We start from the raw sequence: 57,671 nt of genomic DNA, 5'->3' as shown, positions 1-57,671 counted from the left end.
GCTTAAAGTTAAAGCTGATCAAATCTCTGCTTCTAACAACAAGAAGGTGATTGTTAAGGTTACACAAGTTAACTCTGAGTGTGACGTTCGTCAGCCTGTAGGTTATTTGGTTGTTAAGATTGTAGAATCTACAACAGGTTGGAGCGATGCTCGCTGGACATTTGACTTCACTCAAGATAAGCCTGAGGAAGATGCAGATGAATTCACTTCTTACAGAAACATTCCTTACTATCACAAGATGTTTGGTACTGATAAGCCTGTAGGAGGTCAAATTGTAAACTTCGAAAATGCTAATGATAACACTGTGGTTGCACGCTGGATGAACCCATTGAATGCGAAGAATTCTTGGGGTATTTCTAATGCTCTTCCTAACCCTGGTGACATCAATCCTATCTTGAAGCAGTTGCCTACAATCAACTCTGCAGCAGAGTTCAAGAGTGCTTACATTATCAATGGTGATAACTCTGAAATAATTGAGCAATCTTTCGAGGCAGCAGATTATAACCATGTAAATGATACTGAAAATGTTGATGCTACGGGTGTTGATGAAGTTGATGCCTTCGACCATGTTCTTATCAGATATGAATTTGATGCTAACTCGTTTATCGTTTATGTAGACGATAAGGCTCCGGCCGGTGATTATAGCATTACTTACAAGCTACAATACAAGACTGGTAATGTACAACAAGGTCGTGACCTTTACTTGACATTCAAGTTCCGTGTTGCACTTCGTGAAATCTCTGTTACCAAGGCAGAAAATGCTCACAACTGGATCCCGAATACAGATATCATCAGAGCTCAATATGCAAGAATCCAAAACACTATTGCAGGTGGTTATGAATTCTTGTCTGAAAATGGCTATAAGGTAGACCTTACTGAAGCATTCAAGTTGGTTGAAAATGATAAGTCTAACATCCTTATAACTACTGAAAAGATTGTTGACTCTAATAGCGTAGAACCAGGTGAGGCTCCACAATACAGAGCAAGATTCGAGTTCGTTTATGATCAAGATCTTGTTGACGCTGGTTTCGTATTTAAGCGTGATGATAAGAACTATTTGACTCAGATCTACGTGAAAGATCAGCCTTCTAATATAGCTGCTTGGATCGCAAGAGATGCTGACGGATGGGAACGCTTGCGTATTTCTATCTCTACAGGTGGAGACCGTCTATACAGCTACTTGATGAGCAACCACAGACCTCACTCTGTAGGTTATCCTCACAATATGCTTACTACCGATGCAGAAGACTCTTCTCTTGAACGTGTAGACGACATGGAGAAACTCTTGAAGGTGCGTATGGTTACAGACATCAACCATGAGGCTCCCGATACAGATCCAGATCCTGAAAGGTTTGCTAATAACAACTATTACTACATTAAGGACTTCGCTGTGAAGTTTGAAAGAGCTCTACGTGTTAAGTTTACTACTATTGAGTTGACAGATAGGCAAGATAAGCAAACATTCGAGTTTAACTTCCATACAAGAAATACTGCGAAGAACATTTATCGTGGTCTATTTGATCATGGTGATGCAGGAGTTACAAACTCTCAAGGTATTGGTCACTTGGTAGCAAGATTTGATCCTTCTGAAACTATCAATGGAGATGCTAAGTTTGCTCCTAAGAAACTTGCTCAATGGTATGGTCTTGAAGAGCGTCTAACATTCCCATTGAGAGATGATACTCATATTGACTACAAGTACATGGAAGTATCTAACGATAAGGGTGCTACATGGCAACCAATTCCGAAAGATATGACATCTATTTCTACACACCATCCGAGATTCATTGATATCGTAGGAGCATATGATAGTGCTACTCACGAGGATACTTGGACTGTAGAATGGCAAGGAAACTTGACAGGTATTACATCTGAAATCTGGTTCCGTATTCCTGTCCTTAACAAGACAGCAATCCAACAAGGTTTCAATGGAATAAAGGGTAATCCGGCTACACTTGTAGTAGGAGAAGCTCCTAATGGCTTGTGGGCTACATTCAGACGCGGTTATGCCGGAGTTAAGGGTTATGCAGTCTTCAAGATTGTTCCAAGACCTGGTATCTAATAGACTTTGAGATCACAGTTGGGTTCTAAATCTAACTTGAATATATTGAGAGGTGCGAGCGATGCTTGCACCTCTCTTTTTTTTGTGAAATAGAGGTTTGGAGGCGAGTATGCTATAAGAAGGGTGAGTACTATTTTGTTGGGATAGTAAAAAGGGGCTGAATTGAAGGATTATGGGAAAACCTCACTGAAAAACTCATTGATACCCATCTTATCGGGTGTCATTTGAACTGAAGGGGTATAAGTAAACTTTATGATATTGCTTAGAAAATACAAGAGGAAAGTGTTATTGCTGATAGAGGGTGAATACAAGGATAGAAAGATAAATAGATAGACCATAACAAGAGAAAAGATAGGAGGGTGAGCTGAAGCTGTTTTGGGATGAAGGGTTGTCGTGGTTATAGAACATCACGGGATTCTTTTGGGGAGAGCTGAAGCTGTTGTGGGATGATGGATTGTCGTAATTATAGAGCATCACGGGATTCTTTTGGGGTGAGCTGAAGCTGTTTTGGAATGATGGGTTGTTGTGGTTATAGAGCATCACGAGATTCTTTTGGGATGAGCCGATGCTGTTTGGGGATGGTGGTGGTTGCGTTCTGTTTTCGGAGTATCGGGAATCGGTTGGGGGATGCGATAGGTGTTTTGGGGAAGATATTGTTGTGGAGATTTGGAGTTGTGGCGATGAGATTTGTTCGGAACGGGTTCAAAAGAGCAGCTAAAAGGCATTAAAAGAACGGTTTATCATGTTTGGAAGATGAAGTCAAGGCTTGCTTTTTGCTTTTCAAGTGCCGATTTGTACACTTCATGGCTTGGATTTGTACACTTCACGGCTCAATTGCCACATGTCGAATCTTGATTTGTACACTTCATGGCTTGATTGCCACACTCTACGCTTTGATTTCCACGCTTCAAATCCGGATTTTGAGATATTAAAGGGATCGGAGCAGCTTTTTACTCCATTCATCAGAACTATTTATAGGGTTTATCCGAATTGTGTAACGAAGAAAGGGGAGTGCTCCGGAGCTTTGGACTGCTCTTAAAGAAGTGAAGAGGTGAGAGTTGTCGGGTATCATCCTGCCGAAAGAATCCGTAAACTTTTCGTATCTTCGTTTATCTTTTTGGTTTTAAGACTTTTTCTAAGACGGAATGACACTTTCCCGGTGTGGAGATGCCGAAGAGAGTGAGGTTTTTTGAGCTTGAAAGAGACTGCATTGCAACTAACAGTATAAACAGAAATCAACATTACAACAGATGAACAAACTTTTTTATGCTCTTCTTTTAGCGGTGCTCTTTGCCACGCCTGCACACGCTATGCACATCATGGAGGGCTATATGCCGTTGAACTGGTGTGCCATTTGGTACGTGTTATCCCTTCCGTTTGTGGTGTGGAGCTTTATCTACATTCGTAAGCGAGTGGCTCAAGATCCCAAAGCAAAGCTGACGCTTGCTCTTTCCGGAGCTTTTGTCTTCATCCTGAGTGCGCTCAAGCTGCCTTCTGTCAATGGTAGCAGCAGCCACCTTACGGGTACCACTCTCGGTACGGTGCTTGTAGGACCGCAAGCCATACCGCTGGTGAGTGTCATCGTTCTGCTGTTTCAGACCCTTTTGCTTGCGCATGGCGGTCTCTCCACATTGGGAGCGAACGTCTTTTCTCTCGGTATTGTAGGACCTTTTGTAGCCTATGGCGTGTACAAGGGTATTAAGAAGATCGGTTTGTCCGATAGTGTCGGCATTGTTCTGGCTACCTTTATCGGCTCCATGTCTACGTATGTTACCACATCGTTTCAGCTGGCTCTCTTTTTGCCGGAGTCTGCCACCGGAGTCTTCGGTGCGGCGATGAAGTTTTTGGGCATCTTTGCCGTTACTCAGGTTCCATTAGCCATAGTCGAGAGTGTTATCACTCTTTTTGTGTACCGCATACTGGTACGTCAGGGTGTTTCCACCTATTTCACATCAAAAGCCGTTAGTCATGAAAAAGCATAAGTACACCATTCTTCTTGTCATCCTGAGCATTCTGTTTCTTCTTGTACCTGTAGTGGGCAACTTTGTCGACTTCGGAGAGGGAACGGATGATGCCGCCGGAGAAATGATCTCTACATTGGTACCGGGCTTCGAGCCTATGGATTTCTCTTTCGGTTATGAGCCTTCGGAAACGATGGAGCCGGTGCTGTTCTTTGTTCAGATCGTGATAGGCATCGCTATTTTTGCCATTGCATATAAGAAGTTGGTGAAAAAAGGTTCGTGATCTTACCTGACCGACATAATAGAACGATACTTCTGCTTGCACTGCTGCTGATAGTCGTGGTGGTAGCTGTCCCATGGATAGAGATGCTGTTGGCGGTGTTTGTCTCCATGCTCGGCGTGCTTCTCTTTGTCCCGGTAAAAGGGCAGAGCAGATCCAAGAGAGGGCTTATCCTTGTCCCTCTGTTCATTCTTTTGGGAGTCTTGCCGGTACTCATAGAGCGAGTTCCTCCCGGAAGCGTGGCGGACGAAGTGGTATGGAGCAGATACGGGTGGGGGATAACCTCTTCCGGCATTGATATGTTTCTTCTGCTTTTGGCGCGTTGCTTTGCCGGCTATTCCGTGCTGCTGGCTCTGCTTCATCTCGTCCCGTTCTACTCCATGATCCAAGAGATGCGACGGCTTAAAGTGCCTGCCCTGGCTGTGGAGCTGATGGAGTATGTTTACCGCTATATTCATATCCTCATGGAGACGGCTCAGCAGATCTTTACGGCTCAGAAGTTGAGAGGCGGATATGCTGTTCGGAGCGAACGCCCCGGGCATGCGGCTCTTCTCTTGGGGCAGACCGTTGTGCTGGCTCTGCACGAGTCGGACAAAATGATGGACGGGCTTTACTCTCGCTCTTACGGGATGTCCGAACCGGTACAAGGGGGCAGGCAGTCCGGGATGACGCTTCGGCTCCAAGATCTTGCCGTCGGCTACGAAAAGGGCAAAAGGGTTGTGGAGCATCTTTCACTCTCTGTGGAGTCCGGCAGAAAAGTGGTGGTAATGGGGCGCAATGGTGCGGGGAAGAGCACGTTATTCAAGACACTTACGGGTCTTTTGCCTCCTCTTTCGGGGGCTATCCTGCTCGATGGAGAGGAGATTCCGCATGGAAAACGGGGGCAGGAGGTGCTCCGGCAGAAGGTTGCCTTTGTTTTTCAAAACTCCAATCACCAGCTTTTTACCCCTTCGGTCAGGGATGAGATCGCTTTCGGACTCATCAACAGCGGAGCGGGAAGACGGGGCGACAAACGGTTTGAATCTCTTTTGGATGAGATCCTTGAGCAGTACGAGCTTACCGCTTTGGCAGAAAAACCGCCTCATTTGTTGAGTGACGGACAGCGGAAATGGGTTGCCATCGTTTCGGTTTTAGTGCTTGATCCGTCGTTTGTCATCTTTGACGAACCTACGGCAAACCTCGATCATCTCTACACTCAAAAGGTGATGGCTCTGATAGACAGCCTTGTGGCAGAAGGCAAGGGCGTACTTCTCTCCACCCACGATGCCGATCTGGCGTATGCGTGGGGCGATGAAGTGTGGGTGATTAACAGAGGCGAACTGGCGGCAAGACTCTCCCCCGAAGAGCTTTTCCTGCATCCGACACTGCCGGAAGAGGCGCATCTGGCAAGGCCTTATGCGCTACATGGAAAAGTGTGGAAGCATCCGGTGTTCGAGCCGGAGCCGTGCGAGAGGGGCTATCTTCCCTTGATGCTCAGACCGGACAGGCTTTCGGCTCTGGTGATAGGCGGGGGCGAAGGGGCAGCCATAAAGGTGGAGACGCTGTTGCGTTACGGTGTGGCGACCACGGTCATGGCTCCTGCTTTTTCGGAGAGACTGCTCCGGCACCGTTCGGACAACGCATTGAGACTGGAGCAGAGAGCCTATCGGGGAGAAGCATTGGATGGTTTCGAGATTGTGATTGCCGCAACAGACGATCCCTCTTTGAACGAGTCCGTCTGTCGGAGAGCAGCCATACACTCTCTTCTCTATATGGATCTTAGCAGGGCGGACTTCTCTCCCGTTCAGTTTCCACTCTCTTTCGAGAAGGAAGGATTGCAGCTGGCTCTGCGAACAAAATATAAGCAGCCCAGAGTGCTTCAGGCTTTTGCCAAGCATTTCAAGGCGACCATCCCGGAAGAGATGGAGGAAGATTTGAACCGCCTTTCTTCTTTGAGAAGAGAAGATAAGGCAGCTTACGAAGTAGAAATAGAGCGATTTATAAATGCCCTTGAGGCTAAAAAGTAGAAATGATAAAGAAAGGAAAGATCTATCTGGCAGGCGCAGGTCCCGGCTCCATAGGGCTGCAGACCGTCCGTTGTGCCCAACTGGTAAAGGAAGCAGACGTTATAGTGTATGACGCATTGGTGAATCCGGCTATTCTGGATGATGCCAATCCGGAAGCGGAGTTTATTTATGTCGGAAAGCGTTCCGGGAAAATCTGCTTCAAGCAGCAGGACATCAACAATATATTGATAGAGAAAGCGCAAGCCGGATATAGCGTCCTCCGCTTGAAAGGAGGCGACCCCTTTGTCTTTGGAAGAGGGGGAGAGGAGATGATGGCTGTTCATGCTTCGGGATTGGAGTACGAAATCGTGCCGGGCGTAACGGCAGGAGTTTCCGTGCCTGCCTTCTTCGGCATCCCGGTTACACACAGAGGTGTCGCCACTTCGGTCTCTCTCATCACCGGGTTTTCCAAGCATCACGGCGTCCCGAAACTCAACTGGGAGGCTCTCGCAGGCATGAAAGGGACATTGGTGTTCTATATGGGGACCAACACCGCTCCCATTATTACCGAAAACTTGATTAAGGCAGGCATGGATCCTGCTACCCCTATGGCGATCATTTCGGAGGGAACATTGCCTACGCAGAGAATCATCAGCGACCGGCTGGATGCCTTTACATCCGATTATGCAGACTATTCGACACTCGCTCCGGGTCTTATCGTGATAGGAGATGTCGTGGATTTTCACAATGCGTATGAGTGGGTCAAGCCGGGCAGTTTGGCAAGCAAGCGTATCATTGTTACCCGTTCTTACAATCAGTCGTCCACACTGGCAGATACGTTGGAAGGGCATGGAGCGGAGGTATTTGTGCTGCCTACCATGAAGGTTGCTCCCGTAACAGAGAGCGAAGAGATCACATCCGCACTATCCGATCTATTCCGTACGGACTGGGTGATATTCTCTTCCGTCAGCGGTGTGGAGCTTTTCTTTAAGAGACTCCGAGAGGCAAAAGTCGATTTCCGTAGCCTGTCTCATCTTCGCTTTGCGACCATCGGGAAAGTAACCACAGAGGCATTGGGACACTTCGGATTCCTGCCCGACTTTACGCCTCCATACCATAAAACAGAACATTTTATACGTACATTTGCGGAGACGCATCCGGAAATCCGCTCGCAACGAATACTTGTCTCCGGCTCTCTGCTGACGAAGAACCTTTTCGTGGAAGAGCTTAACGCCCTCGGTGCAGAGTGTCGCTTCGTGCCACTGTACGATAATGTCCCCATCGAGTATTACAGTGAGCGTATAGAGATGATGCACTCCTCTGTTCCGGACTGGATACTCTTCTGCAGCTCTTCTGCCGTAGAAAACTTTGCGTCACTGGTAGAAAGGCACGACCTTAGAGCATGGGCGGAGAAGTGTAAGATGGCTTCCATAGGACCGCAAACATCCAACGCTTTGAGAAAGCATGGCTACACCGTGGCTCTCGAACCGTCTAAAGCCAAGATCGAGAGCCTTGTGGATGCCTTGATAGAAGCATCGAAAGAGTAAAACGAATATAAACCAATAAAAACTACAGAGTATGAAACTTCTTCTTATTTCCAATTCAGCCTCTCCCGGAGAGAGCTATCTCGAAAAACCTTTACAGGATATCAAGCGTTTTCTTGGCGCAGTAACAGATAATATCATCTTTATTCCATTTGCCGGCGTTACCGTAGAGTATGACGCTTATACGGCTAAGGTGAACAACGCCCTTGCGGCTATCGGTGTGAAAGTAACGGGTATACACACTTGCTCCAATCCGATAGAAGCCGTCATGAAAGCGTCTGCCATCTTCGTGGGAGGGGGTAACACGTTTATGCTGACCAAGATGATGCAACAGATGGGGCTCATACAAGCCATCCGCGAAAGGGTATTGGCAGGAGTGCCATATATCGGTTGGAGTGCCGGCAGTAACGTAACATGTCCGACCATCTGTACGACCAACGATATGCCTATCGTGGAACCGGAGAGCTTCCGTGCCTTTAATCTTGTTCCTTTCCAAATCAATCCGCACTATCTTGATGCTCATCCCGACGGTCACGGAGGCGAGACAAGAGAGCAGCGTATCCTGGAATACATCAAGGCTAATCCGCACATGTATGTGGCGGGACTTCGTGAAGGCTCTCGTCTATGGGTGGAAGGAGAAAAGATCGAACTCTTGGGAGAACGCACCATGCGCCTGTTTAAGTATGGAGAAGAGATTAAAGAGTTGAGCCATGAAGACGATATTCGCTTCCTCCTTGCGCGTTAAGCAAGTCTTACTTCTACTGCTTATGACCATCCCTGCACTGAATGCGCAAAACTCCAAAGTAACAGAGCATCGTCTCTCTAACGGTCTCACCGTCTGGCTCAACGAGGATCACTCCCAAAACAAAGTGATCGGCACCCTCGTTGTACGTATCGGTGCGAAAGACTCTCCCAATACCGGTATTCCCCATTACTTTGAACACATCATGTTCAAAGGGACGGATAAGATCGGTACGGTAGATTACGAGAAGGAGAAACCGCTACTTGACGAAATCAAGAAACAGTACAGCCTGCTGAGCCAAACGTCGGATCCGAAAGAGATCGAAGATATTCAGAAGCGCATCAATACGCTATCCATAGAGGCAGCCAAATATGCTATCCCGAATGAGTTTACCAATCTCATCTCGAAGTATGGAGGCTCCGGACTGAATGCCTATACGAGTTGGGACCGTACGGCTTACTTCAATACCTTCTCTCCTCAATACCTTGAGCACTGGTGTTATCTCAATAGCGAGAGACTCATCAACCCGGTATTCAGACTTTTCCAAAGCGAACTGGAGACCGTCTATGAGGAGAAAAACATGTACTCCGATGCTATGGGAAGAGAGGCTATGGACAGAGTGATAGCACGAGTAGCCGCTCCACACCCTTACCAGTACACCATCATCGGAAGTACGGAGAACCTCAAGAAGCCCGACTTGGCGAAGATGGAGGAGTTCTACAACACGTACTACGTTGCAGGCAATATGGGTCTTATCCTCTGCGGAAGCTTCTCGGAGGAAGAGGTGCTTCCTGTCTTGGAAAAGACATTCGGGCGCATCCGTCCCGGCAATCCGCCTCGTCCGGTGTGCGAACAGCCTCGTCCGTTCAATGGGGTAGAGCAGTTTTCCGTCAAATTCCCTATACCGTTCATTCAGGGGCGTGTCCTCATTTGGCGAGGAGTGCCAAGCGGACACGAAGATGAGGCTGCCATGGAGGTTGCTATCCGTATATTCTCCAACAAAGGGGAGACCGGGCTTTTGGATAAACTCTATCGGACGGGCAAGGTAATGACTGCCGGCGCACAGTTTAACAATATGAACGATATGGGAGCCGCGGCTATCTTCTTTGTTCCAAAGCTTCCGTTCGGCACCATATCCTCTGCACAGAAAGAGGCAACAAAGATCTTGGAGCAGGTCAAAAGAGGAGAGTTTGGCGATGATCTCTTCCAACAGCTCAAGAATGAGATGTTGCAAGACTACACAACCCTTTTGGAAGATCTCACAAGCAGAGGCAGGACATACGCTTCTCTCTTTGCCGCAGGAGAGCATTGGTCTTCTCATCACCAAAAGCTGGAGAGAGTACGCAGCCTTACCAAGCAGGATGTGGTGGATGTGGTGAATCGCTACTTCACCGGAAACTATCTGCAAGTCTCCAAGAAGACGGGCAGATACCCCAAAGACCGGATACAGAAACCTCCTTTTGCGCCTCTACCTCTTCACAACAAGGGGGCTAAGTCGGAGTTTGCACGCTTTCTCGAAACAGTTCCGGTAGGCAACAGCGATCTTCGTTTCCTCGATTTCGAGACAGATGCGAAGCCGGTAAGCGTGATAGAGGGCAACGATCTGGTGAAGCTCTATACGGGAGCGAATCCTATAAACGACCTGTTCACGCTCAAGCTGAACTATCAGGTCGGAATCTACGAACGCCCTGTTCTCGAACAGGTTGCCTTCTATCTCTCTCTGCTGGGCACGTCTCGGCATGGTAGCGATCAGTTTAAGGACAAGCTCCAACAGCTTGGAGCGACACTCTCTTTCGAGGCATACAACGAAACCTTTACGATCAACGTGAGAGGGTTTGACGCGCAACTGAAACCGACTCTTGAGCTTCTCGGACACTTCCTGACCGATGTGAAAGGAGAAAAGAAGGCTTTGAAGAAGTTGGTGGAGAATAAGAAAATCTCCCGAAAAGCCATCTTGAAGTCTTCGCAAGATATGAGTGAAGCGCTCTCCGAATGGGTTCGCTTCGGAGATAAATCGACCTACGCAATGCAGCTGTCCTTAAAAGAGATAAAAGCCCTTAAGGCAGACCGCCTTGTGGGAGAGCTGAAAAGCGTTCTCTCCAAAGAGTGCGACATCCACTATGTGGGTAATGAGTCTGCGGAGCAAGTGGCTTCACTGCTGAAGCAGTACCTGCCTTTGGATAAGGTCGAAGAGCGGACAGCCAATCCCATAGACCTTGATGCCGTTGTGCCTGAGAAGCCCTACCTCTACATCTTGCCCGACAAGAAGAGCACGCAGACCATTATCAAAGGTTATCTCTTTGCTCCTCCTTTCGAGAGCGACAAGGAGCGTGCTTATGTCGAACTATACAGAGTCTACCTGGGAGGCGGTATGAACTCTTTGCTTTTCCAAGAAGTGCGCGAGTTGAGATCGCTTGCATACGGAGCATACTCCGTGAGCTATCTCCCCTCCAAACGTTCTCAGACAAGCAAAGCAACCATATTGGAGGCGCATCTCTCCACGCAGGGAGACAAAGCTACGGAGGCTTTGCTGCTACTGGACTCCCTACTGAACGTGAAGCCCGATGATGCAGGACGGATAGAGTATGCACAAGAAGCTCTAAGAAGTGCCGCATCCAACAATTATCCTACATTCCGTAAAAAGAGTGAGACGGCGGTGAGAGCCGTAAGACGCGGATTCGATGAAGATCCGGCTCTATGGTTGTTGAACCGGATAGAAGACGTGGATCGATCGGACTTTGCCCGGTATATATCGGAGAAGTTACAGCAGAGTCATCCGAGGGCTTATGTCGTAGTGGGCAATCCTAAGAAGCTCGATATGAAAGCTCTTGCAAAGCTTGGAGAGGTGGTAGTGGTAGATCCCAAGAAGATTTACAGGTAGGACACCTTCCGAACGATATGTTACGAAATCGTCCCGGAAAGAGATCGCTCTTTTCGGGATCATTTTTTATGCTCCGAAGCATGCCTTATACCTCCCTCTTCAACTCTGTTTTTATATATTCCATCCCGAAAAATGCTCGCTTTTTTCGGTCTCTCTATTTTGCTCTGAGGGGTCGTTTTCAGAGCACGAGCGAATTGTTAAATCAGCCCCGTTTTATTAACACAAATTCCGATAGCTGTTAAGCCAAAACAATAAAGCAGTATATTTTGTCGGCTTAACGTGTTTAATTTTTCAATGAACACGTTTACCCATTTCATTTAATACGTTTACCGGATTCGATTAAAGTGTTTAGTCGAAACTATTAAAATAATTAAAATCAGTGATTTACGTTTTTTTGCCCTAAAAAGCCCCTGAAAAGGGAGATTTCTTTATTAGGAAACGTTTACAGACGGATCTGTTAAAATTTACACCTATTAACGCAAAAAAGCCCCATGAAACGGACTGAAGAAAAAATTTTTCCGAATTTGAGATTTTTCGTATTAGGTTGAAAACATGATGTTTACAAGTCTCTCTTCTCCTTTGAGTTCAAAAATCGGATTTCGGAACGATCTTTTCGGAGAGGTTTTCAGGCATCCGTTTTTATATAAAAGCTCCCACCTCAAATGCTCTGTTGCGGTCGGGAAATCGGGACATGGTTTTGACTTTTTTGAGGAGAGGCGAATGGAAGAAAAGGGGAAAGGGAGAGGCATAAACGGAGAATAGATGTACCAAATGCGTCAAAATGATTAACTTTGCGGCTAAACTACTCTGAAACGTAGTAAAAACAGCAGAAGTATGAAACAACAGATATTCAAGAGAATAGAGATGATAGGAGCAGTGGTGGTGATGCTACTCTCTTCTATTGTTTATATACTGACTATGGAGAAGAGTTCCAGCCTTTGGGACTGTCCGGAGTTCATTACCACTTTCGACCGTTTGGAGGTCGGACACCCGCCCGGAGCACCATTCTATATGTTGGTGTACAACTTCTTCTCTACCATTCTTCCCATCGGTTCCAATCATGTAGCCATTGCAGCCAATACGGTGAGCGCGCTGATGAGTGGGGCTACCGTGATGCTGCTCTTCTTGAGTATCTCTCACCTCGTGCGCCGATGCTTTGTGCGCTCGGAAGAGGAGCAGGCTGAGGGTCGCATGGGAGGCTATATGAGCTATGTGGCGTTAGGGTCTGCCCTGGTGGGTTCTCTGCTTTATGCGTTTACCGATACATTCTGGTACAGTGCGGTGGAGGCAGAGGTTTACTCTTTTTCTTCCCTCTTTACGGCGCTTGTATTCTATCTCATGCTCAATTGGGAAGCGGCTGCGGACAGCAGTACGGCGGATCGCTGGATTGTGGGTATCGCTTACCTGATGGGGCTTAGCATCGGAGTACACTTGCTCAATCTGCTTTGCTTGCCGGCAATGGGGCTTATCTACTATTACAAGAGATCTCCTAACCCAACCTTCAAAGGCTCTATCGGGGCTCTGTTGGGCTCTTTTGCGCTTATCGCTATCGTTATGTTCGGTATCGTTCAAGGTGCTCCGGCTGTGGCGGGAATGTTTGAGCTGTTTACCGTGAACCTCTTGGGATTGCCGTTCAACAGCGGTCTTATCCTCTATCTGATAGTACTTTCTCTACTGCTCATCGTGGGTTATGTGGAGAGTATCCGCATCGAACCGAGAAGACGATTGATGCAGGCGATCTTCCTTGTTGTGGTGATCCTGATGGGTATCCCTTTCATGGGAAGCAGCTGGATAGTGCCGTTGCTTATCATTGCGCTTGTCGCATGGTGGGCATTTACCCGTCCCTCTTTCACCTCAAAGCTGATGAATCTGGCAATGCTCTGCCTTGCGGTGTTTTTTGTCGGTGTATCCACTTATGGGGTAATCCTTATCCGTGCCAATTCGGATATTCAACTCAATCAGAACAATCCGTCCGATGTCTTTACTTTGAAGAGGTATCTTTCTCGTGAGCAGTATGGATCCACTCCGCATCTTTACGGTAAAACCTATGCGTCTTTGCCGGAAAGAAACAGCGATGGCTCTACCAAGTTCAAAGAGTCGGTACAGTGGCAGCGTGCTTCAAAGACCTCCGAGACAGACAAAGACCGCTACGAAAAGCTGACGGTACAGGAACCGATATACAGATCGGATATGAATATGCTCTTCCCTCGTGTCTTTAACAGCACGCAGGCACACTTTCCACAAGGTTACAAAATGTGGAGCGACCACAAGGGAAGAACAATGAGCGTGAACGATGGAGGACAGATGAAGACTGTGGTGGTGCCTACTTTTGGAGACAATCTTACCTATTTCTTCCGTTATCAGGTGGGTTATATGTACTGGAGATACTTTATGTGGAACTTCAGCGGAAGGCAAAATGACCTCGCCGGACAGGGTGAAGCGACAAGAGGAAACTGGATCACCGGTATCACTCCACTGGATAACATTCTGCTCGGTATAGATCTGGACAGCATGCCGGAGCACATGAAGCAGAACAAGGGACAGAACAAGTATTTCATGCTGCCGTTCCTTTTGGGTCTGCTGGGTATATTCTTCCTGCTCGTTTCCAGGAATGCGTCCAAGAGTCCGAAGAGCCTGGAAACACTCTTTATCGTATTCATGCTCTTCTTTATGACAGGTTTGGCCATTATCCTGTACATCAATCAGTCGCCTTACCAAGTACGTGAAAGAGATTATACTTTCGCCGCTTCTTTCTACGCTTTCTCTATTTGGATTGCGTTCGGAGTGGCATATATCAGTGAGATTATAGACTATTACGTTTTCAAGGGCACAGAAAGCAAGAAAGCTCCGATCATAGCAACGCTGCTCTGTATGTTCGTTCCGGCTCTTGTCTTTGCGCAGAACTATGATGACCACAACAGGCATGGGCGTACGCTGGCTTCGGATTTCGGATACAACTATCTCGAATCTTGCGAGCCCAATGGCATAATCTTCTGTAACGGAGACAACGATACGTTCCCACTTTGGTACGCTCAAGAGGTGGAAGGAGTACGTCGAGACCTCAGGGTATGTAATACTTCGTACTTGCAAGCAGACTGGTACGTGGATCAGATGAAGAAGGATATGTACGACAGTAAAGCGCTTCCGATAAGCTGGCATCCGAATCAGTATGCCGGGGAGAAGCTCTCCGTGATTTATGTTGTGCCTATCCTGCAAGATACCGTTGCGCTCGACAAGGCTCTCGATTTCGCTACAAGCACAGATCCGAAGAATAAAACATTGCCGAATGTCAATCGTCAAATAGACTATATCCCCACCGAAACGTTCAGCTTACAATATGATCCGGATGATCTGATCCGTAAAGGCGCGATCTATCCTGCCGATACCGCATTCATCCCGACCTCTCGAAAGATGATCTTCAACATGAAAGAGAAACAGCTTTTAGGTAAGCACGAGAGTGTGATATTGAATATCATGGCGAACAACAACTTTGAACGTCCTATCTACTATTGCACTACCGTACCGGACAGTGAATACGTTGGCATGAAGCCCTATTTCCGTCAGACCGGTCTTGCATACAGGGTGCTTCCTTTCCGTGCAGGCGACAGCATTGCCACCCAAGTGGATACAGAGAGAATGTATGACAATGTCATGAACAAGTTCAGATGGGGTGGCGCGGATCGCAAAGGCGTCTACATGGATGAGAATGCGAGACGAATGTTTGAAGGATACAGGACAGAAGTGTTTGCCGTACTCGCCAATGCCTTGGTGGCAAAGGGCGATACCGTTCGCGCTCAAGAGGTTCTCAAGAAAGGCTTGCAGGTGTTGCCGGCTGAAGTGATACCGCACACACGCACCTCTATCCCGATGGTGGATGCGCTTTACAATGCAGGCATGAAAGAAGAGGCACTTGCTCTCTCCAAAGAGATGGTATCTCGCTCTCTCGATATTCTGCGTTGGGCGGCTTCGCAATCCATCGACGGACAGACCGGAAGCTCAAGAGAGATAGACGAAGCCCTGCTTGTCTCAACCACGATAGCTCGTATCAGCAAGATTTATAACGAGGAATACTACAAGTCCATAGAGCCGGACGTTCTTAAATATCTCAGCTATTTCGGTGGAAACTCATAAACGTAAAGGGATGTGGCCGGCTTGGTGTACCGCCTTGGTCGAACATCCTCCCCGGCTTTATCGTGCCCTTTTCCCTGGCGCATTGTGGCGTCTTCCTCAAAGAGACAAGAAGGTCGTTTATCTTACATTCGATGACGGACCCATACCGGAGGTTACACCTTGGGTGCTTTCCGTGCTTAGAGAGAAAGGAGTAAAGGCAACATTCTTTTGTGTAGGGGATAATGTCCGGAAATATCCGGAGGTGTTCCAACAAGTCAAAGCGGAAGGGCACGACATCGGTAACCACACCTTCAATCACTTGCAGGGCTGGAAAGTGGGCTTCAATGCTTTCATCGAAAATACGGAGAAGGCAGACAGATGGCTCAACACCTCTCTCTTCCGACCTCCTCACGGACACCTCAGATGGAGTCAGTTTTTCCGTCTTAGGAGGAGATATAAAATGGTGATGTGGGACATCGTTACACGAGATTACAGCAAGTGTCAGACTCCGGAGGGAACACTCGAAAGCGTCCGCAAGTACGTGCAGAACGGCTCTATCATTGTCTTTCACGACTCCATCAAAAGCGAGGCAAATCTGAGATATGCCCTGCCTAAAGCCATAGACTTTCTTCTTTCGGAGGGATACACATTCTCTCTTTTCCGGTAGATCAGGCGTTAACAGATGTCTTTCCCAACCATTTCTTTTTCAGACCTCAAAGCTCTGGCAGAGGAGATCAATGTATTCAACATCGGCGTAATAGACCTTGAGGAAAATCCCGATGTGGATTCATGGTATCAGCAGCGCTTCGATCGCTGGATAGAGGAAGGGCAACACGCGGATATGGAATACCTGACCCGCTACGAAGATGTACGGCGAACCCCCAAAGCCCTACTGCCCGAAGCCAACTCACTTATCATCATCGCACTGAGCTACGCTCCTCTTCAGAAGCAGGCGGCATCCGCTCCGAAGATTACGAAGTACGCCTTAGGGCGAGACTACCATAAGGTGTTGAAAAAACGGATAGAGATGCTTGCCGAAAAACTTTCTCAGAGATTTCCCCACACTTACAGGGGTGTAACGGACACCGCACCCATACCCGAAAGATATTGGGCAGCACGTGCAGGGGTGGGGCAGATAGGAAAGAACACCTGCCTGATAGTACCCGGCATGGGCTCTTGGTGCGTGATAGGATCTCTGCTTACCTCCGTAAGGGTAACCGATCTCCCTCGAAAAGAGGCACTCTCTTTCCCTGATACCGGAGCGGACATCTGCTTGGAGTGCGACCGCTGTGTCCGTGCCTGCCCCACGGGAGCCTTGTCTCCCTTTTCGTTGGATGCCAGAAAGTGCATCAACTATTGGACGATAGAAAACCGCTCGGAAGAGATCCCCGAAGAGATCAACAGCAAAATGGCTTCTCGTCTTGTGGGTTGCGATACCTGTCTGGATGTGTGTCCCTATAACAAGAACGTACCTCCGACGACAGAGTTGGAGCTGTTGCCCAAAGAGTCGTTGCTCGATCTTTCGCTGGAGATGCTCTCCAAAATGGAGGAGAAAGAGTATGGAGACATGTTCTTTGGCACCTCTCTCACGCGCACCAAATGGAGTGGAATGAAGCGGAATATCCGCTACTTCATCCAAAGAAAAAATAGAAAGAAGTAGCCGGGAACCATTCGGCTGTTCCTATGAACCTTGAAGGCAGGAGATGAGACTCTGTTTTCAAGGTTTTTTTGTCGCTTTTTCGGGGAAAGATACCGCTTGACAAACTTGTGCCGACTGCTTTAAGAACATTGTTTTAACAGGGATATAAATTCGGTTTAATCCGCTCAAATCTCATTTTCACGGCGTGACGGACAGAAACCGAGCCTTGATTTTTATCAATCAAAGTTTGAATCGCAACCTTTAAGCCTTGACTTGAACTTCCGAACCTTATGAACTCACTTTCTAAACGGGATAAAATCAAATAGTCTTAACGTTTATCCCGATTTCTATCCGATATTTGCTTCTCTGCCAATCGCTTTTTTCTGCTCTTCTATCTGTCTATATTTTTAGAAAATATGCCGGCTGGCTATAATGGTGTTCGATTTGGCTTAAAATATTTACTAATTAAAATTCACAATCAAAGTTTGTTCTCAAATTGGGAGGTAAAATATAACGATTGAATAAAAACTATACTTATCTTTGCGTCATAATGGTTTCACAAAGAGAGAATACACCTTTTATAGAAGAATAGACAAACTTTATTACCATGTTTTTTGAGAAAATAAAGGGGCTTATAGATGCTCCATTTACACCGTTCCACAAGGATACGCACGAAGTGAACTACGAAAAGATCCCGGCTTATGCAGAGATGCTGCATAAGAACGGACTTTCAGGTGTTTTCATCAATGGCTCTTCCGGCGAGGGCTATATGCTTACGGAAGAAGAGCGCATCCAGCTTGCGGATGCTTGGAAATCTGCCATAAAGTGGGACGATTTCAAGTTGATTGTACACGTCGGATCCACTTGCGTGAAGAGCAGTCGCAGATTGGCGGAACATGCCCAAGCGATCGGCGCGTTCGGTATCGGTGCCATGGCACCTCCATTTCCGAAGATCGGCAGAGTGGAAGAGCTGGTACAGTACTGCAAGGAGATAGCTGCCGGAGCACCGGAGCTTCCTTTCTACTATTATCATATCCCTGCATTCAACGGAGCATTCCTGTCTATGTTGGAGTTTATCAAGCAGATGGAGGTGGAAGTGCCTACGTTTGCCGGAATCAAGTACACCTTCGAGAGCCTTTACGAATACAATCAGTGCATGCTCTACAAGGACGGAAAGTATGATATGCTGCATGGTCAGGATGAGACTATCCTCTCTTCTCTTGTCATGGGAGGTGCGCAAGGCGGTATCGGTGGTACTACCAACTACAACGGCAGATGCCTTGTGGGTATCATAGAAGCGTGGAAAAAGGGAGACATTGCAGAGGCTCGTCGCTTGCAAAACTATGCTCAGGATGTGATCAATGTCATTGTAAAGTACAGAGGAAACATTGTGGGCGGAAAGCGTATCATGAAGCTTATCGGGCTTGATCTCGGTCCGAACAGAACTCCATTCCGTAACGTAACGGAACAAGAAGAGAAGCAGCTTCTTGCGGATCTTGAAGCCATAGACTTTTTTACTCACTGCAATAAGCTGTAACGGAGTAGAAAATGGAGATACAGCAGTATAGAGAGGTTTATTCCTCTCAGTTGAAGGAGGATATACTTCCTTTTTGGCTAAAATATGGTCTGGATCGTGTTCACGGAGGGATATATACCTGTGTGGACAGAGACGGCACACTGATGGATGGTACAAAGTCTGTCTGGTTTCAAGGACGGGGAGCATTCTCTTTTGCCTATGCCTACAATAATATAGAGAAAAGGCAGGAGTGGCTCGATGCATCCAAACATATCATCGCTTTCTTGGAAGCACACTGCTTCGATAAAGATGGACGGATGTTCTTTGAAGTAATGGCGGACGGGACTCCCCTGAGAAAGAGAAGATACATATTCAGCGAGTCGTTCGCCGCAATCGCTTTTGCAGAGTATGCCAAGGCTTCCGGAGATCGGGAGTATGCGGAGAAAGCGGTAAGGTTGTTCAAGAAGATGCAGGAGTGGCTATCTACTCCTGGTATTTTGGAACCGAAATATCTTCCGGTGATGGACTGCATAGGACACAGCCCCACAATGATCATGCTTGGTGTGGCAGGTGTCATAAGCGATGTTTCGGACGATCCGGCTCTTGCGGAACAGGTTCGCACTTCGTTTGATCTGATAAAGAACAAACTCTATAAACCGGAGTACCGCACGCTGCTGGAGGTTGTAAACCGTGACGGAACGATGATAGACAGCTGCATGGGGCGCACCATCAATCCGGGACACTGCATAGAGACGGCATGGTTTCTTATGGAAGCGGCAGCATTGTTCCCACAACTCTCCATCGCAGAGGAGATGAAAGAGTTCGGGCTTACCATTCTCGATGATGCTTTGGTGTGGGGATGGGATGAGGAGTATGGTGGTATCATCAACTTCAAAGATGCCAAGGGATTCCCTCATCAGGACTACTCTCAGGACATGAAGTTCTGGTGGCCTCAGACGGAGGCAATCATTGCCCTGCTTTATGCCTATAAGCTGACAGGTGATAGGAAGTATCTCGACTGGCACAAGAAGGTACACGACTGGACATACGCACACTTCCCCGATAAAGAGTATGGAGAGTGGTACGGCTATCTGCATCGCGATGGTACGGTGGCACAGCCTGCAAAGGGAAATATCTTCAAGGGACCGTTCCATATCCCCAGAATGTTGGTAAAGGCATCGCTTCTGTGCGATGAGATAAGTAAGCAATAGAAAAGACATAAAAATACTGTTTAATTCAAATCAATAATTTTTGCAAGATCATGAAACAGATTAAATGCACGCATCATGCGTTCCGAAGCATGTTGCTCATGCTGCTCATGCTCCTTCCTCTTTCCCTTTATGCACAGGGTATTACCGTGTCGGGAACAGTGGTAGGCACAAACAAAGAACCATTGGCGGGCGTTACTGTCCGTGTGATGGGTACTGCTCGTGGTATGTACACGAATGTGAAAGGAGAGTTTAAGCTCGAAAACGTTGCCAAAGATGCCGTTTTGAGATTTACATACGCCGGAATGGAAGAACAGCAGGAACGTGTTAACGGACGCACGATCATCAACGTTGTTCTTAAGGAACACTCCACGGTGTTGGACCAAGTAGTCGTAACGGGCTACTCTACGCAGAAGCGTGCCCAGATGACCACTTCCGTATCGAAGCTCGACACAAAAGTATTGGAGAGTGCACCCAGATCGAATGCAGCCACAGCGTTGCAAGGAACTATTCCGGGTCTTAAGGTAACTCAAAATACAGGGCAACCCGGTTCTACTCCTTCCATGGTATTGCGTGGTGGTACCAGCTTCGATGGTTCCGGCGCACCTCTTATCCTTGTGGACGGAGTGCCAAGCTCATTCTACGCACTCAATTCGGACGACATCGAGTCTATGGAAGTGTTGAAGGATGCTGCCTCTACCGCTATCTATGGTGCTCGTGCGGCAAATGGCGTTATCCTCGTTACCACCAAGAAAGGTAAGGCAGGACGCTCCAGCATAGTCTTTCGTACCAAGTACACTTTTAACAATCGTCCGGTAGACCCGATGACTTATTTGAATGCCGAAGACTATGTTCGCTTCAACCGTTTGGCGATAAAGGACACTCAGATTGTTCGTAACGACCCGAAGATTTTCTCTGCATTCTTGAACGGAAGTAATGGTGCCGGTGTTGGAAACAACGCAACCAACAGCATCTATACAACCATGTATCTCACTCCGGAGAATGAACATCTTCTCGGTAAAGGTACTTGGACTTCTATCGAAGACCCGTTGGATCCGACCAAGAAGCTGATCTTCCAGGCGAACAACCACTCTCAGCTCTTCTATCAAAACAGCTACGCTCAAGACTATACGCTCTCTTTTGACGGTGGTAACGATAAAGCGACTTACTATCTCGGTCTTGGTCTTTTGGATGATAAGGGTCTCGTTGTAGGGTCGGGCTTTAAGCGTGTATCCGGAACATTTAACGGCTCTTATAAGATTACGGACAGAATCAAGGTTTCTTCCAGTGTGGCTTATGCACATTCCAACTTGAACAACCCTTATACCGCAATATACGATTTGTTCCAACGTTCTGCCGGTATGGCTCCGACCACTCGTATCTGGTACACCAATCCGGATGGAACAGACTCGGATAAGCCGCATCCGGGAACAAGCTACAACTTCGGTAACCCGCTTTATTACCATGACAAGTTCCCTGCAACCAACCTGGAACAACGCTTGAGCGCGAATGTTCAGTTGGATTACAATCTTACGGATAAGATCACATTGACTGCAAAGGGCAGCCACTTTACGGTAAACGACTCCGACGAGGCCTTCAACAAGGCTTATCTTGAAGGTGGAACACTCAGAACAGACAGAACATCTTCGGTAGGACATAACCGTTTGTTGCGTAACCAGTTTACGGCTCTTGCAAACTATCGAGACCGTTTCTTCGACAAGCACAACGTAGCTGCCCTTTTAGGGTCAGAGTATTTCATCAACTCCGGATTTGCGTTCAATGCTTCTACAAGACTTTCTCCGACAGACCTTATCCACACCATGAATGCAGGTGCAGAGGCTTCGGGTAAACCATCTTCTTCAAAAACAGAATATGCTATTGCTTCTATCTTCGGACAAGTGAACTACGACTACGACTTCCGTTATCTGTTCGGCTTCACATTCCGATACGATGGAACATCTCGTTTGGGTACGAACAAGTACGGCTTCTTCCCCGGTGTTTCTGTGGGATGGAACCTTCACAACGAACAGTTCTTCAGAGAAAACGAGTCTCTTGTTCGCTACCTTTCTCGCGTGAAGCCACGTTTGAGCTATGGTGTTAATGGTAATATCGACGTTCTTGGCAACTATACGGTTCAAGGTCTGTACAGCTTGACAAACACTTACAACTCGGAAAAGGGATATGTCAATACAGCTCTTCCAAACCTCGGACTTCGTTGGGAAAGATCTACTACACTTAATGCCGGTCTTGATTTAGGATTGTTCAACAACAGAATTACCTTGATCGGAGACTTCTTCATACGTGATGTTATGGATAAGTTGGCAGATCAGACACTTCCTATATGGACAGGTTTCTCAGGTATTAAGACCAACAACGGTACGCTTCAAAACAGGGGATTCGAGCTGCAAATCAATGCAGAAGCAATCAAGACCAAGGATTTCAAGTGGAACATCAATGCCAACTTTGCGTCTGTTAAGTCTTACGCAAAGTCTCTTCCGAATAATGGTCTTGATAAGAACAGACAAGGCGGTAGAGAGATCTGGTCTCCTAACGATCCTACAAAGACTATCTACGTGGGAGGACTACAAGAAGGAGAACGCCTCGGCTACGATCTTGTTACTGCTTATGTCTTTGACGGTGTATATAAAACACAAGCCGAACTTGACGAACACAAGGATCGCAGAGTAGAGTTTGCCTATAACAAGACAAAACGTTTCTTGGGAGACACTCGCTGGAAAGACCTTAATGGAGACAATATTATAGATAGCCGCGACCGTGTTGTGGTTGGACGTACTACTCCATGGCTTGTTGGAGGTCTTTCTACTGACCTTAACTACAAAGGCTTCTCTCTTTATGTGAAGACAGACTTTGCGGTAGGACACTATCTTGTAAACGGTCGCCGTATGAAGGGATTGGCTCAGACACAAGGTAATCAGAATGGCCCTGTGGAGATTAAAGATACATGGTCTCCTACCAACCCGGATTCCAATATCCCTCGTTACGGATTTACTGACCCGCAAAAGAATCACCTTGCGGCAGGTTCCGACCAAGGAGACTTCGTGAACAGCTCTACAAGAACATTGGAAAAGGGCGACTATCTTGCTCTACGTGAAGTAACACTCAGCTATACCCTTGGTAAGCCTATCTTCAACAAGCTTATCAAAGATGCGAGATTCTATATTACAGGAGCTAACCTGCACTATTTCACCAAGTATTCCGGTAGCATCCCGGAAGAAGCCAGAGGATCTGATACCGGAAGGTATCCGCTTCCTAAGACATTCACCTTGGGTCTAAATCTTACTTTCTAACTTTTGAGACTGATTAAAATATGAAAAAGTATATATATACACTTCTGATTGCAGTCATCGCTACGGCTTGTAACTTGGACTTCAAGCCTAAATCAGAACTTACGTACAACGGATTTTGGGAACAAGAAGAAGGAGTACGAAGCGCACACGTTGGTTTGGCTGCGCAGTTCAGAAATTTTGTATCGACATTCTATTTAATGGGAGAAGCGAGATCGGATATTTGGGGTGGTATAACCACAGAGTCTGCCCAAAATCAGATACTCATCGATAACGATTTCAATGCAACGAATACCGTCTTTACCAATTGGGCTGGCTTCTATGGCTATATCCACCAGTTGAATGACTTTATTACCAATGCACCGAGAGCGCCATTCGGCAACGAGTCTGAGCGTTCCAACATGATGGCGCAGGCTTACGGTATGCGTGCTTTTATCTACTACACCATGCTTAAAGCGTGGGGAGATGTCATCATCACTACCGAGCCTCTGAACGAAGAGCAGCTTAAGGATGTTTCCAAACTGCGTAGAGCACGTTCGCCCAAAGCGGATGTTATGGCTCTTATCCTCAAGGATATCGAAAAGTCTTTAGAGCTTTATGCCGGCACAAACGGTAAGTGGAAAAACAACCAAGTGTATTGGTCAAAAGCTGCCACTCTTATGCTCAAAGGCGATGCTCTCCTTTGGAAAGGTCAGGTATTAGGCGGTGGAGATGCAGACTTCCGTGCTGCGAAAGAAGCTTTATCTGCCATAGCGGGTTACTCTTTGGTTTCTTACGAAAGCCTTTGGGGTCTTTCCAATGAACGCAATAAGGAGTTTATCTTCACGATAGACTACCAACAAGATCAGGCTCAACACTTCTACTCCACGTTTACGGCACGTAACACAGACGTTGCCAACTTTGTGGATTTGAATGGTGAAAAGCTTGAGAAGTACAAGTTCAACGGACACAACAGAAACGGTGTTTCCTTTGATATTATAGAAAAGCTCTACTCGACACCGGACAAGAGACAGGATACTTTCATCCTCTTCTTCTCTCAACAGGGAGAGTATGACCCGAAGAATCTTAAGGATGAAAAGAACTATCGTGGGGCTATCCTTGCTAAGTTCATGGGTGTATTGGAGAGCGACGGATCTCGTAAGTACTACGAAAATATTCCGATCTACCGTTATGCCGATGCTCTGCTCCTACTTGCGGAAGCGAAGAATCAGCTTGGAGAAGATCCTTCAGCAGAGATCAACCAAGTGCGCCAACGTGCTGCAAAGGAAAGCGATTTCGAGAAGTATGTTCACAATGGAGACAAGCTTCAAGGCAAGCGAGCCATATTGGATGAGCGTCTGAAAGAGTTCATCGGAGAAGGCAAACGTTGGTGGGATCTTGTTCGTGCAGGAGACGATCTTGTGTTCGAGTATGTCAAGAAGCTCGACAAGAACAAAAAACACCTCATCTACTATCCTATCTCCAGAGAAATGATAGCAGAAGACCCTGAGTTTATCAAGCAAACCGAAGGGTACGAATAAGATAAGAATATGACTAACTTTAGGGTCGCTCCTTCGGTCTTTGCCGTTAGAAGGGGCGGCCCTAATGCTTATATCACAGACATTATACTCTTATGACAACATCAAAACAGATCACAGGAAAGATATATCCCTGGATAGTGGTCGCACTCCTTTGGGTTGTGGCTCTGCTCAACTACCTTGACAGACAGATGTTATCCACTATGGCAGACAGCATGAAGGTGGATATATCCGAGCTTCAAGACCCTAAGTATTTTGGCTATCTCATGGCAGTTTTCCTATGGATATATGGTCTTATGAGTCCTTTAGCGGGAGTCATAGCCGACCGCATGAGTAGGAAATGGCTCATTGTAGGCAGTCTCCTTGTCTGGTCTGCCGTTACATTCCTTATGGGGATGAGTTCTTCGTACAATACGATCTTTGTTCTTCGTGCCATTATGGGCATCAGCGAAGCTCTCTATATTCCTGCCGGACTAGCTCTCATCACCGAGTACCACACCGGGCGGACACGCTCTCTTGCCGTGGGAATACACATGACCGGTCTGTATATGGGTCAGGCACTGGGCGGCTTCGGGGCTACCGTGGCGCATCACTTCAGTTGGCAGACCACGTTTATCTCTTTCGGTCTTGCCGGAGTCGTTTATGCCTTTGTGCTTGCCATGGCTCTTCGGGACAAGAGAGAGGTTTCAGTCATCGGACAGAAAAGTGCTGTTTCCAATCCTGATGCCATTCCGTTTGGTAAGGGACTGAAAAGACTGTTTGGCAATGTCGCTTTCTGGGTTATCCTCATCTACTTTGCCGCACCGAGCCTACCCGGATGGGCTACCAAAAACTGGTTGCCGACACTTTTCCGAGACAGCCTTGGCATAGACATGCAACACGCCGGACCATTGAGCACTATATCTATCGCCTTCTCTTCTTTCGTCGGTGTCATTGTGGGCGGTATGCTTAGCGACCGTTGGGTACAGCGCAATCTCAGAGGGCGTGTCTATATCGGAGCCATAGGTTTGGCACTCACCATCCCTGCGCTTATCTTCTTAGGTTTGGGGCATGGTATGGTTACGATCATCGGTGCAGCCCTATGTTTCGGGGTGGGATACGGTATGTTCGATGCCAACAATATGCCTATCCTCTGCCAGTTTGTCCCGGATAACCTTCGCTCTACCGCTTATGGTTTCATGAACATGGTGGGAGTATTTTCCGGCGCACTCATTACTCAGGTACTCGGTGCATGGACCGGAGAGGGCAACTTAGGGCTTGGATTTGCCATGCTTGCCGGTATCGTCCTGGTGGCACTACTGCTACAGATCACCATCCTTCGCCCTAAGTATGTGGACATGAAGAGCGAAAATTTCTAACCTCATCACTTTTTACAAAACATGATTATCACAACGTTAGAACAGCTTGAAAGATACTTCCCGTTGAATCCGCACTTCAAAGTGGTAGCCGGTTGGCTTAGAAGCACCGATCTGTCCGCTCTGCCTACGGGACGAAACGAGATAGACGGGGACAACATATATGCCAACGTCGCAGAGGTAGCTATGTCTCCCGACAGACTTATCCCTATGGAGCAGCATCGGGAGTACATAGACATCCATGTGCCGTTAAGACTCGACGAAAATATGGGCTGGAGTTCGGAAGATCTCTGTAAGAGCATCCGTCAGCCTTATGATGCGGAAGGCGATTATCTCCTATGGGAAGACACTCCGGCTCTTACGCTGCCGATGCCCGTGGGGACGCTTACCATCGTTTTCCCCGAAGACCCCCACTCTCCGCTTGTAGGAGAAGGAGTGCAGAGGAAGATCATCATCAAGGTGAAAGATGTGAGGTAATATCCTGCCTCCATAAGTAGAGGTATTATGGAGCAAGAGCATATCCTCTCCGGTCGGGACACAGACAGCGTCCTCTTCCGGGGAGGATTTTTTTATATTTAACTTCTTGAAAGTGAAAAGAGAACTTATTTATAATTGTTGTCATTGCCGTTCAACTTATATTTTTCTACCTTTGAACCGATAAGTTGCATCCATATACAATAGAGAATAACTCTTACAAGTGATGAAGTGTAGCCCTTTCCCGAAACCATTCATCTGTTTGGTCTTGCTTGCAATGACTTTTATCGTTACTACCGCAGCGGCCCAGACGGACAGTTCTATACCGACAGATACTCTCAAACGCAAAGGCATTGTGGGCAACAAGCTCCCTAAAGATCTGGAGGACGCGCTTCTGAAACAGGTTCGGAAGCAGATAGACGACATCCGCCCTACGGTGGATATTGCCGGCATAAAGCAAGAGGGGAGAAGACCAATGCAGGGACGCTTCTCCGGTTCTCAGTTTGGCATTCCGGCTTTCAACTTTCAGCTCAACAGCCCTAAACTTTTGGAGGTGGACTGGAATGGCTTCCGGCTCGAATCGCATGCCTCAAGCCATCAATGGAAAGATGCCTTCAACACCCGGCACGACTCTCGTACCATCGGCATCGATCTCAAGCTGCGCAAAGAGCTTTCTTGGAACAACGATCTCTCCATGGGGCAGCTCTCTTCTTTTCATCTTCCTACACACCAAAAGTTTGGAGAGATCTACTCCGGCCTTAGCTACACTCCCACGGAGAAGTGGATACTTACGGGAGGTGTTGCGCTCGGCTCTTACATGGGGCAGACCTATATCAATCCCAGACTTCATTCCCAAATCCTCCTCACGCAAAACCTTAGGCTCAACCTTGACGGAGGTGCTTCCTTTTTCACGCTTCCGTATGCATCGCAGTTTTCCGGGCGTGAGTTTTACGGAGGTCTAAGGCTTCAGTACACCATGGATGCCGGAGTCTATTTCTACGGATCGGCGGCAAGCTCTTTTACTTCTCTACCCGGATATTTCCCTCAACGTTACGGGCTGCTCTACTCACCCGTTCTTGGGGGCGGTTTGGGCTACAATATTCCGGGCTGCGGACCGGTTGAGCTGGGAGTGGCATACCGATACAACCCGATAACCAATAAAGCTGCTCCGGAAGTGTCGCTCAATATCGTGGGTGCGTTGATGTGGATCATCAAAGGTATCGGTACTCTTTTGGAGTAACCGTACCCCTATAAAAGCACCTTTTTTGTCGGGAACTTTTATATAAAAATGGAGTCCCGACATTTCTCTTGAATGGCTTCGTCGGCTCTCCTGTTTCAAGAGCAAAAAGAGATCTTTCCTCTATAAGGGGTTGATAATAATGTGATTATGAAAAATCGCGAATTTGGAAAAAATTTTTTCTCAGTCCATTTCATGGGCGTTTTTCGCGTTAATACGTGTGAATTTTAACACCCATGTCTGTAAACGTTTCCTAATAAAGAAATTCGCCTTTTTAGGGGCTTTTTAGGGTTAAAATGCGTAAATGATTGATTTTTAGTATTTTAATGTTTTTGGCTAAACACGTTAATCGAATCCGGTAAACGTATTAAATGAAATCGGTAAACGTGTTCATTGAAAAATTAAACACGTTAAGCCAAAAGAATATGCTCGTTTAGCGTTTTTGCTTAGCAGGTATCGGAAATTGTGTTAATAAAACAGCCTAAATTTAACAATTCGGTCGTGCTCTGAAAACACTCCCTCCAATCAAAATAGAGAGCAAGAAAAAAGTGAGCATTTTTCGGGATGGAATATATAAAAATGAGTTTTGGAAACCTCCTCTTTTCGGGTGAGAAAAACGGGGTATAGGCTTGCCTTTTTTCTCAAAATAGAGAACGTTTTTCGGGGAGGAGATTTACCCTTTTGGAAGTAGGGGATAAGAGAGACCGAGTAAAAAGCTCAAGGAAATAGGCAGACAAGGTGGAAGGGCGAAAAAGAAACGCTCCGAAACCTTACTGAAAGATTTCGGAGCATCTGTTGTAGAGGTTCCTGGCGGATTTGAACCGCCGTCTCCGGTTTTGCAGACCGTTGCCTAACCACTCGGCCAAGGAACCGTTATTTCCATTTGGTATGCAAAGATAGCAACGATATTTCAATTAGCCAAATCGGATCACGAGGAGCGATGCTGTAAAGAGCCTGTTCGGAGACGAAATGGAAGAAGAATATGAAACAAATATTTGGTGCTATTTATTTGATATATTGGACTTAAAATGTTATTTTTGTGTTGTATGTAAGTAAGAGAAAATGATTTGATAGAAGACCGAGACAGATTTGTCGGTTTATTGCTTAGACGATAGAGAGTGCTTTCACCATTGGTATCGTTTGCTCTCCCAAGTAGTATCCCACCTTTGAGAATAGTCCGGAGCTTCGGTGTCTATTCTGTTTTGAACAGGGGAGAGTAGAATCGGAAGAATATTGGCAGATGGTTGTTGCCAAAATGTCAAGCTAAGGCTTCTTCTCTGAGTCGATTTTTTTTAGAGGAAAGAGGCTAAAAGCAGAGTTTCTGTCTTGAGACAGAGTATACCACCCCTTTTATCCCCCTTGTGTTGAGCCGATCGGTGAATGATAGAGTCGTAGGAGGCTATAATATGAAAGTGTGTGATGACAAACCAAAAAAATGAAGATGTCAATATGAAGCGAACCATTCTGATTACAGGAGCATCCGGGACGGTCGGAAGTAGGGCGCTGGAGCTTTTTCTGTCCGAGTCGCACAAGTACAATATCCGAGCTTTTGATTTGAAGACTCGTAAAAGCGAGGCTTTTCTGAACAGGTATCGGGATCGTATTGAGTCGTTCTACGGAGATATCAGAAGGCCGGAAGATCTGGAAGAAGCGACCAAAGGCGTAGATGTCTGTATTCATACTGCTTCGGTGATTCCTCCTAAGGCCTATGAAGATCCCAATCTGACATTCAGAGTGAACATCTTCGGCACGGAGAACTTAATAGACTTGCTGACCAAAAACTCCCCGAATGCTTTTGTGGTGATGACCTCTTCTGTGGCTGTGTATGGAGATCGGCTCAATAATCCGAATATTCGTGTCGGAGATCCTTTGCTTCCTCCTTATCCGGACAACTACGGCGAGAGCAAAATCCGAATGGAAGAGTTGCTCCAGAAAAGCAGGCTCGACTGGAGCATCTTTCGCTTGACTATGGTGATGGGTGCAAGTAACCATCACTTCTCCAAGATTATGTTCTATATGCCTTTGTCTACCCCCATAGAGATCATTACACCTCAAGATGCGGCTCGTGCCTTAGTGGCTGCCGTGGATCATCGGGAAGAGCTTAGAGGACATATCTTTAATCTTGGAGGAGGAGAGTCTTGCCGGACAACGTACAAGGAGCTTTTGGAGAAAAACTTTAAGATAAGAGGCTTGGGCGCTCTCGACTTTCCTGATAAAGCTTTTGCCGAGCGAAACTATCACTGTGGGCTGTATGCGGATGGAGATAATCTCGAAGAGATTCTGCATTTTAGGAGAGACACTCTGCAGACCTATTACGATAGAGTGGCAGCTGATACGCCTTTCTATCAACGTCTTATAAATCAACTTTTTCGGAAATACATAAAAAGGTGTTTGCTTTCGCTCTCTAAACCATATAAAGTATGGCATGAACAAAATGAAAATACCAGAAAACTGTTCTTTTAAAGCGTTGGGCAGAGTCGGGTAGAAAGTGTTGCGGTAAAGCCGGAGTAGATATGGTCTGAGGGAGGAGCCGGCTTGTGCTTTTATGATTGATGTGCAGAGGTTGTATCTTCTAAAGCGTTCGCCTTTCAGTCTGTGAATACTTGGCTCCGGACCGTTTCTTTATGCCCCGATGGATGAGTCTGAAATATGTGAAACATTTCAATGTATCCGTTGTGAGGTGTATATCTACGAGGAGTGCTTTTGAACGACTTTTTTGCCAATTATGTGTGCAAATGGATAAAGTCGGAAGTGCCGAATAAAAAAATGGAAAGAAGCTCCTCTTTATTCACAATAAATATTACCTTTGCCGGGAAAAACCATTTATACTTGAATTGTGTTGGTGTAAAGTCTGGTATGGGGATTGTTTGGCTCTCTAAAAAAACAGGAATAGATCTCTTATGAGAGGCTTATCCTCTCGGCATAACTGTACAGGGAGTTCGGACTACTTGAGAACAGATAACCGTTTCTGAAATTTACACTTTATCGGGAGGCTTGAGTTTGAAAGAAGATCGAACAGATCAGACAACTATATTTTAACAACTAAAAAAAGGAGAAGTTAATGAGAACAAAATGCACAACAATGCTTTTTTTATTCCTTAGTATGCTAATGCTATCGGCTTGCAGTAATCTTGAGGATGTTTACAGAAGATTGGATGAAGTTGAAACCAGACTGGCAAAGATTGAAAAATTGACAGATGGAGCTAATAGAGACATCAAGGCGATGAAAACTCTTTTAGAGACCCAAGGCTCCAATATTTCAATTAAAAGCTATCGCCCCCTCGATGACAATAGTGGTTATCTTCTCGAAATGAGTAATGGAGATAAGATTGTCTTGAAAAACGGAACAGACGGAACAAATTCATCAATGGGAGTAAAGCGTGGTGAAGATGGGGTGTTCTACTGGACTATCAATGGTCAGTACATGTATGACTCGGATGGCAATAAGATCAAAGCTTCCGGGCAAGATGGAGCAAACGGAGTAACTCCCATAATGAGAGTAAACAAAAAAAATAACTATTGGGAATATAGTGTGGATGGAGGAGCTTCATGGCATCTGGTATTGAACTCAGACAACGAACCTGTTGAGGCTACAGGAGGCAGCACTTCCGATCTACAGATTACGGAGACAGATAAGTCGATCATCATAGTATTTAAGGGACAGACTTTCGTTATCTCAAAAGAGTCAGGTAATCCTACTCCTAATCCGGTGCCTTCTGAGATCGTTTTGAATCCTACCACAAAAGAGATAATGGAGGGCGAAAGCTTTGTGATTGAAGCCAGAATTACTCCAAATTCTATTTCTACCGATCGTATTGTGTGGACTTCTTCAAACGAAAAAGTTGCTATCGTGGAAAATGGAAATGTTAGAGGAGTCTCCAGAGGCAATGCTACTATTACTGCAACCATAGGATCAGTAAAGGCTGTTTGCGAAGTTGTCGTAAATCCAAAATTTTCTTTGACTTTTGATATCACGATAAACGGAATACAAGCAATAGATGCGAACTTCTCTATTGTTCCTTCGGATGAAGAGAGTATCTATTACTTCTCTTCTATTTTAAAGGAAGAGTGGGATAAAATAGGTGGCGCTAATGGTATTTTGGAGTATGAAAGACATTTTTGGAACAGTGCCGGTTCTATTGAAGATGCCTTAAGGCAACTTACGACGAAAGGGTCTCGGTTGAATCAGAATTTGAGTTATTCAGGAATTTCACTGGCACGACCGGGAACCTCTTACATTGTGTATGCTTTTGGTGTCAATTATGATGGTACGGAGACTTCTGAAATTTTCTATAAAGAGATTAAAACTCTACCGGAACAATCTGTCAGTGATCTTACGTTTGATGTGAAAATCGAAGAAGTACTTAACAATGGAATCATTGCGAAAGTTACTCCATCAAATAGCAATTATACCTATATGGTCGTTCATGAAAGAAAGTCCTTCATTGACGGAAGAGCCCCTAATAGAACACCTCAGGAGCTGAAAGCCGTAGGGTATGAATTGGCATCAATTCACTTAAGAAAAAAGGACTTTGAATTTAGTCAAGGGGAGATAACTATAACTCCAACGACTCATCCTATGAGAAAAAATAGAGACTATGTGATAATGGTTTTTGGAATTGATAAAGATCGTGGTATTTTCACAGATCCTAAACTCGTGGATGTTAAAACGAAAAATTAAGTTTTTATGTCTGACTAATTAGAAAATACAAATAATGAAATCTAAACAAGTATTATTCATTTTTTCTACTATACTATTGTTGATCCTATCGGGCTGCAACCATTCTAAAATGGATATTCTCGAATTGGAACTTTCGCACTATTCTACATTGGACTTTTCTGTAGAAGGAGGAAGTAAAACAATTGTTATAACCACTAACCAAAAAGAATGGGGAGCATTCTCCAATGCAGAGTGGGTAAAGACAAATCAAACGAGTAGAGAACTAACCATAAATATTGAACCGAACACGACTGTACAGAAAAGAGAGGCGGAAGTATCTGTTGTTGCAGGAGGATTGTTGAGAAAAATCCCGATAGCTCAAGCGGGAGTTCCTACTGAAATATCAGTATCTCAAGATCGTATAGACCTTTTGCAGAGAGAAAGCACCACTCGAATAACCGTTATTACCAATAATAAGGAGTGGAAGAGTGAAACCAACGCAAGTTGGATTCAACTTTCACATGTTCCGGGAGATAATACTCTTGTTGTAAAGGTTGAAGAAAACAACGACCCATCTGAGCGAAATGCAAAAATCTTTTTGAAAAGTGGAGATAAAGTACGTGAGATTGAAGTCCTCCAGAAAGGATTGATTCACTACATCCTTCCTATATTGATCCCGGAAGCTACTATGGCAGAAGTGGAAGAACTTGAGGAAAGCAGAGGAAATTCGGTAGAACATAACTCTTCTTATCTCAATGGCGGATCCCACACTTACAATGTAAAAAGTCCTATTATTCTGGATATTAAATATACCTTCAGCACAAAGCAACTGATAGGTGCTACTTTGCGTACTCGTGAACAATCAATGTTGATTGAACCGGAATTTCATCAGTTGTTTCTTAAAGAGGGATTTGAATTGAAAGGAGATAATGGTAAGGAGAGGGCGTATGCCGTAAGGAAGGAATTGCCCAATGGCACTCGCTATGAAATCGTAGCTAATGTCATTTATGATGTCCCTCGTCAAGAACCCAGAATAGAATTCAATTTCATTCGACGTCAACCGGGACCGATGCCAACCTTTGAAAGGTTGCCATTCGGATACGGAGATCTTTCAAAAAATACAAATCTTAATACTGTAGTGGCATGGGAATCTACTCATGGTGGAAAGTTCTCAGAAAAAAAATCTGCAAATAATTTTTACTATTTTGATGTAAATGACAATACCTACATCGGTAGATATTACATCTTTAATCAAGATGGTAAAGGGCTTGCCAATATGGTCTGTTTCACTTACGATATTAGCAAGTTTTTCTATAGATCCAATCAGAATAATTATATCCCAACAGATGAGTTTAAGGCTCTTCTTAAAAAAGAAGGCTTTGGGGATCCTATCATTACGGGAGATGAGTTTGGACGATTTTATCCACATAAAGAGAAAAAGCTTCTTTTAGGAGTTCGTGTTAGCTCTGTGAAAGAGGTTAACGGCGGTCTTCCTTCGGTAATGATGATGTTCCTCCCAATGCAAGAATAATAGGCTGCTATGAGAAAGATAAAAATGAAAATGGTATCTCATAAAAATCTTGTAGCAATACTTATTGTATTTGCAGTAGGAGTTATGGGATGTCGGAAAGATGAATATCCGGAGCGTCCCGATAAGGGAGATAATAAACCGGAGGTTGAAAAAATAGAATCTAACAAAGCTTTTATAGAAGAGGGATATCTGAGAGTCATGCTGACTCCTGAGTTGGAGAAAGAGTTTTCCATAACAGGAAATAAGGATGGCCTAAGAACCGGCTCGTCCAGTCTCGATCTTTTTCTCTCATCTATTGGTGCGAAGTCTATGACACCTGTATTCCCCGGAAATGGAGGCGCTTATGAGAAATACAGGCGTGCAGCAGGGCTTCATCTTTGGTATGATATTCAGTTTGACAAAGAGAAAACTACTGTCCTTCGTGCCGGCAGATCCGCAGAAGATCTTAAGGATGTCTTTTCTTACACAGAGCCTATATATAAGCCGATTAAACCAGAGAGTGTACCGATACGAGCCAATAATTCTTTTGCATTAAGATCCGAAAATCCTAAAGCAGATCCCCGCCTCCCATATCAATGGCATCACTCCAATGTTCAACAGCTTCCATTATATGTGAAGGGGATAGATATCAACTCTTTGGCTGCATGGGAGATAGAGACCGGTAAGCCAAATGTTATCATTGCTGTGTTGGATGGAGGTGTAGAGGTAACTCATGAAGACCTTCAAGAAAATATCTGGGTCAATCCTCCGGAAACAAGAGAGTATGGCGATGATGTGAATGGGTATAATTTTGTCCTTAATAATGGGAATATAGAGCCTGATGATCATGGAACTCATGTTGCAGGAATCATCTCAGCTCGTCGGATGAATGGAATTGGTGTCGCGGGAGTCGCAGGTGGAGATGTCTCGTCGAAAGGAGTGAAGATAATGTCATGCCAGGTCTTCTCCGATCAAGGAAATAATCCTGCTGCTGCACCTCGTGCCTTTGTTTATGCCGCGGAGCATGGAGCCGTAGTAGCCCAATGTTCTTGGGGAATGGGAGGCTCTTCGGGTCCTGATGAGTTGCCCAGATCATATAAAGTGGCTATTGACTATTTTATTGATATGGCGGGTATAGATCCTAAAACAGGAGAGCAAGCTTCTGGATCTCCGATGAAAGGAGGGGTCGTAGTTTTTGCCGCAGGTAACAATGCGAAGGAGATCTGGTATATTCCCGGATCTTACAGCCGGGTTGTTGCAGTTTCCTCTATCGGACCGGCAGGAAAACGTGCTGTTTATTCCAATAGTGGAGTTTGGGTAGATATTGCTGCTCCTGGAGGGGATTATGACTATGGAAATCCGGATGCTCTCATTTTAAGCACTGTTACGGACAATCAGTATGGCTATATGCAAGGGACTTCTCAAGCGGCGCCGTTGGTATCCGGAGTTGCCGGTTTGGTCCTTTCAAAATTTGGAGGAAAAGGCTTTACCAATGAAGATTTGAAGAAGCGTTTGCTCTCTTCATTGAGACCGTTTGATCTTTATTCTTTTAATCCCAATTTTGTGGGAAAATTAGGGATCGGGATTATAGATGCCGCAAAGGCCCTTAGCATAGATGAAAACAAGAAGCCGGAGATGGTTGAAAATGTTAATGTCGAAAGAGGACCTAACTATTTAGACCTCACATGGCGAGCAGTTGCCGATGAAGATGACGAAACTGCCATTCTTTACTATCTGTGCTGTCTTAAAGATAAAGAGTTGAATGAGAAAAATATTTTGAAAGCAAAGAGAATTGAGATTTGCCAACCTCAGCTTAAGTCCGGAGATGTTGTAAAATATAGGCTATCTTCTCTTGAACAAGACTCTGAATATTCAATGGCTATTATTTCAATGGACAGATGGGGACATCAATCTAAACCATACTTTTTTCATTCTACAACTCTGAAAACAATTCCTCCTAAACTTTCCCGTTCTAGCAATAAAGATATCCTTCTCGTGGGATCGGATCCTGCGTGTCTTGATGTTGCAGTCGAAGATTCTGACGGATATGATTGGAAGTATAAAATAGAAGGAGAAACAAAAGGCGTAGAGGCTGAAAGGAAAGGAAATCTTATTAAATTCCGTTTTCACAGAGTGTTGCCTGTTGGAAGATATAACATCAAGCTGATAGTCTTTAATGATTTTAGTCGGAGTGTTTTGGATATTCCTTTCACAGTAGCAGTCAATAAAGCACCTAATGTAGTAGAGAAGATTTCTTCTAAAATAATACCTATTACCAAAGCTTCTTCTTTTGAACTTGAGTTGATGAAGTATTTTTCAGACTTTGAGGGTGAGGATTTAAGCTTTGAGGCACATTCCTATAATCCAACAATTGCCATTCCGGTGATAAATGGAGATAAATTATCAATAAAAGCGGAAAAGAAAGGGCTTGTTCACATGGAGGTTACAGCTAAGGATCCTCATGGAGCGGTAGCAAGAATTCAATTTGATCTCCAACTTGTAGAGGATGATATTGTCTATTTGGTCTATCCGATTCCGGCTCAGAAAGAGTTGAATGTCAGACTATCGGATGATATATATTCTGCCAAAGTCGAAGTTTACTCTCAAAACGGACAAAGAATGCTTTTACAACATGTATCAATAGAGAATGAAGAAGGTAGATTGATTCCACTTCAAATCGGGCATCTTTCTGCCGGAACTTATTTCTTAATTGTGGAGGGTAATGGCAAGCGAGTAAAGCGTCCTTTTATAAAAATCAACTAAGATAATGATACGAATAAAGAATATTTTTGTTGGTCTGCTTTTATTTAGTGGTATCACTCTTTCTGTTCACGCACAAGAAAGACCGATATTTGATCTGTTACAGACAAATGTCAATGTAAAAGGGGCGGCTCTTGGTGAGGCATACTTAGGCTTAGGTAATACTTTAAGTCTATATGGCAGTCAGCCAATTTCTCGCAGTGCTTCCGTTGGACCTTATGCCAATTACTCCTTGGGACTTCTTCCTCGGAGCGATAATGGAAGGCTTAAGACACATGCGATTGAATTAGGTTGTCCCATATCTGATCGCTTCAATATCATGGCTGGGATGAGGTACCAGTCAGGGCTGTTTATTCCCTCTGTCGATATGAGTGGAAGAGAAGGAGCCACTATTCATCCTATCGTTTGGAGTGCGGATTTTGGGACATCAACCATGATTTCCAAACAGCTATCAGCCTTTACCGGAATTTCATATCTTCAGAGTCATTATGGAGATCTTAGCAGGGCTCTTGTGGCTTCAGTTGGTAGTTCCTATAAGGGAAGATTCCACTTAGCTAACAAAACACTGCCGGCGGACTATATTTTTACCGTAAAAATGGCGGATATTGGTGCTTTATTTGCTCCTAAAGCTGAGAAGAAGTGGTTCTTTTCATCAAAAGTTCAGATCGGTAGCTCTGTATCGGTCCAATGTTCAACTGAGTATAAATTGACCTTGGCAGCAATGGGAAGTTACTTACTTCATTCATCAGAACGTTATCCGCTGTATGGAGGGGTAGGCTTAGAAGCCTCAACTTCAAGCGGAATAGCTCTACGCTCCGGCTACTATCGCCAAGGAGTCTTTTCAAAATATACAATGGGAGCCGGGTATAGATACTCTATTTGTTCTTTGGATTTTGCATATCAGATTGCATCGAAAAAAGATTTTAATAATTTTTCATTCTCTGTTCGCATTGATATATAGGATTTATGTGATGGTAAACAAAACTTGGAAGGTTTAGGTTCGACTTCCAAAATTATCCGAAAGGATATAGTGCTCGGGCCAGATCTTACAATTAAAATAAGTCGAGGCTGTGTCAAAGTTGAACTTTGGCACAGCCTCGATTCAAAAACGGGCATCTAATATCAACAAAAAGAAAGAGGGTGTGAACAAATTACTGTTTGGGCACACCCTCTAAGCTTCTATGTTTATGTTACAATTATTGCTGTGTTCTTACCATAAACCGGTTACTATTTATGAGTACCCCTTTGTTGCCATTCCTGATGCAATCTTCCCGACTAAACCTTGAAGGACATTGCCGGGTCCGAATTCTATAAATTCTGTTGCTCCATCAGCTACCATCTGTTGTACGCTCTGTGTCCAGCGTACAGGAGCTGTGAGTTGAGCTATCAGGTTGGTGCGGATCTCTTCCGGATCGGTATGTGGACGAGCATCCACGTTTTGGTAAACCGGTACTTTTGGAGCCTTGAATGTCGCTGCTGCTATTGCTTGCGCCAAACGTTGACGAGCCGGTTCCATGAATGGGCTGTGGAATGCACCGCTTACAGGCAGAGGTAATGCGCGCTTTGCTCCTCTTTCTTTAAGAGCGATACAAGCATCTTCGATGGCTGCTTTAGAGCCGGATATCACGACTTGTCCGGGACAATTATAGTTGGCCGGGATGACGACACCGCTGGAGATGCCGGCACAAACCTCTTCTACAACAGCATCATCCAATCCGAGGATCGCTGCCATGGTGCTTGGTTCTACATCGCACGCGTCTTGCATGGCAAGAGCTCGCTCCGACACGAGACGAAGTGCATCTTCAAACTCCAATACGCCCGCTACCGCAAGAGCAGTGAACTCTCCTAAAGAGTGTCCGGCTACCATATTGGGTTGGGTGTCTGCTCCGAATATCTTGGCACAAACATAGGAGTGAGTGAAAACAGCAGGCTGGGTTACCTTGGTCTGCTTAAGCTCTTCGGCTGTTCCTTCAAACATGATGTCTGTGAGGGAGAAGCCGAGTACCTCGTTTGCTTTGTCAAAGATGGCTTTGGCTTCGGCATTGTTGTTGTAAAGCTCTTTCCCCATGCCTACAAACTGTGCACCTTGACCCGGAAATACAAATGCTTTCATAAGATATAGTTTTTTTGTTGTGAGTGTTTCCTTTATTACTGGTAAACTGAACAAAGATAATCATTTTTAATTCATTTATATAGGCATCATAATGTCTCTTATCCGTGATGGAAACAGAATTGAAAGTGGAATATTATTCCTATTTTTGTTTATGACTCTCACGGGAAATTCTCCATTTATTTTCAAGATGATCTTTAACCTTATGAACCTTTCTACTACAATGACTGACATCTGGACAAAGCTTCAGGAGATTATGAACTTTGTCATATTCGATGTAAAGGGAAGCACCTTTACGCTGCTTACGCTACTTTATTTGATAGTAGCATCCACCGTTCTTATCTTTCTTGTACGGAGAATTTCTAAGCTTTTGGATAGCAGACTTTTGGTACGTATCTCCGAGCGGGGAACACGTGCAGCCATTGTTACCATCATTAGATATTTGATACTGTTTTTGGGATTTCTGCTCATCTTTAAGTCAGCCGGTTTCGAGCTTGGTACTTTTAGCTGGCTCTTGGGAGCACTTGGTGTGGGTATCGGATTTGGTCTTCAGAATATCACCAATAACTTTTTGTCGGGTATCATTATTCTGTTTGAACGTCCCATTAAAGTGGGAGATCGCATTCAGGTTGGCGATATCTCGGGAGACGTCGTAGAGATCTCCATGAGAGCCACAACGGTGGTAACGAATGATAATATATCGGTCATCGTGCCGAACTCACAGTTTATAAATGGAAATGTGATCAACTGGTCTCACAGCGACAGACTTGTTCGCTTTCGTTATCCGGTGGGTGTGGCGTATAAGGAAAAGCCGGAGAGAGTGAAAGAGATTGTGTTGAACGTTGCTCGCAATCACCCCGGTGTGCTGAGTAAACCGGCTCCGGACTTTTGGTTTGTGGAGTATGGAGACAGCGCATTGAAGTTTGAGTTGATCGTTTGGACTTCTACCTACATCCAAAGACCTACAGTGCTGAAGAGCGAACTCTACTATGCGATATTTAATGAATTTAATGCAAATGGTATAGAGGTGCCATTCCCACAAAGAGACCTGCACATCCGGACAAACAGCAGTAGACATCCTTTTTCTTGAGAGGGGCATAAAGTAAAATCCCTAATGGCTTCAAGGTATGACCTTCTGCCATTAGGGATTTTTTCGTATCGTTTTTATTTCGATTACTGTTCTGCCTGCTCGGGCTTTGTGTTATTGATCTGTGCCACTTTTTCAGCTATCTTTTCCATCAACCATTTGGGTGTAGAGGTTGCACCACATATACCTACGCTATTGACCCATAGTGGTAGCGGTTCTGATATTTGCTCTGCGGAGGAGATGAAGTAGGAGTTGGAATTTGCCGCTTTACAGTGTCCGAAGAGGACTTTGCCGTTGGAACTCTTGTCTCCTGCTACGAAATAGATCCAATCTTTTTTCTTGGCAAACTCCTCGATATTAGGTATTCTATTGGAAACTTGCCGACATATCGTGTCTTTGTATTGGAATATGACATCTGCACCTTTATGGGTTTCGATGTAGGAGATAAGCTCTTCAAATCCAGCTATGGACATCGTGGTCTGAGAGAATAACACGATAGGGCGGTCGAGATCAATCTTGGAAACTTCATTCATGTTCTGCACTACAATGGCTTTTCCTCCGGTTTGCCCTACAAGACCATTCACTTCCGCATGTCCGTGCTTTCCGAATATGACAATCTGTGCATCTATATCTCGTGTTTTCTCAAAGGTGCGTTTGATGTTGCGTTGAAGTGCCAATACGACGGGGCAAGTGGCATCAACCACAGTGATATTGTGTTGGCGGGCAAACTCATATACTGCCGGAGGTTCGCCATGTGCCCTAAACAGAACCTTGCCGCCATTTAGAGTATTAAAATTAGAGTAGTCAATCGTTTTGAGACCTTTCTTTTCGAGTCTGTCCACCTCCTGATTGTTGTGAACAATATCCCCAAGGCATTGGAGTGCTTCTCCCGATTCCAACTCTTTCTCTGCATGCTTTATCGCATTGATTACACCGAAACAGAAGCCGGATCCTTCATCTATCTCTATGCTGAGGGATCTGTTAGAGGAACTTTTTTTTTTAGGGTGTCGTGGAAGTACGACAGCATGATTTCATTTTGTTCGTCTATCGAAAGATCGCTGTTATCGAGCATGATTGCATCTTCTGCCGGTTTAAGAGGGGCTACTGCACGGGATGAGTCTATCCGGTCTCGCTCTTGAACGTTGTGAAGGATCTCCTCAAAAGAGACCTTTTCTCCTTTTGCTGTCAGTTCATTGAAGCGTCTTTCGGCACGAACATCCGCACTTGCCGTTACAAATACTTTTAGTTCTGCATTCGGAAATACCACCGTCCCGATGTCCCTTCCATCCATAACGACTCCCTTTTGAGCACCCATGGTACGTTGCTGTTCCAGGAGCAGCGTTCGCACTGCAGGTATTGTGGAGATGAACGAAACCTTGGAAGAGACTTCCATGCCCCTTATCTCCTGTTCGACATCTTCCCCACAGAGAAGCGTGTGTCCGTTGTCAGGATTAAAGTCTATGGAGATATCGCCGAGGCTTTTCTCTACATCGGAGATGGCCGGTTCTGTTCCATCTGTTCTCCAAAGACCTTTGCGCATGGTGTGCAGCGTTACTGCTCTAAACATGGCTCCGGTATCTATATATCTGTATCCTGTCTCTTTGGCAAGCCATTTGGCCATAGTGCTTTTTCCACAAGAAGAATGTCCGTCTATGGCTACTATAATATCGTTTTGTTGTCTGTTTGTCATCGACTTGTAGTTCTGATATAAGTTGAAAACAAAGATAGTAAAATAAGGGAGTAACAGTATGAGTCTTGCAAAGCTCTCCCTTTATTTTTACCTTTGCCACAGAGCGATCGTGAAGAGATCGCATAGAGACCGGAAAAGAAAACCTAACAGTAAACTGTACATAACCATGAAGAGATACCATTCGATTCTTATCCTGTTTTTTCTTGTGCTTGGAACGACAGCGTCTGCTTATGCTCAAAAGATAGCCGTAACCAGAGATGGCGAAGAAGTACTGCTTCATGCCGATGGAACATGGGAGTATCTGTATGAATGGGATGGGGATGAAGAACCCGACTTTACGTTCGGACCTCGTCCGACCGGAAGGTCTGCACATATCACTATCAATGGTGAAGTTTGCTTTATGATAGTAGAAGGACAGCTGACCAACTTTCAAATCCTTCGTCGCAGAAGGGTCATTTATGATCATGTGATGAGGGAAAACAATGACAGATATGCAAGACTTTCATACGACTATCGTGGTCGTCTGGCTCGGATAGGCAATTGGGATCTGCAGTATCGGTTTAGAGACAACAAGTTGGAAAAGATAGGTCCGTACGCGATCAAGTACAAGTTCAGCAACGACAGGGTAGAACAGATAGGACCATACCGGATAGATTATGATTTCAGCTCGGACAGAATCTCCCGTATCGGGAATGTGGAGATCAAGTACGACTTCTTTACCGAAATGCCGGAAGTACGAGGAAAGAATCCGGGGATGAAGATTGTGATACTTTAATCCGCCTCGGCTCTTTTTTTCAATATCATGCCGTCCTCTCGAACCTCATAAGGATGACCCTCCCTCTTGGCAAAAGAGATGCTTTGGAGGATATAATCTTTCGGGGCATTGAGGGATTTGCATACCTCGGACAAGTTTTTGGGCAACGAGGCTTGCGATAGAAAATCCAGAATAACCTCCATCGTGCGAAAGGTGAGTCCGGATGGTTTCCTTTCCCGACACACATCGCACAAACCGCAAGGCAGGGAGTGAGTCTCCCCGAAATAGTTTAGAAGAACCTGCGAACGGCATTTCCTTGCCGAGGAAGAAGCATACGCGATAGACGCTTCGGCTCTATCGCGTTCTTTTTGTAGCCGTTTTTCGTAGCTGTCGTGCGAGATATGTATGCTTTCCGGAAGGCATCGCGGTCTTTTGTAACGGATATAAGAGGCTCGCTTGCCCGGTATATAGTCCAGAACGCCCCACCTGTTAAGATGCAGCATGGCTCCGTAAAAAGTATCTGCATCCATATCCAACTGTGTACGGAGTTTGGGTTCGTCTATTATGGCATGCTCTGTAAACAGACCGGTATAACTCCTTAGCAGCAGTTCCATTACCCTGTAATGCAGATCCGAAGACTCGTCCATCACTTGGTACAATTCATGACGAGAAAGAGTGATCTTCACTCTTGACGGCATGTTCTGATCCACTTCAAAGTCTATATATCCTGCTATATCCAGGAGCGAAAGAGCGGCATGTACTTCCAGTACAGAGTGTCGGAACAGATGACAGAAGAGAGAAATATTCAGCTCGAACAGGTGTCCCGTTCCGGCTCCTTCTGCTATCTGCAAAAAGCTGGCGATGTCTCCGTATATCTTTTGTATCTTTTCTCGTGGGGGAAAACCGCTTGCCACCCTCTTCTCTACGGCAGAAAGGTCTGTTGCCGGATCGAATAACAGAACGGCATACGAGGGTCGATTGTCTCTCGCAGCCCGTCCGGCTTCTTGATAATAGTCTTCCAAAGCGGTAGGAAGTTCGGGATGCACCACGATCCGAACATCTTCTTTGTCTATCCCCATCCCGAAAGCGTTTGTGCAGACCATTATTCGGATCTCATTGTTCATCCATGCTTTCTGCTTCTTAACCTTGCTATCGTGCGAAAGACCGGCATGAAAGTATGCCGCATCTATACCATTCTCGTTGAGCAGATCACAATAGAGCTTCGCTTTCTTTCGTGAACGCACATATACCAGTCCCGATCCTTTGACACTGTTGAGTATATTCACCAGATCCGACAGCTTGTCTGTCGTGGTTTTGACAACATAGCTGAGGTTTTTCCTGTAAAAGCTCCTCTGGAACAGCTTTGCCGGTTGCCGAAACATCAGTTTGTCCTGAATGTCTGCAACCACCTCTGTCGTTGCCGTTGCGGTAAGGGCTAAGACCGGCGTATCGGCGAAGTGAGTACGGAAGTCGGCTATTTTAAGATAATTGGGTCGAAAGTCGTATCCCCATTGACAGACGCAGTGGCTCTCATCTACGACAATGAGAGAGACATTCATGTTGGTTATTCGGCGGAGGAAGGTTTCGGATACGAGCCGTTCCGGAGAGACGTATAGCAGCTTGTATTCCCCATAGAGACAGTTGTCGAGAGCCTCTATAATCTTGCCGGACGACATCCCCGAGTGGAGATACTCAGCCTTGATCTTCAATGTTTGAAGCCTGCTTACCTGATCTCGCATCAGGGCTACAAGGGGAGTGATAACGATGGTAATACCCGGCAACATAAGAGCCGGCACTTGAAAGGTGATGCTCTTACCGCCTCCGGTAGGCATGAGTGCCAGAGTGTCGTAGCCGTTCAGTATGGAGCGGATGATATCCTCCTGCATCGGGCGAAACTCATCGTAACCCCAATAGCATTGGAGTATATCCAAAGGAGATACACTTACAACATCATTGACGGACTGCCGTACCATCAGGAGAGTACTCTAAAATCGAGGAGTAGGAGTTGCGCCATATTCTTACCCATACGGCTATACTCTTCTATGGTATAGACGATGTCGATGCGTGCTCCTCTCTTATATCCTTCTATCTTATATTGGGAGTTGTAGGCAAAAGCATTGAATATCTCATCCGTTCCATCCTCTTTAAGAGCCAGCTTCACGTGGCTCTTTGTTTTTCCCATAAACTTGGGCGAGGAGGCAAGCTCCAGATTTGTGGTGCGGAATACCGGTTTCTCGTTGTGAGGACCGTAGGGTGCCATTTCGCGTAATTGCTTTCTGAAAGTAGGAGTAATATCGGAGAGCTTGATATTCAAGTCTATGTTGATTTGGGGCGTAAGCACTTCATTGCTCACCTCTTTCTCTCCCAGCTCTTCTATCCGTTGTATAAAGGCTTCCACGTTGTCCTTATGGAGCGTGAAGCCGGTGGCATAAGTGTGTCCGCCGAAGTTGATCAGCAGATCTTTGCACTGGTCTATGATGGCATACATATCGAATCCGCCAATGCTTCTTGCCGAGCCACAGACCAAATCTTCTCCGCCTCCGGTCTGAGTGAGGACAATACTCGGACGGTTGAAATGCTCGGTAAGTCTGGAAGCCACAATACCTATCACGCCTCTGTGCCATGACGGATCGTAGAGGGCTATAATTTTCTGTTTGGCAAGGGGTTCTCCTGTCGGACTTGTGGCTGTCTCCGTTTCCACTCTTTCCAGAGCCTGTTCGGTGATAGACTTATCCAACTCTCGGCGTTGGGAGTTGTAGCTATCTATGTTTTTGGTCATCTTGCGTGCCTCTCCTGCCGTTGCGGCAAGAAGCAGATCCACGGACTCCCTTCCATTTTGCATTCTTCCCGATGCGTTGATTCGCGGACCTATCTTAAAGACCACTTCATTCATGGTTATTCGTTTGGTCTTTATCTCACTGACATCCATGATGCTTCGCAGTCCGAGTCTCGGATTTTTGTTCAGAATCTTCAGCCCATGGCAAGCCATTACTCTATTTTCTCCCGTAAGACTTACAAGGTCTGCGCCGATACTCACTGCCACGAGGTCTAATAGATCATAGACTTGACGGAGATCACCTCCATTGTCGATAGTAAATGCCTGTAAGAGTTTGAACCCCACACCGCAGCCGGAAAGCTCATCGAACGGGTATGTGGATCCGGGTATTTTGGGGTTAAGAATAGCCACAGCGTCCGGAAGTTCTGCATCCGGGACGTGGTGATCACAGATAATAAGGTCTATTCCTTTCTCCTTTGCATATAGCACTTTCTCTACTGCCTTTACGCCACAATCAAGTGCAATCATTAGCTTGCACCCCTCTCTCTCGGCATGATCTATGCCTTGGAAAGAGATGCCACTGCCTTCATTGTAGCGTTCCGGTATGTAGTAGGAGAGTTGGGTTGTGTATTGCCGGAGAAATTTGTACATCAGTGCCACCGAAGTGGTTCCATCTACATCGTAGTCTCCATATATTAAGATCCTCTCTTTCTGCCCTAAGGCTTTGTTGAGACGGTCCACGGCTTCTCGCATGCCCAGCATAAGGAACGGATCGTGCAGATCCTCTATCTCCGGTTGTAGATACATCCGTACCTGCTCTGGAGTAGTAACACCTCGCTGGACAAAGAGCTTCGCGACCATGGGTAGAAGCATCGAGGACGAAGACAGCTCCGCCGCAACTCGCTCCTCTTCCGAGGTCAAGCTCTTCAAGTTCCATAGATATTCCATATGTGAAATCTCTTTTTTTCATTTTTTTTCTTAGGTCTCAAATATAGCAATAATATCTTGGATTTCATGAGAGATTTATATAATAACTCCTTCTTTATCTTCTTTTTGCTCTCTTTGCTCTCTGTTCGGGAGAGATTTTCAATCTTCATTTTTATATATTCCATCCCGAAAAATGCTCCCTTTTTTCTTGCTCTCTATTTTGATCGGAAGGGTCGTTTTCAGAGCACGAGAGAATTGTTAAATTTGGGCTGTTTTATTAACACAAATTCCGATACCTGTTAAGCAAAAACACTAAACGAGCATATTTTGTCGGCTTAACGTGTTTAATTTTTCAATGAACACGTTTAGTGATTTCATTAAACACGTTTACCGGATTCAATTAACGTGTTTAGAAATTTTGATTACTTGTTTGATTATTAGTGCTTTAGCTGTTTTCTCCTGTTTTTGCCCTCTTTGATCCAATTTTTGTTGTTAGAGAATGTTTACGATTAAGGGTGTTGTTTTTAACTTTTATTGTGCGTAAAATGAGCCCTAAATCCGACCGAAAGGAGAAAAGTTTGAAAGATGACGTTCTCTTTTATCTCTCTATCTATTAGCTTGTTGTGGTTTTTCAGAGTGTGTTGCGGGAGCAAAAACAATTGAAGAAGAGATTCTGTATTCGGGAAAATTCAGCTCTCGTTTTTATATAAAAGTACCACCCCATATACCTTTTTGAGAAGAGTGTATCGGGTGGCATTTTTATATTTTTGTGTCGAGGCGTTAGAGCTTAAATTCTGCCCACAACGGATAGTGATCCGAAATCATGAATGAGAGTTGCTGTTTCGTGAGTCCTCTGTTGTTCAAAGCCGTTGGAACAAAGTCGTAACTACCGCCTTGGACAAACTCCAAAGAGAGTTTCGGCTCTCCATCTTTGCCGTTGAACCATGCGATCTGATCGTAGAATTTGGTTTTATCGAATATGGAACGGGTAACCTTCGGATTCTGCAAATCCTCCGGGACATAGAGCCCCTCCGAAAGGAAAGTCTTGTTCAGCAGATCTCCACGAGCATCTATATTGAAGTCTCCCAAGACAATGAGGTTTTGGTGATAGGCATTAACGTCCTTTGCCCAACCGGAGAGCCATTGGGCTATCCCTTTCAGCTCTCCGAGTCTGTCCTTAGACTTTTTCCCGTAGATCACGTGCAGAGTGATGAGGATAAAGGTTTGATTTTTGGATCTGAAGCTTACGGCATAAGGGGTGCGCACGAACTGCTCCGTCATTACATTCTCCGAAACACCTTTTCGCCACTGATCCGGCACGACGAGTTCGCCCGCAAGCCCGGAAAGATTTACTCTTCTTGTGTCGAAGAGGTACGCCATCCGTTCCCCGTTGCCGGCATCGCCTTTATTGACATCCGTAAGGATCATGGACCAGTCGCTTCCTAAAACTTTCAGCGTATCCCTTAATGCCCGTATGTTGGCTTTGACCTCCTGCACGGCAACAACATCGAATCTTCTGATGATCTCTGCTATGCAGAGGGTGGAGTGCAGATCTCGTTTGGGGGAGTCGTCCTCTTTGCTTGCCCATTCTCGTGTCAGGTCGCCGAAACCACGAATGTTCCAGCTGGCAATAAGCAGGTTTTTGTCTAACTTTTTGGATGGAATCTTTTCATCCAGATCTCTCTTAAGTGTGTTGAGGTTCTCTTGTACCTCTTGAGGTGGGGTGTCTAATATTTTTGCCATAGTATTGAAGGTTTTTCCAAAGATAGTATTTTCTTGTTTGTTGTACAACTCTCTAATTATGAGTTTTTAATGAGATATTTTTGCGTTCAAAGATGTAGAAAGAATCACGAAAATATCCCTTTCTTTTTGTATTTTTGTGGCAGATATGAGCAGAATAAAGAAAAAGATGAGAGTGTGGCTTACCGGAGCCGCAGGTCAGTTGGGGAACGCTATCATGCGGAACTACTCTCCGAATGATGAGATAGAGTGGTTACCAACGACAAGAGACCAGATAGAGCTAAGCGATAGAGCCAATGTCCAACGCTTTTTTGACCTCTATAAGCCGGATGTGATACTTAATGCCGCAGCTTTTACTTCGGTAGATGCCGCCGAGAATAACCCGGACGAATTGCGGAGAATCAACTATGAGGTACCCAAGTTCCTTGCCGAACTGTGTCATAATAAAGGGAAGATTTTGATGCACATCAGTACGGATCATGTCTTTGGCGGTGGAGAGCCGGTTTCTTCACCACTGAAAGAGGAAGATCCTGCCGCTCCCTGCAATGCTTATGGAAAGAGCAAGCATGAGGGAGAAGTTGCTGTGCAGGAGTCTTGTCCGCGTTCGTATGTCATTCGTACATCATGGCTTTACTCTGCTTATGGCAACAACTTTTACACCAAGATACGTCGCGTAGCCCTTAGTCAGGGTGAATTGCGTCTCGTTACGGATGAAGTCGGAAGCCCGACCTCCGCACTCAATCTTGCAGACGTTATCATACGCATTCTTTTGCGCATCAAATCCAAAGAGGGAAAGATTCCGTTCGGTCTCTATCACTTTGCCGACAGAGGCGCTGTCTCTCGTTACGATTTTGCTCGTGCCATATTGGATTTGGATCCTAAAACAGCTTCTTTATCCATGGAGAAGTGTCTGCAAAAAGATTATGACACGGTAGCTGTCCGTCCTCTATACAGTGTATTGGATACAAGTAAGATAGAGGCAATACTTCCGGACTCGGTACACGACTGGAAAAGCTCTTTGGAGCAGGTGTACAATCAGGAATAAGCTACAACCCAAGAGGTTCGGAGAACAAGGTTTTCGAGTAGCCTCATCTTTCCTTTTTGACGAATATTATACAGATGTCTTATATAGAAGAAATAAAACGTCGCAGAACGTTTGCGATTATCTCTCACCCCGACGCGGGGAAAACTACTCTGACCGAAAAGCTGCTCCTTTTCGGAGGTGCGATACATATAGCCGGTGCAGTAAAAAGCAATAAGATAAAGAAGAGTGCAACCAGTGACTGGATGGAGATAGAAAAACAAAGAGGTATCTCCGTAGCGACTTCTGTCATGGGTTTTGAGTATGAAGGGTATAAAGTGAATATCCTCGATACGCCCGGTCACCAGGATTTTGCAGAGGACACTTACCGCACACTTACCGCTGTGGATAGTGTAATCATCGTGGTGGACTCTGCCAAAGGGGTCGAGCAACAGACTCGCCGCCTGATGGAGGTGTGTCGTATGCGACATACTCCCGTGATGGTCTTTGTCAATAAGATGGACCGCGAAGGACGGGATCCGTTCGATTTGATGGATGAAATAGAGGAAGAACTCGGTATTGCCGTCTCTCCTCAAACATGGCCAATAGATTCCGGAGAACGTTTCAAAGGAGTCTACAACCGATATGTGGGTGGATTGGATCTCTATAAACCGAGCAAGCAGCAAGTAACAGAGTGTGTGCATATAGATGATTTGCAGTCCGACGAACTGACCCAACACATTTCTGATGCACAGGCAGATAAGCTCCGGGATGATCTTGAGCTTCTTTCGGAAGTGTATCCTTCGCTTGATGAGGAGGCTTATCTTGCAGGACGGGTGGCTCCGGTATTCTTCGGCTCTGCTCTGAACAATTTCGGGGTGAAAGAGCTTCTCGACTGTTTTGTCCGTCTTGCGCCTTCTCCCCGCCCTATTGATGCAATAGAGAGAGCCGTAGACCCTTACGAGGAGCCATTGACCGGATTTATATTTAAGATTCATGCCAATATGGATCCGAATCATCGCAGCAGTATCGCATTCTTGAAGATATGCTCCGGTCGCTTTGAGCGGAATAAACCATACGCCCATATGCGTTTTCTCGGAAAACAGTTTCGTTTTAGCAGTCCTACTGCCTTTATGGCGCAGAAGAAAGAGACTGTGGACGAGGCATTTGCAGGGGATATCATCGGTCTGCCCGATACGGGAAACTTCCAGATTGGAGACACTATCACGGAGGGAGAGATACTTCATTTCAAAGGTCTGCCCAGCTTCTCTCCTGAAATGTTTAAGTATCTTGAAAATGCGGATCCCATGCGCACCAAACAGCTTCAGAAAGGAGTTGAACAGCTTATGGGGGAAGGCGTTGCTCAGATCTTTACCAGTACGTTCAACGGTCGTAAGATTATCGGAACGGTAGGGCAACTCCAGTTCGAGGTAATAGAGTATAGACTTTTGCACGAATATCAGGCAAAGTGTCGCTGGGAGCCGGTAAGCCTTTACAAAGCATGCTGGATAGAGAGCGATGATCTTGCCATCCTTGAAAACTTTAAGAAGCGTAAGGCACAATATATGGCTGTCGACAGAGAGGGAAGAGACGTTTATCTTGCAGACTCTCCATACGTGCTTCAGATGGCAAGGCAGGATTTCCCGGATATTCGTTTCCACTTCACAAGCGAGTTTTAGATTTTGTCTATACTATTATAGACTGTATCTGTTGTATCTGCATGTATATATTTATATCTTTGCACTATAAACATGATAACTAAATAATTACAAGATATGAAAACAACAAATTTTCTTCACTTGAATGAAGCCTATACTGTAAAGGCAGTAGAGAAGTTGAATCAGCTTGCTGCAAACTTCCACATTTACTACTCTAACCTTAGAGCATTTCACTGGCATGTAGAAGGCCGTTCTTTCTTTCTCCTTCACGAACAGCTTGAGAAAATGTACGATGAACTCGCAGAGAATATAGATGAGGTCGCAGAACGTATCCTCCAACTTGGTGGTACTCCTGTACGTTTGTACAAAGACATCGAATCGTTGGCTACGCTTAAGCAAGCTGTAAACGTAAGCAACGAAAACGATATTGTAGAGCAGGTGTTGGAATCTATCTCTCTATTCATAAAGATCGAAAGAGAAGGAGTTGCTTTGGCTGCTGAAAATGGAGACGATACTACTGTAGGACTACTTTCAGAGTATCTTCAGGGACAAGAAAAATTAGTTTGGATGCTTACAGCTTACCTTAAGAAGTAAGAACGAGAAGAGAGACTATCCAAACTCTTAAAGAATAAAAGTCTGCAAACTTTATCTATCTGTAGAGGTAGAGAGGTTTGCAGACTTTTTTATGGTCTGAACAGATCTTATCGAAAGAAAAACAGTGTGCGAAATAAGCAGTGGTATGGAAAAAACGGATCAGCAATCTCTGTCAAGAGTCATTCCGGCAATATTGACTGTCGTAGCAGAAATGGCTCTTCCGACAAACTGACGAGCTGCCTGCTCAAAGGCATGAGACTCTTCCGTTGTAAAGAAAAGGTGTTGCCCTCCTTTGGAGAGTAGTTGCTCCATTTCGGGGTGGCGTTCGAGATAGGATTTAAGAGAGTTCACTATAATCTCTCCCTGTGGCAAAATTGTGATATGAGGGGGTGCAATCTCCGAAATCATCTCTTTGATAAGCGGATAGTGAGTACATGCCAGTAGAATGGTATCTATTTCCACATCTTTACGCAAAAGCTCTTCAAGATAGGTCTTGACAAAGAAACGCGTCCCTTCAGAATGGCATTCGCCACTCTCTATAAGGGGGACAAGCATCGGACAGGCTTGTTGTATGATAGTGAGATCCGGGGCATATTCTTCTCCTTCACGAAGATAGGTTTCGGAAGCTACCGTGCCTGAGGTTGCCAAAAGACCGATATGTTTCGTCTGGCTGAAAGGTGCAAGCGATTCTATTGTAGGTCTTATTACTCCAAGTACACGGTATCCCTCTTCTGCCCAAGGCTGAAAAGAGGTCTGCTGTATCTGCCTTAATGCTCGGGCTGATGCTGTATTACAAGCTAAGATAATGAGCCTGCACTTCTTTTCTTTAAGGAGAAAGGCGACCCCTTCAGAGGTAAACTTATAGATGGTTTCAAAGGATCTTGGACCGTATGGTGCTCTTGCATTGTCTCCCAGATAGACAAAGTCGTATTGAGGGAAAGCCTTTTCTAAAGCCTTCAATATCGTCAAGCCTCCATATCCGGAGTCGAATATACCTATCGGAAACCTGTTCATATCTCTTTTAAGGGGCAAAGAAAAAGTAGGCGCACAGTACTGAGACAATCATGCCGACAAGGTCGGACAAGAGACAGATACCAAGAGTGTAGCGCGTGTTACGTATTGCAACGCTGCCGGCATAGAGTGCAATGATATAAAAAGTAGTATCGGATGCTCCTTGACACATACAAGCAAGTCTTCCAATAAAGGAGTCTGCGCCATAATTTTGCATGGCATCTATCATCAATCCACGTGCTCCACTTCCGCTCAGAGGCTTCATCAACATGGTTGGAAGAGCTCCTACCCAATCGCTTGGTAGACTGAAAAATCGGAAAGAAGCCTCTATCCCGGAAACAATATAATCCATTCCTCCCGAAGCTCTAAAGACAGCCACTCCAACAAGAATGGCTACAAGATATGGCACAATATTGATTGCTGTTTTGAATCCTTCCTTTGCCCCTTCTATGAAAACAGAAAAGACATCCAGCTTTTTCCATAATCCATATACCAGAAATATCACAACAACAGATAAGATAATACCATTGGCAATGAGAGCAGATATTTTTTGAAGAGACTCTCCACTCATTTTTCCATCACCTCCCCAAGGAATAAAGTTGAGTACAATGGCAGACAGCAGTATCAATAAGGGTATCAGAAATGCTCGTTGAAAGAGGGAAATCTTCTGTTTGTAAGCTACGGCGCATATAGCAAACAGGGTGCTGGCTGCTGTGGCAATGAATATCGGGATAAAGACATCCGTCGGCACAGCGGCTCCCATGGTTGTCCTGTACATCAGGATCGAGATCGGAATAAGCGTAAGACCGGATGCATTGATGCAGAGAAACATAATCATGGGATCCGAGATACGATCCGGTGTTTTACTGTTCTCTTTTTGCAGATGTTTCATTGTCTCCAATCCGAGAGGAGTAGCAGCATTATCTATGCCCAGAAGATTGGCAGAGAAGTTCAGCATTATAGTTCCCAGGGCAGGATGATCTTTGGGCAGAGAGGGGAACAACACTCTAAAGAAAGGATATGTCCCTTTAGCCAAAGCAGAGACCATCCCGCTCTTTTCTCCTACTTTCAGGAGTCCCATCCAGAGCGTAAGTATTCCGGACAAGCCGAGAGCGAGTTCAAATGCTGTGGTCGCACTGCTAAAAAGAGCTTTAGATACCTCATTCAGAGTCTCTATATCGCCCGTAAATACCAGCTTGACAAGGCAGACAATCAGAGCAAGGACGAAAAAACCGATCCAAATATAGTTCAGAATCATTCTCTATATCGCCTTACGGGATTAACTCAGAAGTGTAGTGTGAACTCGTCGGCATCTTCCAGAGCAGGAAATTTCTTGCGTAGATCGCTTACCTGTCTCTTGTCTATACGTCCTAATAGTATGCCTATCTCTCCTTTGTTCAGCTTTTTCACCAACGAAAGTTTTGGGTCTATTATCCGGCTATCCCCGCTATATACCTGTCGGTAGTTGTCTACTCCCACACGATTACAAGCCAAAACATAGCAGAGATTCTCAGATGCTCTTGCTCTTAGAAGGGCTTTCCATGGAGAACGACGCGCTTGAGGCCAGCTTGCTGCACAGATTATTGCATCATAATCATGCTTTTTGGTCCATCGACACCATACCGGAAAGCGAAGATCATAACAGATAATCGGGAACAGTTTCCACCCTTTATACTCTACCAACAAGCGTTCAGAGCCGGAAGAAAAGTGTTTGGCTTCTCCTCCCGGGCCGAAAAGGTGCATCTTGTCATAGTATAGAGTCTCTCCGTTGGGATATACCCACACCCCTCTATTGGTACGGACATCATTCTCTATATGTATCATGGAGCCGAAGATAGCGGTGTCGTAGTGTTGCGCTTTTTGCTTCATCCACTCCAGACTTTCGTAAAACCATTCGGACTCGATCTTTTCGTCTCCGGTTACATATCCCGTATTCCATATTTCCGGCAGTATGATAAGATCGATGGGATCATCCTCTATCGGTTCGAGATCTTTGAGTAGAATATCTATGACATGGGCATTTTCAGACGGGTTGAGATGTTCCAAAGACATCTGTATAATGGCTACATTGAGTTCTTCCTGTGGTTCCCCTTTGTATGTGATAGGTTTCATAAAAGTTTCCGATGTTATCTGTTTGAATGAGTGCATTTAATATTCCGAAAAATATTCCGGGACACGAGCCATATTTTTATTGTAGCGAGAGTGGATATAGGCAATATCCTGCTCGGCATTACCTGTCGGATTGAATATCTCAAATATCCCCACCTCTTTCTGTGCGTAGTCTATTTTGGCAAGCTCTATGGGGACACCTGCTTTCAGTGCCATGTAGTAGAATCCGGTTTTCCACTTTGCCACTTTCGAGCGAGTACCTTCCGGTGTTACTCCCAAGTGAAATCGCTCTGCTTTGCGTATGGTCTCTGCCACCTGATCTACCAGTGACATTTTATGTTTTCTATCTATTGGAATACCGCCCATTGCACGGAAAATATGTCCTAAAGGAAATACAAACCACTCTTTTTTCATCATAAAATGGCTTCCAACACCGGTAAAATTATGGTAGAGTTTCCCGATGATAAAATCAATATTGCTGGTATGCGGAGCTACACAGATCACACTTTTCAGAGGACGTGATTCCGGTACAAGAGCTTTCCATCCCAGCCACTTCAGGAGTGTTTGTGCTATTCGCTGTTTTAATGTCTTTCTTTTCTTTTGGGTCATATATTCTGTATTCCTAATTTCATTTTGCTCTTGCCGGGAAACCGTACCGAAGTCCGGTGTACCAGTAAACGCATATTGATTGCTTTGATAGCCGGGAGAGCTTCTTGCAGCGATGTTATCTCCGTTAGATCTTTCTCTTTCGTAGAAGAGGGGGTGTAGTCATGCCTAAGCCAGATCGGATGAATGCCGATGCGTAAAGCTCCTTCGATGTCAGTCTCCCAAGCATCTCCTATCATAACTACCTCGTCAGGCTTGCAACCTACCAACGAAAGTGCTTTTGCAAAGATCTGCTTAAAGGGTTTACTCACTCCTACATCTTCAGAAAGTACTACATGATCCACGTAAGGGGTAAGTCCGGCTTTTGCAAGCTTATTGTGTTGAACTTCTATAAATCCATTGCTTACTATCACAACGGGATAGCTGTGATGAAGTTCTTTCATCACCTCCACAGCATGAGGTATAAGTGCTTCTTTGTTATTTGCAATAGCAAAGTACTCATTATGGATCTCCATATAGGTTTCATCGCTATACTCGTACAGCGGAGAAAGGACATAACGAAGGCGATCTATTTTCAACACATCTTTGCTAATCTCTTTCCGTGCATACCTCCCCCATAGCAGATCGTTATAAGGGAGATAAACCTCGTAGAATTTCTCGAATGAGGGATACAAATCTCCGGGTTTACCACCCCAACCATACTTATGAAAAAGCTCCTCTAAAGCCTCTCTATTGTTTTGCTTTGTTGCCCAAAGAGTATCGTCTAAATCTATGAAAACTGCTTTTATCATAACTGCAAAGATATGAAAAGACGGACAAACTCTCCGATTTGTCCGCTTTCCATACCTTATATAATAGGGGATCAGAATCCTGAAAGATTCATATCCTTAGGGTATCTTACTTTGAAGCTCACCCGAAGTTTCTTCGTAGAGTTACCGGATAGATTCAGTTTCCATGTCAATATTCCTGTTTCTGCATCCAGTTCGGCTCCGCTTTGTTCAAGGAGTTCTACCTTAATATTGTTCGCCGTGCTTACCGGTATTCTATCTTTCACTTCTATCTCGGCACTCTCTCTCTTATTATTCACGATAGAGATTTCATACGTGCGAGTCTCCTCTTTTTCCGATGAGAAGAATTTTGTACCGCTCTTATCCGAAATCTGTTTGCGAGAAACACTCAGGCGGGTATCCTCTCCAAGGGTGAGATCCAATCCGTCTTCAAACTTTGCCGGATCTATATGAGTCTCGCTTACCTGCATACCTTGCATGATCACTGTTGCCGGTGCTACGACCAGTCCACTCTTACCCAAATCTTTGATATGAGCCATAAGGAAAGCCCGGCTATCACCTTCAGGATAAGCGAAGTAGCGGTAGGAGGCTTTGATGCGCTCGCTGTTTAGAACTATCAGATGGTCTCTGTTGTTGCTATAAATATCATAAGGCGTACTTACGACAAAGCTCTGATTCATCATATTGGACACAGACTGCGCTCCCACATCATACTCCGCATAGGAGATCTCTTCGGCAACAGCATTGTATGCTATCGTTCGAGCAGACTTTTCCATAGATTCCAGCCTCATGTGATTCGGATTTTCCAAGCGGATAAACCATGGGTGTACGGATGGTGCATTCACACGCTTTGTCGGTCTTGCGTCTACAAGTGTCAGGTTTACGCCTTTCCAGTTGATACCGCTGCCTTGTCTCACATTTGCTCTAAGCGACATCTCCACCGGTTCTTTCTCGGATGCAACACGCAGCATATACGATGGGCTCCAAGAAGCAGAGCGAGTCAGGTACTCGATATTCAGCTTCACGTTCTGAGCTACATTGCTTGAGACGCGCACCACTATGGCACTCTTGCTGCTGTTACTCTTATTCTCTGTCTCGTCTTCTTGGGTATTGCCTTTAAGGGTACTCAGTTCTGCTTTCAGTGCAGCTATCTCTTTCTCCAACTTTTTCACTTCAAGGCTCAGTTGGATACGCTGTGAGGTGTAGAAAGAGAGGAGCTCGCGAAACTGTGCGACATTCGTTGCTCCTTTGTTACCAACAAACTCATTTCCGTCCATCATCTCTATTGCCTTGCTCTTTGTCTCTTTTTCGATGATGGCTTTTTCAAGTTTCTGTTCCAGTGTTGCCACTTTTTCGGCAAAAACTTTTCCTTCCGGTGTATTGACGTCAATGTTAGAAGGCCATTTGTATTCTGAAACAAACTCCGATGATAACACCATCAATCCCGAAGCATTGGTCAATACTCTTAAGGTGGAGATGTCCATCACATTGGATACTTGGCCTATTACTATTTCAGACGCACCTTTAGGGACGGAAGTGGAGACATGGTGCTTCATCTCGGCACCTGTTCTATATACTTTGGCTTGTTGCAGTTGGGCTGCGGTGTAGATAGGGCTCTGTGCAAACAGACTTGCCACACCCGATAGAAGCAGAACGGATACTGCTATAATGCTTTTGTATTTCATCATATCTTAAAGTTATCAAAAGGTTAGACATTCATGTAGTAGTAACAAAGTTAATCATTTGATCAAGATACTCACCATTTATACTTTATATCCATCTATTTTTAAGAAAAATACTACCTTTGAACTCTATGTAATACAGACAAAAAGCTTTGACATGAAAAAGCAAATCATCACCATACTAACGCTGTTTGTTCTGCTTTTTACATCCGTATCGGCGCAGAATAAGACCTCCTTATCCCAAATTTCGGGCACGGTCACGGACAGCCGGAATGCCCCTATCCCTTACGCGGAAGTATTTGTAGGAGAAGTCAGAGACGGCGAAGAGAAGATCCTGCAACGTACACATACGGATCTTTCTGCGCGTTTCTC

General features: G+C 45.2%; 43 protein-coding genes and 1 tRNA gene (2 of these 44 cut by a window edge). 28 read left to right on the top strand and 16 right to left on the bottom strand.

The genetic code is table 11. The features are described 5' to 3' along the window. Positions 1–2,062: the 3' portion of a zinc ribbon domain-containing protein gene (locus HQ29_RS01945; RefSeq protein WP_152566469.1), read on the top strand. 1,859 nt of this gene lie to the left of the window's left edge; 2,062 of the gene's 3,921 nt are visible here — the last part of the coding sequence; its start codon lies beyond the left edge, outside the window; it ends in the stop codon at positions 2,060–2,062. A 285-nt stretch (positions 2,063–2,347) separates the two neighbouring features. Here HQ29_RS01945 and HQ29_RS01940 read toward each other — a convergent pair whose 3' ends face one another. Together HQ29_RS01940 and HQ29_RS10245 are read right to left on the bottom strand one after the other, a co-directional pair. Further along, entirely contained in the window at positions 2,348–2,602 is a 255-nt protein-coding gene (locus tag HQ29_RS01940) for a hypothetical protein (RefSeq protein ID WP_036846829.1), read from the bottom strand. Continuing rightward, the gene (locus tag HQ29_RS10245) at positions 2,602–2,787 is read right to left on the bottom strand and encodes a hypothetical protein (protein WP_152565484.1); all 186 of its coding nucleotides are present in this window, start codon (positions 2,785–2,787) and stop codon (positions 2,602–2,604) included. The genes HQ29_RS01940 and HQ29_RS10245 overlap by 1 nt, the downstream gene beginning before the upstream one ends. 525 nt (positions 2,788–3,312) lie before the next feature. On the opposite strand from HQ29_RS10245, the gene HQ29_RS01935 reads away from it, so the two are divergent. From HQ29_RS01935 to HQ29_RS01855, 16 genes are all read left to right on the top strand, one after another. Further along, positions 3,313–4,044: an energy-coupling factor ABC transporter permease gene (locus tag HQ29_RS01935; protein WP_036867223.1), complete on the top strand. Its 732-nt coding sequence runs from the start codon at positions 3,313–3,315 to the stop codon at positions 4,042–4,044. Next, on the top strand, positions 4,031–4,306 hold the full coding sequence (locus tag HQ29_RS01930) for an energy-coupling factor ABC transporter substrate-binding protein (RefSeq protein ID WP_036846821.1): 276 nt from the start codon (positions 4,031–4,033) through the stop codon (positions 4,304–4,306). The genes HQ29_RS01935 and HQ29_RS01930 overlap by 14 nt, the downstream gene beginning before the upstream one ends. Further along, on the top strand, positions 4,303–6,309 hold the full coding sequence (locus HQ29_RS09810; RefSeq protein ID WP_052089691.1) for an ATP-binding cassette domain-containing protein: 2,007 nt from the start codon (positions 4,303–4,305) through the stop codon (positions 6,307–6,309). The genes HQ29_RS01930 and HQ29_RS09810 overlap by 4 nt, the downstream gene beginning before the upstream one ends. Positions 6,310–6,311: 2 nt before the next feature. Beyond that, positions 6,312–7,835 (top strand): uroporphyrinogen-III C-methyltransferase, encoded by a 1,524-nt coding sequence (gene cobA, locus HQ29_RS01920; protein ID WP_036867220.1) that lies wholly within the window; start codon positions 6,312–6,314, stop codon positions 7,833–7,835. 31 nt (positions 7,836–7,866) lie between these two features. Beyond that, entirely contained in the window at positions 7,867–8,577 is a 711-nt protein-coding gene (pepE, locus tag HQ29_RS01915) for a dipeptidase PepE (RefSeq protein WP_036789618.1), read from the top strand. Then, positions 8,543–11,455, top strand: coding sequence for a M16 family metallopeptidase (locus tag HQ29_RS01910; RefSeq protein WP_052089689.1), 2,913 nt, complete (start codon positions 8,543–8,545; stop codon positions 11,453–11,455). Before pepE ends, HQ29_RS01910 begins: the two co-directional genes overlap by 35 nt. An 834-nt stretch (positions 11,456–12,289) precedes the next feature. Continuing rightward, a complete protein-coding gene (locus HQ29_RS01900; RefSeq protein ID WP_052089687.1) occupies positions 12,290–15,586 on the top strand; it encodes a glycosyltransferase family 117 protein in 3,297 nt (1,098 codons plus the stop codon). A gap of 10 nt (positions 15,587–15,596) precedes the next feature. Continuing rightward, positions 15,597–16,232, top strand: coding sequence for a polysaccharide deacetylase family protein (locus HQ29_RS01895; protein ID WP_036789624.1), 636 nt, complete (start codon positions 15,597–15,599; stop codon positions 16,230–16,232). Positions 16,233–16,247: 15 nt separating this feature from the next. Beyond that, positions 16,248–17,225 carry a tRNA epoxyqueuosine(34) reductase QueG gene (queG, locus tag HQ29_RS01890; RefSeq protein WP_052089685.1) on the top strand — a complete coding sequence of 326 codons (978 nt, stop codon included), beginning with the start codon at positions 16,248–16,250 and terminating at the stop codon, positions 17,223–17,225. A gap of 586 nt (positions 17,226–17,811) precedes the next feature. After that, the gene (locus HQ29_RS01885; protein WP_036867218.1) at positions 17,812–18,741 is read left to right on the top strand and encodes a dihydrodipicolinate synthase family protein; all 930 of its coding nucleotides are present in this window, start codon (positions 17,812–17,814) and stop codon (positions 18,739–18,741) included. A gap of 11 nt (positions 18,742–18,752) precedes the next feature. After that, positions 18,753–19,931 carry an AGE family epimerase/isomerase gene (locus HQ29_RS01880; protein WP_036789629.1) on the top strand — a complete coding sequence of 393 codons (1,179 nt, stop codon included), beginning with the start codon at positions 18,753–18,755 and terminating at the stop codon, positions 19,929–19,931. Between the two features lie 50 nt (positions 19,932–19,981). After that, on the top strand, positions 19,982–23,236 hold the full coding sequence (locus HQ29_RS01875; RefSeq protein ID WP_082226818.1) for a SusC/RagA family TonB-linked outer membrane protein: 3,255 nt from the start codon (positions 19,982–19,984) through the stop codon (positions 23,234–23,236). Between the two features lie 20 nt (positions 23,237–23,256). Then, on the top strand, positions 23,257–24,753 hold the full coding sequence (locus HQ29_RS01870) for a RagB/SusD family nutrient uptake outer membrane protein (protein WP_036867217.1): 1,497 nt from the start codon (positions 23,257–23,259) through the stop codon (positions 24,751–24,753). 92 nt (positions 24,754–24,845) lie between these two features. Then, on the top strand, positions 24,846–26,108 hold the full coding sequence (locus HQ29_RS01865; protein WP_036846799.1) for an MFS transporter: 1,263 nt from the start codon (positions 24,846–24,848) through the stop codon (positions 26,106–26,108). Positions 26,109–26,129: 21 nt separating this feature from the next. Beyond that, the gene (locus HQ29_RS01860) at positions 26,130–26,582 is read left to right on the top strand and encodes a YhcH/YjgK/YiaL family protein (RefSeq protein ID WP_036867215.1); all 453 of its coding nucleotides are present in this window, start codon (positions 26,130–26,132) and stop codon (positions 26,580–26,582) included. Positions 26,583–26,805: 223 nt separating this feature from the next. Next, the gene (locus HQ29_RS01855) at positions 26,806–27,819 is read left to right on the top strand and encodes a hypothetical protein (RefSeq protein ID WP_036867213.1); all 1,014 of its coding nucleotides are present in this window, start codon (positions 26,806–26,808) and stop codon (positions 27,817–27,819) included. A 798-nt stretch (positions 27,820–28,617) separates the two neighbouring features. Here HQ29_RS01855 and HQ29_RS01850 read toward each other — a convergent pair. Then, positions 28,618–28,688: transfer RNA gene (locus tag HQ29_RS01850), tRNA-Cys, on the bottom strand. A 252-nt stretch (positions 28,689–28,940) separates the two neighbouring features. Further along, the gene (locus HQ29_RS10375) at positions 28,941–29,078 is read right to left on the bottom strand and encodes a hypothetical protein (protein ID WP_160216100.1); all 138 of its coding nucleotides are present in this window, start codon (positions 29,076–29,078) and stop codon (positions 28,941–28,943) included. Positions 29,079–29,235: 157 nt separating this feature from the next. Between HQ29_RS10375 and HQ29_RS01845 the strand changes: the two genes are divergently transcribed. From HQ29_RS01845 to HQ29_RS01825, 5 genes are all read left to right on the top strand, one after another. After that, a complete protein-coding gene (locus tag HQ29_RS01845) occupies positions 29,236–30,279 on the top strand; it encodes an NAD-dependent epimerase/dehydratase family protein (RefSeq protein ID WP_200878511.1) in 1,044 nt (347 codons plus the stop codon). A 598-nt stretch (positions 30,280–30,877) separates the two neighbouring features. Then, complete coding sequence (locus HQ29_RS01840) at positions 30,878–32,497, top strand: PL29 family lyase N-terminal domain-containing protein (RefSeq protein ID WP_081964528.1); 1,620 nt, start codon at positions 30,878–30,880, stop codon at positions 32,495–32,497. 34 nt (positions 32,498–32,531) lie between these two features. After that, on the top strand, positions 32,532–34,007 hold the full coding sequence (locus HQ29_RS01835) for a BACON domain-containing protein (RefSeq protein ID WP_081964529.1): 1,476 nt from the start codon (positions 32,532–32,534) through the stop codon (positions 34,005–34,007). A gap of 9 nt (positions 34,008–34,016) precedes the next feature. Beyond that, positions 34,017–36,749 (top strand): S8 family serine peptidase, encoded by a 2,733-nt coding sequence (locus HQ29_RS01830; protein WP_082226817.1) that lies wholly within the window; start codon positions 34,017–34,019, stop codon positions 36,747–36,749. Positions 36,750–36,753: 4 nt separating this feature from the next. Next, a complete protein-coding gene (locus tag HQ29_RS01825; RefSeq protein ID WP_036789650.1) occupies positions 36,754–37,707 on the top strand; it encodes a PorV/PorQ family protein in 954 nt (317 codons plus the stop codon). Positions 37,708–37,977: 270 nt separating this feature from the next. On the opposite strand, the gene fabD is transcribed toward HQ29_RS01825, so the two are convergent. Then, complete coding sequence (gene fabD, locus HQ29_RS01820; protein ID WP_036789652.1) at positions 37,978–38,859, bottom strand: ACP S-malonyltransferase; 882 nt, start codon at positions 38,857–38,859, stop codon at positions 37,978–37,980. A gap of 202 nt (positions 38,860–39,061) precedes the next feature. Between fabD and HQ29_RS01815 the strand changes: the two genes are divergently transcribed. Further along, positions 39,062–39,946: a mechanosensitive ion channel family protein gene (locus HQ29_RS01815; protein ID WP_052089712.1), complete on the top strand. Its 885-nt coding sequence runs from the start codon at positions 39,062–39,064 to the stop codon at positions 39,944–39,946. Between the two features lie 83 nt (positions 39,947–40,029). On the opposite strand, the gene HQ29_RS01810 is transcribed toward HQ29_RS01815, so the two are convergent. Together HQ29_RS01810 and cmk are read right to left on the bottom strand one after the other, a co-directional pair. Beyond that, positions 40,030–40,911, bottom strand: a complete 882-nt coding sequence (locus HQ29_RS01810) for a 4-hydroxy-3-methylbut-2-enyl diphosphate reductase (protein WP_036789654.1) — start codon at positions 40,909–40,911, stop codon at positions 40,030–40,032. Beyond that, complete coding sequence (gene cmk, locus HQ29_RS01805; protein WP_036863398.1) at positions 40,908–41,633, bottom strand: (d)CMP kinase; 726 nt, start codon at positions 41,631–41,633, stop codon at positions 40,908–40,910. Before cmk ends, HQ29_RS01810 begins: the two co-directional genes overlap by 4 nt. A gap of 166 nt (positions 41,634–41,799) precedes the next feature. On the opposite strand from cmk, the gene HQ29_RS01800 reads away from it, so the two are divergent. Continuing rightward, positions 41,800–42,408: a hypothetical protein gene (locus HQ29_RS01800; RefSeq protein ID WP_152566468.1), complete on the top strand. Its 609-nt coding sequence runs from the start codon at positions 41,800–41,802 to the stop codon at positions 42,406–42,408. Here the strand turns inward: HQ29_RS01800 and HQ29_RS01795 are convergent. The 3 genes from HQ29_RS01795 to HQ29_RS01780 all read right to left on the bottom strand — a co-directional run bounded on the left by HQ29_RS01795 (position 42,405) and on the right by HQ29_RS01780 (position 47,833). Further along, the gene (locus HQ29_RS01795) at positions 42,405–44,360 is read right to left on the bottom strand and encodes a RecQ family ATP-dependent DNA helicase (RefSeq protein ID WP_036867208.1); all 1,956 of its coding nucleotides are present in this window, start codon (positions 44,358–44,360) and stop codon (positions 42,405–42,407) included. The two genes, HQ29_RS01800 and HQ29_RS01795, sit on opposite strands and share 4 nt — an antisense overlap. Then, a complete protein-coding gene (recJ, locus tag HQ29_RS01790) occupies positions 44,360–46,111 on the bottom strand; it encodes a single-stranded-DNA-specific exonuclease RecJ (protein ID WP_036846764.1) in 1,752 nt (583 codons plus the stop codon). The genes HQ29_RS01795 and recJ overlap by 1 nt, the downstream gene beginning before the upstream one ends. 759 nt (positions 46,112–46,870) lie before the next feature. Then, positions 46,871–47,833 (bottom strand): endonuclease/exonuclease/phosphatase family protein, encoded by a 963-nt coding sequence (locus HQ29_RS01780; protein ID WP_036867207.1) that lies wholly within the window; start codon positions 47,831–47,833, stop codon positions 46,871–46,873. Positions 47,834–47,978: 145 nt separating this feature from the next. Here HQ29_RS01780 and rfbD point away from each other — a divergent pair, with 145 nt between their 5' ends. The 3 genes from rfbD to HQ29_RS01765 all read left to right on the top strand — a co-directional run bounded on the left by rfbD (position 47,979) and on the right by HQ29_RS01765 (position 51,103). Further along, a complete protein-coding gene (rfbD, locus tag HQ29_RS01775; RefSeq protein WP_036789662.1) occupies positions 47,979–48,875 on the top strand; it encodes a dTDP-4-dehydrorhamnose reductase in 897 nt (298 codons plus the stop codon). A gap of 74 nt (positions 48,876–48,949) precedes the next feature. Continuing rightward, entirely contained in the window at positions 48,950–50,530 is a 1,581-nt protein-coding gene (locus HQ29_RS01770) for a peptide chain release factor 3 (RefSeq protein ID WP_036863412.1), read from the top strand. 96 nt (positions 50,531–50,626) lie between these two features. Beyond that, positions 50,627–51,103, top strand: coding sequence for a Dps family protein (locus HQ29_RS01765; RefSeq protein ID WP_036863415.1), 477 nt, complete (start codon positions 50,627–50,629; stop codon positions 51,101–51,103). 159 nt (positions 51,104–51,262) lie between these two features. Here the strand turns inward: HQ29_RS01765 and murI are convergent, their stop codons facing one another. The 6 genes from murI to HQ29_RS01735 form a co-directional block, all read right to left on the bottom strand. Continuing rightward, entirely contained in the window at positions 51,263–52,117 is an 855-nt protein-coding gene (murI, locus tag HQ29_RS01760) for a glutamate racemase (protein ID WP_036867206.1), read from the bottom strand. 7 nt (positions 52,118–52,124) lie between these two features. Then, on the bottom strand, positions 52,125–53,372 hold the full coding sequence (locus HQ29_RS01755; protein WP_036867205.1) for a nucleoside recognition domain-containing protein: 1,248 nt from the start codon (positions 53,370–53,372) through the stop codon (positions 52,125–52,127). A 26-nt stretch (positions 53,373–53,398) separates the two neighbouring features. After that, entirely contained in the window at positions 53,399–54,226 is an 828-nt protein-coding gene (locus tag HQ29_RS01750; protein WP_036867204.1) for a nitrilase-related carbon-nitrogen hydrolase, read from the bottom strand. Between the two features lie 36 nt (positions 54,227–54,262). Next, a complete protein-coding gene (locus HQ29_RS01745) occupies positions 54,263–54,832 on the bottom strand; it encodes a 1-acyl-sn-glycerol-3-phosphate acyltransferase (RefSeq protein WP_036789671.1) in 570 nt (189 codons plus the stop codon). Beyond that, positions 54,829–55,620, bottom strand: a complete 792-nt coding sequence (locus HQ29_RS01740) for a YjjG family noncanonical pyrimidine nucleotidase (protein WP_052089680.1) — start codon at positions 55,618–55,620, stop codon at positions 54,829–54,831. Before HQ29_RS01740 ends, HQ29_RS01745 begins: the two co-directional genes overlap by 4 nt. Before the next feature lie 71 nt (positions 55,621–55,691). Then, the gene (locus tag HQ29_RS01735) at positions 55,692–57,305 is read right to left on the bottom strand and encodes a DUF4139 domain-containing protein (RefSeq protein WP_082226814.1); all 1,614 of its coding nucleotides are present in this window, start codon (positions 57,303–57,305) and stop codon (positions 55,692–55,694) included. 151 nt (positions 57,306–57,456) lie between these two features. On the opposite strand from HQ29_RS01735, the gene HQ29_RS01730 reads away from it, so the two are divergent. Then, positions 57,457–57,671, top strand: the 5' portion of a protein-coding gene (locus HQ29_RS01730) for an outer membrane beta-barrel family protein (protein ID WP_152566467.1). The gene runs 2,296 nt beyond the window's last position; 215 of the gene's 2,511 nt are visible here — the first part of the coding sequence; the start codon lies at positions 57,457–57,459; the stop codon falls past the right edge of the window.

Source organism: Porphyromonas canoris, from assembly GCF_000765975.1.
Lineage (GTDB): Bacteria > Bacteroidota > Bacteroidia > Bacteroidales > Porphyromonadaceae > Porphyromonas_A > Porphyromonas_A canoris.
Note: the sequence above shows the minus strand (reverse complement) of the source record. Positions and strands in the feature narration are given on the sequence as shown.

Coding starts and splice junctions, on each gene's coding strand:
- HQ29_RS01940 (WP_036846829.1), bottom strand. CDS start 2,602: ATGCTCTATAACCACAACAACCCATCATTCCAAAACAGCTTCAGCTCA.
- HQ29_RS10245 (WP_152565484.1), bottom strand. CDS start 2,787: ATGCCTTTTAGCTGCTCTTTTGAACCCGTTCCGAACAAATCTCATCGC.
- HQ29_RS01935 (WP_036867223.1), top strand. CDS start 3,313: ATGAACAAACTTTTTTATGCTCTTCTTTTAGCGGTGCTCTTTGCCACG.
- HQ29_RS01930 (WP_036846821.1), top strand. CDS start 4,031: ATGAAAAAGCATAAGTACACCATTCTTCTTGTCATCCTGAGCATTCTG.
- cobA (WP_036867220.1), top strand. CDS start 6,312: ATGATAAAGAAAGGAAAGATCTATCTGGCAGGCGCAGGTCCCGGCTCC.
- pepE (WP_036789618.1), top strand. CDS start 7,867: ATGAAACTTCTTCTTATTTCCAATTCAGCCTCTCCCGGAGAGAGCTAT.
- HQ29_RS01910 (WP_052089689.1), top strand. CDS start 8,543: ATGAAGACGATATTCGCTTCCTCCTTGCGCGTTAAGCAAGTCTTACTT.
- HQ29_RS01900 (WP_052089687.1), top strand. CDS start 12,290: ATGAAACAACAGATATTCAAGAGAATAGAGATGATAGGAGCAGTGGTG.
- HQ29_RS01895 (WP_036789624.1), top strand. CDS start 15,597: ATGTGGCCGGCTTGGTGTACCGCCTTGGTCGAACATCCTCCCCGGCTT.
- queG (WP_052089685.1), top strand. CDS start 16,248: ATGTCTTTCCCAACCATTTCTTTTTCAGACCTCAAAGCTCTGGCAGAG.
- HQ29_RS01885 (WP_036867218.1), top strand. CDS start 17,812: ATGTTTTTTGAGAAAATAAAGGGGCTTATAGATGCTCCATTTACACCG.
- HQ29_RS01880 (WP_036789629.1), top strand. CDS start 18,753: ATGGAGATACAGCAGTATAGAGAGGTTTATTCCTCTCAGTTGAAGGAG.
- HQ29_RS01875 (WP_082226818.1), top strand. CDS start 19,982: ATGAAACAGATTAAATGCACGCATCATGCGTTCCGAAGCATGTTGCTC.
- HQ29_RS01870 (WP_036867217.1), top strand. CDS start 23,257: ATGAAAAAGTATATATATACACTTCTGATTGCAGTCATCGCTACGGCT.
- HQ29_RS01865 (WP_036846799.1), top strand. CDS start 24,846: ATGACAACATCAAAACAGATCACAGGAAAGATATATCCCTGGATAGTG.
- HQ29_RS01860 (WP_036867215.1), top strand. CDS start 26,130: ATGATTATCACAACGTTAGAACAGCTTGAAAGATACTTCCCGTTGAAT.
- HQ29_RS01855 (WP_036867213.1), top strand. CDS start 26,806: ATGAAGTGTAGCCCTTTCCCGAAACCATTCATCTGTTTGGTCTTGCTT.
- HQ29_RS01845 (WP_200878511.1), top strand. CDS start 29,236: ATGACAAACCAAAAAAATGAAGATGTCAATATGAAGCGAACCATTCTG.
- HQ29_RS01840 (WP_081964528.1), top strand. CDS start 30,878: ATGAGAACAAAATGCACAACAATGCTTTTTTTATTCCTTAGTATGCTA.
- HQ29_RS01835 (WP_081964529.1), top strand. CDS start 32,532: ATGAAATCTAAACAAGTATTATTCATTTTTTCTACTATACTATTGTTG.
- HQ29_RS01830 (WP_082226817.1), top strand. CDS start 34,017: ATGAGAAAGATAAAAATGAAAATGGTATCTCATAAAAATCTTGTAGCA.
- HQ29_RS01825 (WP_036789650.1), top strand. CDS start 36,754: ATGATACGAATAAAGAATATTTTTGTTGGTCTGCTTTTATTTAGTGGT.
- fabD (WP_036789652.1), bottom strand. CDS start 38,859: ATGAAAGCATTTGTATTTCCGGGTCAAGGTGCACAGTTTGTAGGCATG.
- HQ29_RS01815 (WP_052089712.1), top strand. CDS start 39,062: ATGAACCTTTCTACTACAATGACTGACATCTGGACAAAGCTTCAGGAG.
- cmk (WP_036863398.1), bottom strand. CDS start 41,633: ATGACAAACAGACAACAAAACGATATTATAGTAGCCATAGACGGACAT.
- HQ29_RS01800 (WP_152566468.1), top strand. CDS start 41,800: ATGAAGAGATACCATTCGATTCTTATCCTGTTTTTTCTTGTGCTTGGA.
- HQ29_RS01795 (WP_036867208.1), bottom strand. CDS start 44,360: ATGGTACGGCAGTCCGTCAATGATGTTGTAAGTGTATCTCCTTTGGAT.
- recJ (WP_036846764.1), bottom strand. CDS start 46,111: ATGGAATATCTATGGAACTTGAAGAGCTTGACCTCGGAAGAGGAGCGA.
- HQ29_RS01780 (WP_036867207.1), bottom strand. CDS start 47,833: ATGGCAAAAATATTAGACACCCCACCTCAAGAGGTACAAGAGAACCTC.
- rfbD (WP_036789662.1), top strand. CDS start 47,979: ATGAGCAGAATAAAGAAAAAGATGAGAGTGTGGCTTACCGGAGCCGCA.
- HQ29_RS01770 (WP_036863412.1), top strand. CDS start 48,950: ATGTCTTATATAGAAGAAATAAAACGTCGCAGAACGTTTGCGATTATC.
- HQ29_RS01765 (WP_036863415.1), top strand. CDS start 50,627: ATGAAAACAACAAATTTTCTTCACTTGAATGAAGCCTATACTGTAAAG.
- murI (WP_036867206.1), bottom strand. CDS start 52,117: ATGAACAGGTTTCCGATAGGTATATTCGACTCCGGATATGGAGGCTTG.
- HQ29_RS01755 (WP_036867205.1), bottom strand. CDS start 53,372: ATGATTCTGAACTATATTTGGATCGGTTTTTTCGTCCTTGCTCTGATT.
- HQ29_RS01750 (WP_036867204.1), bottom strand. CDS start 54,226: ATGAAACCTATCACATACAAAGGGGAACCACAGGAAGAACTCAATGTA.
- HQ29_RS01745 (WP_036789671.1), bottom strand. CDS start 54,832: ATGACCCAAAAGAAAAGAAAGACATTAAAACAGCGAATAGCACAAACA.
- HQ29_RS01740 (WP_052089680.1), bottom strand. CDS start 55,620: ATGATAAAAGCAGTTTTCATAGATTTAGACGATACTCTTTGGGCAACA.
- HQ29_RS01735 (WP_082226814.1), bottom strand. CDS start 57,305: ATGATGAAATACAAAAGCATTATAGCAGTATCCGTTCTGCTTCTATCG.